At 28.9% G+C, this 57,671-nt stretch carries 53 protein-coding genes and 3 riboswitches (1 of these 56 only partly in view); of the genes, 36 read left to right on the forward strand and 17 right to left on the reverse strand.

What is annotated here, in order from left to right:
• Positions 1-85 precede the first annotated feature (85 nt).
• From B3630_RS08670 to B3630_RS08685, 4 genes are all read left to right on the forward strand, one after another.
• Positions 86-583, forward strand: coding sequence for an LURP-one-related/scramblase family protein (locus B3630_RS08670; RefSeq protein ID WP_346897281.1), 498 nt, complete (start codon positions 86-88; stop codon positions 581-583).
• A gap of 276 nt (positions 584-859) precedes the next feature.
• Positions 860-1,657 carry a GNAT family N-acetyltransferase gene (locus B3630_RS08675; RefSeq protein ID WP_346897283.1) on the forward strand — a complete coding sequence of 266 codons (798 nt, stop codon included), beginning with the start codon at positions 860-862 and terminating at the stop codon, positions 1,655-1,657.
• A gap of 351 nt (positions 1,658-2,008) precedes the next feature.
• On the forward strand, positions 2,009-2,863 hold the full coding sequence (locus B3630_RS08680; RefSeq protein ID WP_346897285.1) for a GNAT family N-acetyltransferase: 855 nt from the start codon (positions 2,009-2,011) through the stop codon (positions 2,861-2,863).
• A gap of 117 nt (positions 2,864-2,980) precedes the next feature.
• A complete protein-coding gene (locus B3630_RS08685) occupies positions 2,981-3,418 on the forward strand; it encodes a GNAT family N-acetyltransferase (RefSeq protein ID WP_346897287.1) in 438 nt (145 codons plus the stop codon).
• Positions 3,419-3,737: 319 nt separating this feature from the next.
• Here B3630_RS08685 and B3630_RS08690 read toward each other — a convergent pair whose 3' ends face one another.
• The 3 genes from B3630_RS08690 to B3630_RS08700 are packed head-to-tail and all read right to left on the reverse strand — an operon-like array spanning position 3,738 to position 4,776.
• Positions 3,738-4,325 (reverse strand): manganese catalase family protein, encoded by a 588-nt coding sequence (locus tag B3630_RS08690; protein WP_346897289.1) that lies wholly within the window; start codon positions 4,323-4,325, stop codon positions 3,738-3,740.
• Between the two features lie 17 nt (positions 4,326-4,342).
• Positions 4,343-4,591, reverse strand: coding sequence for a spore coat protein CotJB (locus B3630_RS08695; RefSeq protein WP_035129619.1), 249 nt, complete (start codon positions 4,589-4,591; stop codon positions 4,343-4,345).
• Positions 4,592-4,605: 14 nt separating this feature from the next.
• The gene (locus B3630_RS08700; RefSeq protein WP_346897291.1) at positions 4,606-4,776 is read right to left on the reverse strand and encodes a spore coat associated protein CotJA; all 171 of its coding nucleotides are present in this window, start codon (positions 4,774-4,776) and stop codon (positions 4,606-4,608) included.
• 224 nt (positions 4,777-5,000) lie between these two features.
• Between B3630_RS08700 and B3630_RS08705 the strand changes: the two genes are divergently transcribed.
• The 7 genes from B3630_RS08705 to B3630_RS08735 all read left to right on the forward strand — a co-directional run bounded on the left by B3630_RS08705 (position 5,001) and on the right by B3630_RS08735 (position 12,100).
• Positions 5,001-6,380 (forward strand): bifunctional metallophosphatase/5'-nucleotidase, encoded by a 1,380-nt coding sequence (locus B3630_RS08705; protein ID WP_346897293.1) that lies wholly within the window; start codon positions 5,001-5,003, stop codon positions 6,378-6,380.
• 18 nt (positions 6,381-6,398) lie between these two features.
• Positions 6,399-7,322, forward strand: a complete 924-nt coding sequence (locus B3630_RS08710) for a hypothetical protein (RefSeq protein WP_346897295.1) — start codon at positions 6,399-6,401, stop codon at positions 7,320-7,322.
• Between the two features lie 234 nt (positions 7,323-7,556).
• Entirely contained in the window at positions 7,557-7,712 is a 156-nt protein-coding gene (locus B3630_RS08715) for a rubredoxin (RefSeq protein WP_035129613.1), read from the forward strand.
• Between the two features lie 197 nt (positions 7,713-7,909).
• Positions 7,910-8,470 carry a sigma-70 family RNA polymerase sigma factor gene (locus tag B3630_RS08720; RefSeq protein ID WP_346897297.1) on the forward strand — a complete coding sequence of 187 codons (561 nt, stop codon included), beginning with the start codon at positions 7,910-7,912 and terminating at the stop codon, positions 8,468-8,470.
• 2 nt (positions 8,471-8,472) lie between these two features.
• A complete protein-coding gene (locus tag B3630_RS08725) occupies positions 8,473-9,861 on the forward strand; it encodes a hypothetical protein (protein ID WP_346897299.1) in 1,389 nt (462 codons plus the stop codon).
• Positions 9,862-10,038: 177 nt separating this feature from the next.
• The gene (locus tag B3630_RS08730; protein ID WP_346897301.1) at positions 10,039-10,827 is read left to right on the forward strand and encodes a zinc dependent phospholipase C family protein; all 789 of its coding nucleotides are present in this window, start codon (positions 10,039-10,041) and stop codon (positions 10,825-10,827) included.
• A 10-nt stretch (positions 10,828-10,837) separates the two neighbouring features.
• Complete coding sequence (locus B3630_RS08735; RefSeq protein ID WP_346897303.1) at positions 10,838-12,100, forward strand: MFS transporter; 1,263 nt, start codon at positions 10,838-10,840, stop codon at positions 12,098-12,100.
• A gap of 64 nt (positions 12,101-12,164) precedes the next feature.
• On the opposite strand, the gene B3630_RS08740 is transcribed toward B3630_RS08735, so the two are convergent.
• Entirely contained in the window at positions 12,165-13,493 is a 1,329-nt protein-coding gene (locus B3630_RS08740; RefSeq protein WP_346897305.1) for an MATE family efflux transporter, read from the reverse strand.
• A gap of 252 nt (positions 13,494-13,745) precedes the next feature.
• On the opposite strand from B3630_RS08740, the gene B3630_RS08745 reads away from it, so the two are divergent.
• A complete protein-coding gene (locus B3630_RS08745; RefSeq protein WP_346897307.1) occupies positions 13,746-14,996 on the forward strand; it encodes a serpin family protein in 1,251 nt (416 codons plus the stop codon).
• Between the two features lie 115 nt (positions 14,997-15,111).
• Here the strand turns inward: B3630_RS08745 and B3630_RS08750 are convergent, their stop codons facing one another.
• Entirely contained in the window at positions 15,112-15,771 is a 660-nt protein-coding gene (locus B3630_RS08750; RefSeq protein ID WP_346897309.1) for an NAD(P)/FAD-dependent oxidoreductase, read from the reverse strand.
• Positions 15,772-16,112: 341 nt separating this feature from the next.
• On the opposite strand from B3630_RS08750, the gene B3630_RS08755 reads away from it, so the two are divergent.
• Positions 16,113-16,616: a FliG C-terminal domain-containing protein gene (locus B3630_RS08755; RefSeq protein ID WP_346897311.1), complete on the forward strand. Its 504-nt coding sequence runs from the start codon at positions 16,113-16,115 to the stop codon at positions 16,614-16,616.
• A gap of 161 nt (positions 16,617-16,777) precedes the next feature.
• Positions 16,778-17,170, forward strand: a complete 393-nt coding sequence (locus B3630_RS08760; protein WP_346897313.1) for a hemerythrin family protein — start codon at positions 16,778-16,780, stop codon at positions 17,168-17,170.
• A gap of 56 nt (positions 17,171-17,226) precedes the next feature.
• Here the strand turns inward: B3630_RS08760 and hcp are convergent, their stop codons facing one another.
• Positions 17,227-18,885, reverse strand: a complete 1,659-nt coding sequence (gene hcp, locus B3630_RS08765; protein ID WP_346897315.1) for a hydroxylamine reductase — start codon at positions 18,883-18,885, stop codon at positions 17,227-17,229.
• Positions 18,886-19,071: 186 nt separating this feature from the next.
• On the opposite strand from hcp, the gene nth reads away from it, so the two are divergent.
• Both nth and B3630_RS08775 read left to right on the forward strand, forming a co-directional pair.
• Entirely contained in the window at positions 19,072-19,713 is a 642-nt protein-coding gene (gene nth / locus B3630_RS08770; protein WP_346897317.1) for an endonuclease III, read from the forward strand.
• 26 nt (positions 19,714-19,739) lie between these two features.
• Positions 19,740-20,912: an NAD(P)-dependent malic enzyme gene (locus B3630_RS08775; RefSeq protein WP_346897319.1), complete on the forward strand. Its 1,173-nt coding sequence runs from the start codon at positions 19,740-19,742 to the stop codon at positions 20,910-20,912.
• A 118-nt stretch (positions 20,913-21,030) separates the two neighbouring features.
• Here B3630_RS08775 and B3630_RS08780 read toward each other — a convergent pair whose 3' ends face one another.
• Entirely contained in the window at positions 21,031-21,642 is a 612-nt protein-coding gene (locus B3630_RS08780; protein WP_346897321.1) for a HutD family protein, read from the reverse strand.
• A gap of 98 nt (positions 21,643-21,740) precedes the next feature.
• Complete coding sequence (locus B3630_RS08785; protein WP_346868919.1) at positions 21,741-22,229, reverse strand: thioredoxin family protein; 489 nt, start codon at positions 22,227-22,229, stop codon at positions 21,741-21,743.
• 279 nt (positions 22,230-22,508) lie between these two features.
• Here B3630_RS08785 and pepT point away from each other — a divergent pair, with 279 nt between their 5' ends.
• From pepT to B3630_RS08805, 4 genes are all read left to right on the forward strand, one after another.
• Positions 22,509-23,726, forward strand: coding sequence for a peptidase T (gene pepT, locus B3630_RS08790; RefSeq protein WP_346897323.1), 1,218 nt, complete (start codon positions 22,509-22,511; stop codon positions 23,724-23,726).
• Positions 23,727-23,812: 86 nt separating this feature from the next.
• Positions 23,813-24,118: a hypothetical protein gene (locus tag B3630_RS08795; RefSeq protein ID WP_346897325.1), complete on the forward strand. Its 306-nt coding sequence runs from the start codon at positions 23,813-23,815 to the stop codon at positions 24,116-24,118.
• A gap of 257 nt (positions 24,119-24,375) precedes the next feature.
• Positions 24,376-25,722: a S1C family serine protease gene (locus B3630_RS08800; RefSeq protein WP_346897327.1), complete on the forward strand. Its 1,347-nt coding sequence runs from the start codon at positions 24,376-24,378 to the stop codon at positions 25,720-25,722.
• Positions 25,723-26,102: 380 nt separating this feature from the next.
• Positions 26,103-26,184, forward strand: a riboswitch (cyclic di-GMP riboswitch).
• 208 nt (positions 26,185-26,392) lie between these two features.
• A riboswitch (cyclic di-GMP riboswitch) is annotated at positions 26,393-26,475 on the forward strand.
• Between the two features lie 182 nt (positions 26,476-26,657).
• Positions 26,658-26,739: riboswitch (cyclic di-GMP riboswitch) on the forward strand.
• A gap of 73 nt (positions 26,740-26,812) precedes the next feature.
• Complete coding sequence (locus tag B3630_RS08805; protein WP_346897329.1) at positions 26,813-30,940, forward strand: SpaA isopeptide-forming pilin-related protein; 4,128 nt, start codon at positions 26,813-26,815, stop codon at positions 30,938-30,940.
• 163 nt (positions 30,941-31,103) lie between these two features.
• Here B3630_RS08805 and B3630_RS08810 read toward each other — a convergent pair whose 3' ends face one another.
• Positions 31,104-31,766, reverse strand: a complete 663-nt coding sequence (locus tag B3630_RS08810; RefSeq protein ID WP_346897331.1) for a hypothetical protein — start codon at positions 31,764-31,766, stop codon at positions 31,104-31,106.
• Between the two features lie 728 nt (positions 31,767-32,494).
• Between B3630_RS08810 and B3630_RS08815 the strand changes: the two genes are divergently transcribed.
• Both B3630_RS08815 and B3630_RS08820 read left to right on the forward strand, forming a co-directional pair.
• Entirely contained in the window at positions 32,495-32,899 is a 405-nt protein-coding gene (locus B3630_RS08815; RefSeq protein ID WP_346897333.1) for a GNAT family N-acetyltransferase, read from the forward strand.
• Positions 32,900-32,924: 25 nt separating this feature from the next.
• Positions 32,925-33,110, forward strand: a complete 186-nt coding sequence (locus B3630_RS08820; protein WP_346897335.1) for a hypothetical protein — start codon at positions 32,925-32,927, stop codon at positions 33,108-33,110.
• A 9-nt stretch (positions 33,111-33,119) separates the two neighbouring features.
• Here the strand turns inward: B3630_RS08820 and B3630_RS08825 are convergent, their stop codons facing one another.
• Entirely contained in the window at positions 33,120-35,108 is a 1,989-nt protein-coding gene (locus tag B3630_RS08825; protein WP_346897337.1) for a fructose-1,6-bisphosphatase, read from the reverse strand.
• Positions 35,109-35,497: 389 nt separating this feature from the next.
• Between B3630_RS08825 and B3630_RS08830 the strand changes: the two genes are divergently transcribed.
• From B3630_RS08830 to B3630_RS08840, 3 genes are all read left to right on the forward strand, one after another.
• Positions 35,498-35,875 (forward strand): CoA-binding protein, encoded by a 378-nt coding sequence (locus B3630_RS08830; RefSeq protein ID WP_346897339.1) that lies wholly within the window; start codon positions 35,498-35,500, stop codon positions 35,873-35,875.
• A 266-nt stretch (positions 35,876-36,141) separates the two neighbouring features.
• Positions 36,142-37,716 (forward strand): amino acid carrier protein, encoded by a 1,575-nt coding sequence (locus B3630_RS08835; RefSeq protein WP_346897341.1) that lies wholly within the window; start codon positions 36,142-36,144, stop codon positions 37,714-37,716.
• Between the two features lie 360 nt (positions 37,717-38,076).
• Positions 38,077-39,309: an MFS transporter gene (locus B3630_RS08840; protein ID WP_346897343.1), complete on the forward strand. Its 1,233-nt coding sequence runs from the start codon at positions 38,077-38,079 to the stop codon at positions 39,307-39,309.
• A 503-nt stretch (positions 39,310-39,812) separates the two neighbouring features.
• On the opposite strand, the gene B3630_RS08845 is transcribed toward B3630_RS08840, so the two are convergent.
• Positions 39,813-40,169: a nucleotide pyrophosphohydrolase gene (locus B3630_RS08845; RefSeq protein ID WP_346897345.1), complete on the reverse strand. Its 357-nt coding sequence runs from the start codon at positions 40,167-40,169 to the stop codon at positions 39,813-39,815.
• A 154-nt stretch (positions 40,170-40,323) separates the two neighbouring features.
• On the opposite strand from B3630_RS08845, the gene B3630_RS08850 reads away from it, so the two are divergent.
• The 8 genes from B3630_RS08850 (at position 40,324) to B3630_RS08885 (ending at position 48,167) form a co-directional block, all read left to right on the forward strand.
• Positions 40,324-40,584: a hypothetical protein gene (locus B3630_RS08850; protein WP_346897347.1), complete on the forward strand. Its 261-nt coding sequence runs from the start codon at positions 40,324-40,326 to the stop codon at positions 40,582-40,584.
• Positions 40,585-40,632: 48 nt separating this feature from the next.
• Positions 40,633-41,103, forward strand: a complete 471-nt coding sequence (locus B3630_RS08855; RefSeq protein WP_346897467.1) for a sugar phosphate isomerase/epimerase family protein — start codon at positions 40,633-40,635, stop codon at positions 41,101-41,103.
• A 61-nt stretch (positions 41,104-41,164) separates the two neighbouring features.
• Entirely contained in the window at positions 41,165-42,034 is an 870-nt protein-coding gene (locus tag B3630_RS08860; RefSeq protein WP_346897349.1) for an AraC family transcriptional regulator, read from the forward strand.
• A gap of 856 nt (positions 42,035-42,890) precedes the next feature.
• On the forward strand, positions 42,891-44,606 hold the full coding sequence (locus B3630_RS08865) for an ABC transporter ATP-binding protein (RefSeq protein WP_346897351.1): 1,716 nt from the start codon (positions 42,891-42,893) through the stop codon (positions 44,604-44,606).
• Between the two features lie 51 nt (positions 44,607-44,657).
• Complete coding sequence (locus B3630_RS08870; protein ID WP_346897353.1) at positions 44,658-46,466, forward strand: radical SAM/SPASM domain-containing protein; 1,809 nt, start codon at positions 44,658-44,660, stop codon at positions 46,464-46,466.
• A 276-nt stretch (positions 46,467-46,742) separates the two neighbouring features.
• Positions 46,743-46,943 carry a hypothetical protein gene (locus tag B3630_RS08875; RefSeq protein WP_346897355.1) on the forward strand — a complete coding sequence of 67 codons (201 nt, stop codon included), beginning with the start codon at positions 46,743-46,745 and terminating at the stop codon, positions 46,941-46,943.
• A 63-nt stretch (positions 46,944-47,006) separates the two neighbouring features.
• Positions 47,007-47,702: a DinB family protein gene (locus B3630_RS08880; protein WP_346897357.1), complete on the forward strand. Its 696-nt coding sequence runs from the start codon at positions 47,007-47,009 to the stop codon at positions 47,700-47,702.
• The gene (locus B3630_RS08885) at positions 47,703-48,167 is read left to right on the forward strand and encodes a hypothetical protein (RefSeq protein ID WP_346897359.1); all 465 of its coding nucleotides are present in this window, start codon (positions 47,703-47,705) and stop codon (positions 48,165-48,167) included.
• A gap of 90 nt (positions 48,168-48,257) precedes the next feature.
• Here the strand turns inward: B3630_RS08885 and B3630_RS08890 are convergent, their stop codons facing one another.
• Both B3630_RS08890 and B3630_RS08895 read right to left on the reverse strand, forming a co-directional pair.
• Positions 48,258-48,836 (reverse strand): lytic transglycosylase domain-containing protein, encoded by a 579-nt coding sequence (locus tag B3630_RS08890; RefSeq protein WP_346897361.1) that lies wholly within the window; start codon positions 48,834-48,836, stop codon positions 48,258-48,260.
• 233 nt (positions 48,837-49,069) lie between these two features.
• On the reverse strand, positions 49,070-49,918 hold the full coding sequence (locus B3630_RS08895; protein ID WP_346897363.1) for a Nif3-like dinuclear metal center hexameric protein: 849 nt from the start codon (positions 49,916-49,918) through the stop codon (positions 49,070-49,072).
• Between the two features lie 311 nt (positions 49,919-50,229).
• Here B3630_RS08895 and B3630_RS08900 point away from each other — a divergent pair, with 311 nt between their 5' ends.
• Complete coding sequence (locus tag B3630_RS08900; protein WP_346897365.1) at positions 50,230-51,219, forward strand: DUF4351 domain-containing protein; 990 nt, start codon at positions 50,230-50,232, stop codon at positions 51,217-51,219.
• Positions 51,220-51,303: 84 nt separating this feature from the next.
• Here the strand turns inward: B3630_RS08900 and B3630_RS08905 are convergent, their stop codons facing one another.
• The gene (locus tag B3630_RS08905; RefSeq protein WP_346897367.1) at positions 51,304-51,915 is read right to left on the reverse strand and encodes a DUF4230 domain-containing protein; all 612 of its coding nucleotides are present in this window, start codon (positions 51,913-51,915) and stop codon (positions 51,304-51,306) included.
• Positions 51,916-52,108: 193 nt separating this feature from the next.
• Here B3630_RS08905 and B3630_RS08910 point away from each other — a divergent pair, with 193 nt between their 5' ends.
• Positions 52,109-53,047 carry a hypothetical protein gene (locus tag B3630_RS08910; protein WP_346897369.1) on the forward strand — a complete coding sequence of 313 codons (939 nt, stop codon included), beginning with the start codon at positions 52,109-52,111 and terminating at the stop codon, positions 53,045-53,047.
• A gap of 98 nt (positions 53,048-53,145) precedes the next feature.
• Here B3630_RS08910 and B3630_RS08915 read toward each other — a convergent pair whose 3' ends face one another.
• Together B3630_RS08915 and B3630_RS08920 are read right to left on the reverse strand one after the other, a co-directional pair.
• Complete coding sequence (locus tag B3630_RS08915) at positions 53,146-53,364, reverse strand: DUF2922 domain-containing protein (protein ID WP_346897371.1); 219 nt, start codon at positions 53,362-53,364, stop codon at positions 53,146-53,148.
• Positions 53,365-53,409: 45 nt separating this feature from the next.
• Positions 53,410-53,634, reverse strand: a complete 225-nt coding sequence (locus B3630_RS08920) for a DUF1659 domain-containing protein (protein WP_035131025.1) — start codon at positions 53,632-53,634, stop codon at positions 53,410-53,412.
• A 303-nt stretch (positions 53,635-53,937) separates the two neighbouring features.
• Here B3630_RS08920 and B3630_RS08925 point away from each other — a divergent pair, with 303 nt between their 5' ends.
• On the forward strand, positions 53,938-54,336 hold the full coding sequence (locus tag B3630_RS08925) for a DUF4489 domain-containing protein (RefSeq protein WP_346897373.1): 399 nt from the start codon (positions 53,938-53,940) through the stop codon (positions 54,334-54,336).
• A gap of 96 nt (positions 54,337-54,432) precedes the next feature.
• On the opposite strand, the gene B3630_RS08930 is transcribed toward B3630_RS08925, so the two are convergent.
• Positions 54,433-57,671 carry the final stretch of a hypothetical protein gene (locus tag B3630_RS08930; protein WP_346897375.1) on the reverse strand. It continues 4,063 nt past the right edge of the window, so 3,239 of the gene's 7,302 nt are visible here — the last part of the coding sequence; its start codon lies beyond the right edge, outside the window; its stop codon occupies positions 54,433-54,435.

A 57,671-nucleotide genomic window follows, 5' to 3' on the forward strand; every position in this document is an offset into this window, starting at 1 on the left:
TATTAAAAATTATTTAGATTACATAACTACATAAATTTGTATTAATATTCTAAAATTTATGAGATAATATTAATAATGAGTATATATGACGGAGGAAGCTATGAAATTATATATTAAGCAAAAAGTATTTTCATTTACTGATAGATTTATAGTTAAAGATGAAAAAGAGGAAGATAAATATTTCGTTGAAGGTGAAATGTTTTCTATGGGTCATAAACTTCATATTTATGACAAAAATCACAAAGAAGTGGGCTATATAAGGCAGAAACTCTTTACCTTTATGCCTAAGTTTGAAATTATCATAAATGGCATAGTAATTGGAGATTTGATAAAAAAACTTACTTTTATTAATCAAAGCTATTATCTAGATGGAACTGATTTAAGGCTAACTGGTGATTTTTGGGCCCATGATTATACATTATATCAAGGTGAATATGATGTTATGACAATGAGTAAGGAATGGTTTACTTGGGGAGATAGCTATGTGCTAAATATATCTGATCAGATTGATGAAATATTATGCTTAGCTATAGTTTTAGCTATAGACTGTGAAATGTGTAGTGCTAATAATAGGGGTAACTAAGTTTTAAATTAAATAGTAAATTAGTAACCTTCCAAATTACTAGGGGGAAGCTATTATTGCAATAAAAGAAAGACAAGCACTAAGTAAAGAAAATAACTTGGGTAAATAAAGTGAAAAAGGGGGGAGTTTAGTGGTACTATTAACAGGTACTTACTAGATAAAAATGAGTAAAATTATTAAAGAAAGATTATTTATGCGGAAAATAAGCTGTAGCATGAAAGAAGGTATTTTAATAAGGGCACAGGGGTTTAATTTATTGGAGATTATAGGAAACATATGAAAGGAAGTATAAACTTCGAATTAACTAATTGTGATGATATAAGTAAGTTTTTAAAAGATTATATAAAAACCCTGTCTTCACCCTTTGATTCATATTTAGAGGACTATATAATTAAGTCTAGGTTTTATAGAATAGTTATGAATTCAAAGTATATAGGATATTTTGCTATATATGATGATGAATTATTAACACTGTTTTATATCAAGTGTAAATATATAAAATACGCTCAAAGGTATTTTAATGCTATATTAAAAAAGTTTAAACCAAAATCAGCCTATGTATTTACAGGAGACGAATTATATTTAAGTTGTATATGTGATATAGAAAATAAAGAAGTAAAAAACCAAGCTTATTTTTTTCAGGATCATAAAGGTATACCAGAGAAAATAAGGTATTATAACAATGGTAACCTAAGAAAAGCAGAGGATAAAGATATTGAGGTGATAACGGAATTCAGTGGTGATTTCTTTGAAGACGTAGATAAACAGGTTAAAGATGGAGAATTATATATTTTTGAAGAGAGTACTAATGTGTTAGGTTTTGGTATACAAGAAAAAGGAGAAATACTAAAAGGTTATACTAGTATAGGTATGTTTACTAGGGAAGAATATAGACAAAAGGGTATTGGAAGAACTATTATAGCAGAGCTAAAGAAACTTTGCTATAAGCAAGGTGAAATTCCGATTTGTGGATGCTGGTACTATAATTCAAATTCGAAAAAAACATTAGAAAGTAGTGGATTTGTAAGTAAGACCAGACTTTTAAGGGTAGAATTTAAAAATATTGACAAATAGTATATAAAAATATTATAATGTAAATATAAGTAATTGAAAGGTGGGAATACGTTGTTTATGAACAAAAATTTTTATAAAAATAATATGAAATTAAATAGAATAGATAATAACGCCCTACCTGAGATTATAGGTTTTTAAAGTTAAAGTTAAAGTTAAATTTAAAGTATTAATTTGTAGTTAAGTCCTAGGGGTTTTCCTAGGACTTTTTATATGAAATATTTTGAATGGCATAGTGAAATTAAGAGCAATATCTAAGCTTAAAGCTATGTTTAAAACAAATATGTGTTAGTTAGCCATATCCTATAATCTACGGTGAAGGATATGGTTATTTTTATGTAGGAGGTAGAATTAGTGCAAATTCTAGAGTTAAGAGAATTAAATAAGAATCAGATTGAAGCAATTGAAAACTTAGAAGAGACTTGTAAAAACTACGATAAAACTAAAGGAGGTGCATTTTTATCAAACGAAATTAACTTTAATAAGGAAATAAATTGTTTTTTTCTATTATATGAAGAAGAAATACTTGTAAGTTTTCTAGCCATGTTTATACCAACATCGCAGGAGGCAGAGATTTCTGCATGCACATTACCAGAGTATAGGAGGAAAGGTTTTTTTAAAAGACTTCTAGAGTGTGCTATCAATGAATTAAGAAAACATGGTGTTAGAGAGATACTCTTTGTAAATGAGACTTCATGTAATGATGGTAGGTTAACTTTAGGGAAATTTAACGTTAAATATGAATTTTCCGAGTATTTATTAGTCTATAAAAGAGATAAATTTACCAAAACACAAAACAAGCTAAAATTATATGAAATAATTAATCAAGATGTAGATGAAATAGCAAAGCTACATACGGATATTTTTAATAAAACTTTGGAAGAAGTAAAGGCAATTATTAATAGAATAATAGAATCTAAAGATAGGATATCTTATATGGCTAAAATAGATAATGAAATTGTTGGTATATGTAGTATTAGCTTAGAAGGTAGCAATGCGTTTATTTGTGGGTTAGGAGTTTCAACTAAGTATCGAGGACTTGGCTATGGAAAAGAGATATTAAACAAAGGAATAGAGAAGGCGTTGACTTTGGATATTAAAGACATATATCTTGAGGTGGATAGTAAAAATCATATAGCATATAACCTTTATATTAATAATGGATTTATTATTAAAACACAATTAGATTATTATAGATATATAATTTAAAAGTATGAAATAAGAATAATAAATCTAGTTTTGGCTTTAAACAGTTTATAACTGGCTTTGAAGCTGAAGACGAGATTTTTTATAAGAAAGAAATATAATATTAGGGGGAAAATATTTATGAATCTTATTTTTAAAGCAGTGGATAATGACAATTGGAGCGAGTGTATTGAGCTCTCTGTAGAAGAAAACCAGAAATGTTTCGTAGCATCAAATGCATATTCTATATTAGAGTCTAAGTTTGAAGAAGGAAACTATCCGTTAGTAATATATGATGGAGAAGTAATGGTAGGATTTTTAATGTACAGCTTTGATAGTGATGATAATAGCTGGTGGATGTGTAGACTTATGATGGACAAGAAATATCAAGGTAAGGGTTATGGTAGGGCTGCTATATTAAAGCTACTAGAACTATTAAAAGAAGAGCATGGAAATATAAAAGTTTATACAAGCTTTGAACCAGAAAATAGTGTTGCTGAAAAATTATATGAGTCTGTAGGATTTAGAAAAACTGGAAAGATAATGTGGGGAGAAGTAGTAATGGAGATACAACTATAATATAGTTAAAACTTCTGATTTAAGAAAGGGGATATCTCAAAATAAGCTAAATCTTAAATTAATGTTGAGCTTGTCATCTAATATAAGTACAAGCTCAACATAGTGAAAGATTAGAAGTTTATTTATTGATAGATATCCACTATAATATTCTCAAAATCTAAAGAATGAAGTTGATTATTATATAAAGTTTTATGGTAAATATAACAGAGTTATCTAGTAAAATTAAAATAAGGGATCTTAGCAAAATATATAAAATTAGTTTATTTTGCAAAGCCCCTTATTTATATAAGTATATTCATTTAGAATATAAATTTTTAATTTATCTATTCAATGGATCTAGCAATGGTTTTCTTTTAAAACAATCTTGTACGTCATCTAGAGCCTCACCAAATCTTTGGAAGTGAACAACTTCTCTTTCCCTTAAGAATTTCAAAATTTCTTTTATTTGATGATCATCACTTTGATTTATTAACCATTCATAGGTTGCTCTTGCCTTTTGTTCTGCTGCCATATCTTCAGTAAGATCTGCAACTACATCATCTTTAGCTTGGATATAAGCTGCTGTCCAAGGTACTCCTTCAGGGTCTGTATAAAATAAAGCTCTTCCGTGATTAGTATAGTGACCACCAAGTCCTACTTCTTCAAGCTCTTCTAGAGTAGCATTGCTCATAAGTTGATAAATCATAGTAGCTATCATTTCAACGTGAGCCATCTCCTCTGTACCTATATCAGTAAGTAGTGCTTTAGATTTTCCAGTAGGCATAGTGTAACGTTGATTCAAATATCTAAGGGCTGCACTTAATTCTCCATCTGGGCCACCATATTGAGCTACTAGAAATTTTGCCATTCTAAGATCTTTAGATTTAAGATTTATTGGATATTCTAATGTTTTTGTATAATACCACATATTATAATCCTCCTGTGTTAATAATTTTCCCAAGGCCATGGTAATGAAGTCCAGCACATTGGACTTTCAACAGAGGCTGAGCCGAAATTAGTAAGTGGGCCATATTTTTCTTCATATTGACGTACTAATATTCCGAGCTTATGAGATACGGCTTGTAGATCCTTAGTAGCTTCCTCGTTATCAGGGAAGTTATCTAGATATAGATTTAAATCTATGCAATAAAATTGAAGTTTTCTTATATTATTTAATAATTCTTGATCATACATAATATCTCACCCCTCTATTCCAATCTTGAGTTTTTCTTCTCATTGTAAGGTTTATATAAATCCTTAAATATTGTGCCCTTTGATAGAGCATCTTTAATTAAAAATAAATTTTCATATGCTTGAGGTAATACAAAAGCACAAGCGTATTCCATTTTTCTATGTGAGTAATCATTATAATTGCTCATTTGTTTTCTCCTTGAATTAATTTCTACCTAATAGTATGTTATGTTATATGTGTAAAATTTGTGAAAATAAATTTCAATTTCAACAAAATTTTTATATAAATATTCCATGGTATGTTGTAAAATATTTATATATATGGATATATATAATGTTCGTTGATTTAGCTAAAGACTATTTTTATGTGAATTTTATAATGATTTATTAGCATATACAAAGGAGATGTATTATGGAATTACAAATATTACATACTAACGATATACATAGCAATTTTGAAAATTTAGCAAGAATAACTACAAAAATTAATGAGTTTAAAAATGATGATACAATTGTATTAGATGCGGGAGATCTAGCAGATTTTAAAAGAGTAGAAGTTAATGGAACTAAGGGGAAGGTTGCAATAGAGTTACTTCGGGAAGCTGAATATGATGCTATTTCCATTGGAAATAATGAGACCTTTGATGGAATTCATACTTTAGAAGGATTAACCTCTGATGGAAGGATACCTTTTTTAAGTTGTCATATAAAAAAACTCAATGGTGAGGAAATAGAAGGGCTAAACAAAAGTATAATAATTAATAAAGCTGGGTTAAGAATATTAATTATAGGTGCTTCTCCAAATTTAAATGAGTTTAGTACAAGTTGTGGATTAGATATTTTAGATTATCTTCAGGGAATAAATAAGGAGATAAATAATAATAAGGGTAAATATGATATATGTATGGTTCTATCCCATTTAGGTATGGATAAGGATGAAGAGATTGCAACAAAAATTTCAGAGGTAGATGTAATAATAGGAGGACATTTTCATATTCTTATGGATGAACCTAAGATTATAAATAATACCATAATCCATACCTCAGGACAGTTTGGAGAACACTTGGGAGTATTGAAACTATCTATAAAAGATAATAAAGTAAGTTTAGTAAAAGGCGAAAATATAAATATAGAAGGCTTAGATATGGATAAAGGTATAATTAAAGTATTGAAGAAGAATAAAGAGATAGCTTTAAATAATCTTTCTATACCACTATATGAAGTTAAAGAAAATTTATGGCATGATGTAATAGAAGAAAATCCTATTACTAACTTATTAGCAGATGGATTATCTAAAGTTTATAATTGTGATTTTGCTTTCATAAATAGTGGAGTATTAAATGGAGGAATAAAAAAAGGTACAGTAACTAATCTTAAGCTATTACAAATAGAGCCATCTCCATTAAATCCTACATACTTTGAAATTGAAGGAAAATATATATTAGAAGCTATTAAGGAAAGTTTAGATGGGGACATAGTTTTAGCTGATGGTAGGGGACCAGGTTTTAGAGGGAAATATATAGGACGACTTCATTTTTCTAGAAATGTAAAAGTTAAATACAGGGAAAGAGAGGTGTTAGAAGTTATTATAAATGGACAACCTCTTAAGGAAGATAAAGTTTATAGAGTAAGTAGCTCTGATTATCTTCGTAGAGGTTCTGGATATAAAGATTTAAAGAATAATTCTAATCATAAATATGATGATAGATACATAAGAGATATATTAAGAGAATATTTATGTGATAAAGATATGGTTAATAAAGCATTAGAAGATAGATGGATAAGAATATAGTTATGAAAGGGGATTGAAGTGGAAGATAATAAATTATTAGAGAAAAATAAAATAGTAAAAAGAAGAGTTATTATAGGATTTATAGTTTTGATATTGCTTAATCTGTGGGGTTTGTTAAAAATTAATTCTCTTAGACAAGACCTAGATAGCTTACGAGGTGATATTTATAATCAGTATAATGATATGAGGACATCCTTAAGTAGCATTAATACCACTGTAGAAGAAACCCTAAAAAAGCAAGGGAGTATTTTAAGTGACTTTAGTTATTCAGTAGAAGGGCTAGATTCAGAAAACAAAACCATTAGTATTAATCTCAAAGGAACTCCTAAGGTATATAAAGAAGGATTAAAGTTTTATTTTAACTATGACTGTAGCGATGGAAATAGTAAGAGTGTTGAAGGTAAATTAGATAAAGCTTTAAACTATAGTGCAAAGATAGCAGTTCCCATAAGGAGTACTGTTAAATTTGGATTTACGTTAGACTATGGAGCAGAAGTGAAAAAAGAAACATGGGAAGATGAATATATTGATCAAATGGAGTATCAACTTCAAATTATGCCTCAACCTTTTAAAGGGAAATATGAAACAAAGGGTGATGAAGTTATAATTGATGGATGGATTGAAAGTGTCATTTATCCAAGTTCTATAAAAGGAAATTCTGTAGAAGAAGCTTCATGTAAGATAAGAATAAATGAGGAAGTTATAGATGAAATTGAATTAGAAAAAAGTAATGAACCTTCAAGTGAAGTTAGTAATTATACTGGAACTATCAAAGAGAAATATAAATTAAAAAATGGAGATATGTTAGATGTGTTAGTTGAGGTTCAAGACACCTATGGATTTAAATATAAATATTACCCTATGACGTCAATTAATAATAATGGAACAATTAATAAGTTGGAGTCCTCTGGGGGAAATGCTTTTATACAAGTAGAGCCATAGAAACTTAAAAAGGCAAGTATATAACTATGTAAATATAAAAATATAAAACTTTACAACTAGGAATATATATAACTAGCTAAATAGTTGTTTTGTTCATGGGACTTTCAGGAGATTTACAATTTAAATAGGATGACTAAAGCTACATCAAAGGGTAAGAGATTAATAATCCTGAGTTGGTAATTTAGCTAACATAAGGAGTTTATTAATATAATTTTATATTGAGGAGGAATTGATATGAAAATTTATAAATGTAGTGTATGTGGCTACTTGTATGATGAAAGCCAAGAAGAGGTACCTTTTGCAGAATTAAAAGAAGACTGGAGATGTCCTGTTTGTAAAAGGGATAAAAGTTTCTTTAAACCACTAGAGGAAACAGATTCTGTAGATTAGATAAGCAAGTAATTAGAGAAGTAAATAATTAAATAATATTTAATTTAAGAGTGTCTTAAAATATTGGATTATATTTTAGTGAAAACTAAAGTATAGTATATTTTAAGACACTTTTTATATATAATTTTATAATTTTGTAACAAAAGCTATATTGCTTTCGATATATAGGGTGAAGAAGGAAATTTGGAGGAGATTTAATGAGGGTGGATAAAGACAATTTTATTGAAGAATTAAAAAGAAAAAATCCTAAAGCTCTTGATTATATCATTGATATATATGGGCCCTTAATAAAAGGAATTATATCTAAAACCTTATATTCTGTAGAGGATAAAGGTTTAATTGAGGAATGTATGTCAGATGTATTTATGGCAATTTGGGTTAATGGATATAAATTTACTGGTGATAATTCTAATTTTAAAAGTTGGATAGGAGCTATCACAAAATTTAAAGCAATTGATTACTACAGAAAGTATGGTAAAAAAGAAAATAACCAGCTTATGGATGAAGCCATCACTGATGGTAAAAGTGCAGAAGATCATTATCTTGATGATATAGAAAATAGCAGGTTAGTAAGTATTATAGAAGGTATGGAGGAACCAGATAAAACTATATTTATAATGAAATTTTTACTTGGAGAGAAGAGTAAAAGCATTAGTGAAGCATTAAAGCTTTCTGTAAGTAATATAAATACTAGAATTAGTAGAGGCAGAGAAAAGATAAGAAGAGAGTATTATAAGGAAGCTAGGGAGGGGGTATAGTTATGGATAATAAGGATATATATGATAAATTTAATGAAATTGATTTTGATATAAGTGAGTTTGAAGAGATTCCTTTGGATCAAGTTGAAAAACAGAGATTAAAGAAATCCTTGAAAGAGAAATTAGCAAATATAGATAATTATGAAAGCAATGATAGTATTGATTTAACAGAAGTAAATAAAGAAAAAAGTGAGGAAGAAAAAATACAGTTTAATAAAGAGAAAAACGGAAAAATGCAAAGGTTTATGAAGAAGTATAAAGTGGCTGCAGTGGTAGCTATACTAGCCATATTAATAGGCATGTCCCCTTTAGGCAAGGAAGTCATTGCACAGATAGCTGAAAAACTAATATTTACTCCTTCCCAAGGTATTATAAAACAGCAAGTAGATAAAGAGCTATATATGTTAGAAGAACCAGTAAGAATTAATATTGATGATAGTTCAGCATTAGTAAAAAGTATTACAAATGATGGTGAGAATATATATGTTGAAATGTGGTTTAACCAGGATGCAGAAGCTGAAGGCATAGGATATCAAAGAGAAATAATAAACAACTTAAAATTAAAGACTAGTGATGGAAATATGTATAATGTAGGATTAACTAGCTTTGCAAGTGGAGGATATGCAGGATTTACTTTTCAGCAGGGTGAGGGTTTAATAACAGATTTTAAGTTGCATTATAAGGATAAAGACATAGGTGAGTTTAATTTAAAAAAGGTAAACTTTAAAAATAGTTATGATGAAATTGGTGGAAATGCCATGGACAAAGAGGTTCTTTTAGGTGCAACTAGTTATTATGAAGAAGGAGAAAGATACTTTAAAATATGGAGTAATATAGATTATAAACAGCGTGAAGATTACACCATTAGTTTAGATACCATTGGAAAAGTTGAAGTTAGAGATGAAGAAGGCAATTTACTATCTATAGAAAATGCTAATGATGGAACTGGGAGAGCTTTTAAAATATTAGATCCTTACAAAGGCAAATTAGATATAAAAATAAAGGATATAGATATAAATTATGTTTTAAAAGAAGGAGGCAAATTAGCTATAAAAATTCCTAAGAAGGGTAAAATTTCTGAAATAAATGAAGACCTTAAACTTAAAGGGCTTCAAGATAGTATTAAAGCTTCTTCTATCACAAATAAAGGTGGAGAGTATACTATACACTTTGACTTTAGTAATAATTATGATGAAAGCAGAACAATATTTATGGTAAGAGAAAATTTTAGAACTGGTGGTGCCATGGGTGATATGGAAAATCAGCAAGGTGAGGTATACCTAGATAATGAAGATTTAAGTATTACAGAAAGATTTTTAAGGAAAATATATATAGATATAAATAATGTTTTAGTTCATCAAGAGGGTAATTGGCAGTTCATAGTGGAATAAATTATAAAAGCACTAGCTTTAATTAGTTGGTGCTTTTATAATTATATTAAGAATATTAATAGTATAAGGATTTACAAGAATTTTACCTTAATATAACTNNTAACTTACTTAAAACATAAGAAATATATAATTGAAATATAAGTCGGAATATTTAGTAAATTTGAAAGGTGGATTTATATGCCCGCAAGTTATACTCACTATAGTTTTGGACGTACTGTCTTAGAAAAACTGCCCCATGAGATAAAAGATATTATAACCCCAAATAAAGAAGCATATTATATAGGGCTTAATGGTCCAGATATACTTTTTTATTATAAGCCCTTATATAAGAATGAGATAATTAAGTATGGACATACATTACATGATGAAAAGGCCTATGGATTTTTAGAAAGGTCGAAAAAGTATATTAAAGAAAGTAAGGATGAGGTTTGTCTCTCTTATATTTTAGGATTTGTATGCCACTTTGTCCTTGATAGTAGTTGTCATCCTTTTATTGCAGAAGCTATGAAGGAAAGTAATATATCTCATGCTGAAATAGAAGCAGAGTTAGATGGAGCATTAATGAGGAGAAATAATTTAAGTCCACAAAGGCATAGTGCAGCAGCTCATATTATTCCTAATAAAGTTATAGCAGCACATATTGCTAGCATTTATGACAATGTTAGTGGAAAAGAAATATATAAATGCCTTAAGTCTGTAAGGTTTTATAATAAACTACTATTATGTGAAAACAATTTGAAAAGAAAGATTATAAAAGGCTTATTAGGTTTAATTAAAGGTGGAGAAGGCTTTAGCCGTATGATAATTAATGTAGAACCAAATATAAAGTGTATAGAAATAAATAAAAAGCTTTTAAACCTTTGTGAAGAGGCTATAGATGAGGCAGTACATAGAGTTGAAGAGTACTATAGTGCTATAAAAAGTAATGACAACCTGGGAGAATTCTTCAATAGAAATTTTCTATAGGAGGGGTAAAATGAGTAAATTTACTAAGTTAGAAAAGCAGTGGATTCTATATGATGTAGGAAACTCAGCTTTCACCATGTTGGTGTCTACCATAATTCCTATTTACTTCAAAAATGTTGCAAGTTTATCGGGAATTGCACCAGCCGATTCAACAGCTTACTGGGGGTATGCGGTATCCTTATCTACAATTATTGTAGCGATACTTGGACCTATTCTTGGAACGGTAGCAGATACTAAAGGCTATAAGAAACCACTATTTTCATTATTCATGATGTTCGGAGTGTTAGGTTGTGCAGCCTTAGCTCTTCCAGTACCATGGATTATATTCCTAGCTATATTTGTCATAGGGAAGGTTGGTTTTTCAGGAAGCCTTATTTTTTATGATGCCATGCTCAATGACATAACTACTGATGATAGAATGGATGAGATATCATCTCATGGATATGCTTGGGGGTATATCGGAAGTTGTATTCCTTTTACAGTAAGTTTACTCCTTGTACTTTTTGCAGATAAAATTGGACTTACAACTGCAATGGCGACGGGGACAGCCTTTATATTAACTGCTCTATGGTGGTTACTAATAACAATGCCCCTACTAAAGAACTATAAACAAAAGTATTATGTTGAAAAAGGAAATAAGCCAGTGGCAGAAAGTTTTAAGAGGCTAGGTAAGGTTCTTTTAAACATTAGAAAAAACAAGAAGATTTTTTTATTCCTCCTTGCATTTTTCTTCTATATAGATGGAGTTCATACAATTATAAGCATGTCCACATCCTATGGAAAAGATGTTGGGATTACAGATAGTAATTTACTATTAGCATTACTTTTAACTCAAGTAGTTGCCTTTCCTTGTGCTATTTTATTTGGAAGATTATCTAAAAAGTTTAAAAGTGATAAGTTAATAGCAGCTTCAATTATGGGCTATATAGCAATAACCATATTTGCATTACAGCTAGATAAAGCATGGGAATTCTGGATTCTTGCTGTATGTGTTGCAGTATTTCAAGGGGCAATTCAAGCACTATCAAGATCTTATTTCTCAAAAATTATTCCTAAGGAGAAATCCAGTGAATACTTTGGGCTATATGATATATTTGGCAAAGGGGCTGCTTTCATGGGAACTATGCTTATGAGTATAGCAACCCATATAACAGGAAGCTCTAAGGCTGGCGTAGCAGGAATTGTGGTAATGTTTATTTTTGGACTTATAATATTTAAAGCAGCAAATAAAGTAAATATATCTATAGAAAAAGAAACTACTATTAGTTTATAAATTTAAAATATTATATAAAAACCTCTTATAGATACTTAAAGGAGTAATCTGTAAGAGATTTTTATTATTTATTTATATTTCTTATAAACCTTTTTATAAAGGAAATACCAATTATATCTGCAATGAACCAACCTATAGGAATAGACCACCAAATTGCAGTTATACCAAAGGTAGGAGCTAGCCAATAGGAAATTCCGACACGAAGTCCTAAGGATATAATAGTAAGAAAAATAGATATATTAGTGGAACCTATACCTCTATAAAAACCATAGAACATGAAAAGATATCCAATGAGAAAGTAAAATACACTTACTATACATAGATATTGAGAGCCGTAAGCTATAATTTCAACTTCTGATGGAGATATAAATATAGTCATTAATTGTTTTGAAAATATTACTATAATTGTTGATATTATAATGCAAAATAAGGTAATAATCTTGAATGAAGATTTTACTCCTTTTTTTATTCTCAAAGCTTCACCGGCACCTTTATTTTGGGCAATATAGGTGGAAAAAGCATTGCCAAAATCCTGAACAGGCATATAGGCAAAGGCATCTATTTTAACAGCAGCGGCAAAGGCTGCCATTATTGATACTCCAAATGAATTTACTAGACCTTGAATTAATAAAATTCCGAAATTCATTATGGATTGTTGGATACTTGTTAGAAGGCTATAATTTGCTACTAACTTTAAAATTCGTATATCTATTTTAAGGTCACATTTTTTAAATCTGATTTCAGGTAATTTGATAAAACAATATATGGCTGTTGAAATTCCAGAGATGCCTTGAGCTATGATGGTAGCATAAGCTGCACCTGCAATACCAAGATTAAACACAGTTATAAAAACAATATCAAGAATTATATTAATTATGGCTGCTATTATTAAGAATACAAGAGGTATAAAGGAGTTTCCAACAGAACGAAGTAAACAGCAAAAATAATTATAGATAAAGGTAAAGCTTATACCGTAAAAGATTATAATTATATACTGTTTAACATCATTAAATAAACTCTGTGGGGTATTCATAAAAATTAAGATATTATCAGTAAAGAAAATAGCACATAAATTAATTATGATAGTTATTAAGGCGATAAAGATAAAGGCAGTAAAAATACTACTTTTTAATTTAGCATTATCTTTAGCTCCGAAGTATTGAGAAAATACAACGGATGCGCCTATACAAAGTCCCAGAATAATAGATGTTAAAAATACTATAATAGTAAAAGAAGATCCAACTGACGCTAAAGCAGATGCACCTATATATTTGCCAACGATTATGGAATCGGCAATATTGTATAATTGTTGAAATATATTTCCTATAATAAGGGGAATGGCAAAGCTTATTATAGCTTTGGTTTCGTTTCCTTTAGTTAAATCCCTAGTCATAAAAACCTCGCTTTATTAATTTACTATTTTATATTTTATATTAATATTTTTATATCATAATTTAATAATACCTATATATCAATTTAGTAAAAATACTTTCAAAATATAGGCAATTACTTAAGGTATTACATGTCCATTATACAATAGAAAATAATTTAATCAATTGATTATTAGATTTATAATAATATAAAAAATAGCACTATAACACTTTAACAGCGTATATAAAGTGAAACTAAATTTAGAGGTGAGGTTATGAAATTAAAAAAGATAATTTCTTTAATGCTTATAGCTATAATAGCTACGTCTTTAATTGGCTGTGAGAAATTTTATAGTAAAAATAAGGAAGAAATTTCAGCTAAAGAGGTGGATAAAGAAGTGGTTGAGGGCAATAATAAATTTGCATTCGATATATTCAAAGAAATCTCAAAGGATGAAAATAATAAAAATGTGTTTATATCTCCTTTGAGCATTTCCATGGCACTTACTATGGCCTATAATGGAGCTAAAGAGAATACAAAAGTAGAGATGAATAAGGTACTAGGCTATGAAGGAATCACTGATGATAAGATAAATAATAGTTACAAAATTCTTCATAGTTACTTGGAGAATATAGATGAAAATATAAAGCTAAATGTAAGTAATTCTATATGGATAAGAGAGGGTGAGAATATAAATAAAGAATTTATAAACATTAATAAGGATATTTTTGGTGCAAAAGTGGATAACTTGGACTTCTCTAAATCCTCATCTGTGGATAAAATTAATAATTGGATTGAAAAATCTACTAATAACATGATTAAAGATATGCTAAAAGGTCCTATTGATGGTGATGTTATTATGTATTTAATTAATGCTATATATTTCAAGGGGCAATGGCAAGAACCCTTTGATACAAATAATAATATTATAGGTGAGTTTACAAATTCAGAGGGAGAAAAATCAGAGATAGATTTTATGAGGAAGGTTGCAGCTGATGATAAAACCTTTTATGGAGAAAAGAATGATTTTAAAGCTATAAAAATGCCTTATGATAATGGAAAAGTATCTATGTATGCAGTACTACCAAAGGAAGGTTTAAATATAGATAATTTTATAAATAATTTAGACATGAATAAGTGGAATTCTATAAAAAAATCCATTGGAAAAGAACAGGAAGCTGTTAATGTAAGCTTTCCGAAGTTTGAAATGGAATATGGAACTAAAGAATTAAAAGGACCTCTAATGGACCTAGGAATGAAGGATATATTTAGTGATAGAGCTAATCTTAGTGGAATAAGGGAGAATATATATGTTAGTAGTGTTTTACATCAAGGGAAAATAGAAGTAAATGAAAAGGGAAGTGAAGCAGCTGCAGCTACTATAGTTGAAGTTAGGGAAACTGCAATGCCAATAATTGATGACCCTAAAGCGTTTATAGCTGATAGACCTTTTGTATTTATTATAGAAGATGAAGAAAGTGGAACCATACTATTTATGGGTAAACTAGAAGAAGTGAAAAAATAATAAAGGGAAAAGATAACAGGAGTTAATAAAAACTCCTGTTATTTGCCTTTAATTAGTTTATTTATAATATATGGTTAATCTTTTTCTCATTATTTACTTAAATCACAAAAAAGTTCTAACACCTACTTAGAACTTCTTTCTTAAAGTTTTTTATTGAAATTCTTTCAATAAAAAAACTTAATTTTTCCCCATCATGAGCATTTTCTTTATAGTAATCAAATATAGAATCTACTAAATTTAAAGTATCCTCTTCTGATAAATCATTAGCTATAATATCCGCAATCCTAGGGTTATATCCAGCTGAACCACCTGCTGTTACCATGAGTTTACCATTAATATCTGCTATAACACCCACATCTTTACTATAAACACTTCCACAAGCATTTCTGCATCCTGCTACACCTATTTTAGTTCTACAAGGCATATCCATCCATTGATATTTTTTAGATAATTTCATACCTATACCAATTGTATTAAATTTTGATCTTTTACAATATCCTGCTGGACACATCTCTACATTTTTAACGGAATTTTGAGTTTTAACAGCGGGTTCCATATGTAGTTCATCCCATATTTGAGGTAGGTCATTTTCCTCTAAATTAGTTATTAAGATTCTTTGTCCAGATGTTATTTTTATAACTCCATTATACTTCTTAGCTATCTTAGCTATTTTTTCAAGGTTTTCTGGAGTTATAAAACCTCCAGGAATATGAGGTGTTATACCATATTTTCTTTTACCATCCCTTATTTTTTGAAGATTGCCGTAATGTGCCAAAGCATATTTCCTCCTATATTTTTAAATATATTATACCTCATTTAATAGGAAATAATCTACTTGCCCTTGCTGAATTTAAAAGAGCTATGATAATGAAGGTACTTAAATTTGTAAAGGAATGAATGTCATCATGTAACTACTATGCCATATTTTTATTTAATATTTAAAAGAGAACTAAATTTAATTCCTCTTGTAGGTTTTTGTATGCACAAACAAAGTAGTACATTTGCGATTGCTAATTGTTTGAAATAAATACAGGTTATTATTTCATTTTTAGGAAAATGGTACGAGTATATAGATATATATTCATTTATAAGAATGGGGTTTATGGGGGAATTATTATGAATTTAACTTTTTTTGTGTCATTGCTATCAGTGGAGCTAAGGACCAAATATTATGAAGAAATTATTAGGAATGGACAAGTAACAGAAGAACTTTGGAATAAAATATCCTACTATCTAGAAAAAACATACAAAGAACTCTTCAATGTTGAAGAAGAGATAATAGAATTGCTAAGGAATCTTGAAGATGTTGAAAAATCTAGATTAATGATGACAATACAAGAAAATGACATATATTTATTTAACAAAATATCTTCTAAACTATTTAGTTTTGAGGATATTATTAGTATAGATAGGGAAAGAGTGAAAACAGTTCTGTATAAATTAGATATGAATACTCTATGTAAAGCTATATTAGGGGCTTCACCAAGGGTTATTTATTATATTCAAAATATATTTCTAGATATTGATTTTGTAGAGGCGAGAAGAAAATTAGGAAGTGTTCAATTAGATGAAATACTTCAGGCTCAAGATAAGATAATAATGCAAATAAATAATAAGTAATAAGGGTTTAATTTATAGGAATATACACCATTTTGTTACTTGAAGTTATGGAAGGATATTGACTTATATGGTATTATATAGTCCTAGAGTGAAATAGTTCAATAAATTCATGTTGAACGTATTTTACTAGTACTATTGAGAGAAGTTGGAGGGTAATTTAAATGTACGAAATGAAGGAAGAATTTAAAACAGGAATAGAGATTATTGATAATGAACATAAAATGCTTTTTGAAATAGCTAATAAAGTTTATGAGTTACTAAATAATGAGTTCATTATTGATAAATATGATAGAATAGTAAACCTAATTGAAGAATTGAAGGGGTATGCTGCTCTTCACTTTAGAGATGAAGAAGCCTATATGGAGAGTATAAATTATAAAAAAATGTTTACTCAAAAAATAGATCATGATAATTTTATAAAAAAATTAGATGAAATAGATTTAAATAAAATTGATGAGAATCAACATAAATATATTCTTGATTTATTAGAATTCGTAAATCAGTGGTTAGTAAGTCACATTCTTGAAAAAGACAAGCTGATTGCACAAGGGTAAGTTTTTGTGAACTATATAAAAATAAATGGTAGTCCTATGGGCTACCATTTAATATATTAGTTAATTCTTTGCTTAAGACAAGTTTTTAAGTCCTCTTCTGGTGTACTTATAGGAGTTAATTGGAAGGTGTCTACTAAGTATTGAAGTACATTTGGACTTATAAATGCAGGAAGAGAAGGTCCCAGGAATATGTTTTTAACTCCTAAGGACAATAAAGCTAGTAAATCAGCTACAGCCTTTTGTTCATACCAAGATAGTACAATGGACAATGGTAAGCCATTCACATCAGTTTCAAAGGCATCAGCTAAAGCTGTAGCAATTCTTACTGCAGAATAAGCATCATTACATTGACCTACATCGAGAAGCCTTGGTAGTCCAGCTACTTCACCAAATTCAAGTTTGTTAAATCTATATTTTCCACAAGCTAAAGTAAGTATAATACAATCCTCAGGAACCATTTTTGCAAAATCTGTGTAGTAGTTTCTTCCAGGCCTTGCACCATCACAACCACCTATTAAGAAGAAGTGGCGAACTTCACCCTTTTTAACTGCATCAACAATTTTGCCGGCATTACTTAAAGTAGCCTTATGACCAAAGCCTACAAGAATTTCTTTTCTGTCTTCAGAAGCAGTAAATCCACCTAATTCTAAAGCTTTATTTATGATTTCAGAGAAGTCCTTTGTTCCATCTTCTTTAAGAGTGACATGTCTAACTCCATCCCATCCAACTACGTTAGTTGTAAATATTCTATCCTTATAGGTTTCTCTAGGTCTCATAAGGCAGTTAGTGGTCATAAGTATACAGCCAGGAATGTTATCAAATTCCGTTTGTTGGTTTTGCCATGCACTACCATAGTTTCCTACTAGATGAGGGTATTTTTTAAGTTCAGGATAACCATGAGCAGGAAGCATTTCACCATGGGTATATATATTTATCCCCATACCTTCAGTTTGTTTTAACAACATCTCTAAATCCTTTAAATCGTGACCAGAAACAATTATAAAAGGGCCTTTTTCTACTTTAACATTAACTAAATGAGGAGTTGGATTTTTATAACTTTCAGTATTAGCTTCATCAAGTTTTTTCATGACAGCTACACTCATATCACCAGTTCTCATAGTCATTCTAATTAACTCTTCAACAGATAAGTTATCATTTGTTGTACATTCTAATCCTAGAAAATAGAAGTTATCAACTTGGTCATCATAGTAACCTAAAAATCTAGCTTGGTGTCCATAGGCACTTATACCCTTTAGGCCATAAACAATAGTTTGTCTTAAAGAGCGTATATCAGCATCTAAATCTCCATCATACATAATTCCGGCTTTAACGGCATCCTTAAACATTTCTTCCTTAGTTTTACTTAAATTATAGGTTGCTTGATCAGGATACTCTTTATTAGTAGATGCCTTACTTCTTAAGTCTTCTTTAATTTTTTGTGATTCCTTAAGCATATTTAAATGACTTGCTGCATCAAAGTTAACATTAGTTAAAGTTGTAAATAGAGCATTTTCTACAAAGCTAACCACTGATTTATCTATAACTTGCTCATTATCAAGTAAATTTTTAGCATAACAACTGATTCCTTTTAACTGATAAATTAATAAGTCTTGCAAATTGGCTATTTCAGGGGTTTTACCGCAAACACCTAACTTAGTACATCCCTTTCCCCCTACAGTTTGTTCACATTGATAACAAAACATTGCATTATCCATTTGATAATCCTCCTTATTGTATTAAGTTTTTTTATAGTATTTGTTTATAAAATAATATTATTCTTTTATAGATAAATACATATCAATTAAACCCTTATTTAATTAAGTAAAATAATAAAAATCTGATATAATAGAAGTGAACTAATTAGGAATACTACAGTCATTGAAATTTATTGAGGTGATTTTATGAATAAAGAAAAACGAAAGAAAATTTTAGAAGTATTAGAAGAGACCTATAGAGGAGCTTCCTGCGGGTTAGATTTTAGAACACCCTTTGAACTTTTAGTATCAACTATACTTTCTGCTCAATGTACAGATGAAAGGGTTAACATAGTTACAAAGGAATTATATAAGGAGTATAATACTCCACAGGCTATACTGACGTTAAGTGAAGAAGAATTAGGTAAAAAGATTCATAGTTGTGGATTCTATAAAAATAAAAGTAAAAATATATTAGGGGCATGTAAATCCATTGTAGAAAAATATAATGGTCAGGTTCCAAGAACTATGGAAGAACTTATAGCTCTTCCAGGAGTAGGTAGGAAAACGGCTAATGTAGTTTTATCTAATGCTTTTGGAGTGCCTGCTATAGCTGTAGATACCCATGTGTTTAGAATTTCTAATAGAACAGGTTTTGCACCTGGAGATAATGTAGAAATTGTTGAAGAAAAACTTATGAAATACGTACCAAAGAACATGTGGAGTGATGCACATCATTATATTATTTGGCATGGAAGAAAGATATGTGATGCTAGAAAGCCAAAGTGTCATGAATGTCCTATAGCACCTTATTGTGATTACTTAAATAAGGCATCTTCAAAAAAATAGATTATTTTAATTAGGAGGATTTAATTATGTCATATGGTGAACAATCTTTAAAAATGCACAAGGAGAAGAAGGGAAAACTAGAGGTTATAAGTAAAATTCCTGTTAATACAAGAGAAGACTTATCTATAGCTTATACGCCTGGAGTTGCAGAGCCTTGCATTGAAATATCTAAGGATAAAGATAAGGTTTATGATTATACAATAAAATCTAATACTGTAGCTATAGTCTCCAATGGAACAGCAGTATTAGGACTTGGAAATATAGGGGCAGAAGCCTCAATTCCAGTAATGGAAGGAAAGGCATTATTGTTTAAGGAATTTGCTGGAGTAGATGCTTTTCCAATATGTATTGATAGCGAAGATCCAGAAGAAGTAATAAAAACTGTAAAATTAATATGTCCTGTATTCGGAGGAATAAACCTTGAAGATATAAAGGCTCCTGAATGTTTTTATATAGAAGAAACTTTAAAAAGAGAATTAAATATTCCTGTATTCCATGATGACCAACATGGAACTGCAGTAGTTGTATTATCTGGGTTATATAATGCATTAAAGTTAACTAAGAAGAATATTAAAGATGTTAAAATAATAATAAATGGTGCTGGTTCTGCTGGAATTGCTATCTGTAAATTGCTTTTAAAGGCGGGAGCAGAAAATATAATCATGTGTGATAAGAAGGGTGCTATTTATGATGGAGGCAACTGTTTATTTGAATCCCATGAAGAAATAGCAAAGGTTACTAATAAAAATAAAGAATCAGGTTCATTAAAAGAAGTTTTAGTAGGAGCTGATGTGTTCATAGGAGTATCTGGGCCTAACATGATAAATGCAGAAGATGTAAAGACTATGAATTCAGATGCAATTATCTTTGCAATGGCTAATCCAACTCCAGAAATAATGCCAGATGAAGCTAAATTAGGAGGGGCTAGAGTAATAGCAACAGGCCGTTCAGATTTTGCTAATCAAATTAATAATGTTCTAGTATTCCCTGGTATATTTAAGGGAGCTCTTACAGTTAGAGCAACAGAAATAAATGATGAAATGAAGTTAGCTGCAGCAAGAGCTTTAGCAAACCTAATTCCAGAAGAAGAATTAAATGAAGAAAACATAATCCCAAATGCCTTAGACAAGAGAGTATCAGGCAAAGTAGCAGAGGAAGTTATGAGAATAGCAAGAGAAAAGGGAGTAGCAAGTCTGTAAAGACTAAAAATATGGAGCATATACTTATATTAAAGTATATGCTCCATACTTTATAAAATTACACTTATACGTTATCACTGTAATTTTCAACAGAGGCATAGATTTGGATAAGTTATTTTTAAAAGCCCACTTCTATACTAATGATATTGCAAGGTTGTGAGGAGGCAATTTCTATGGAAGAAAGACTATCTTTTTCACAACTTTCTATGATTAAGGTATCATTTTTAGGTAGAGATATATTGTTCCCATCTATGGTGAAGGTTAGGTGTGAATTAGGTGAGAAGAATATATAATTATGATATGAGTATTTATTTTTCCTTTTATTTAAATTCAGTTTTAGTAAAGAATCTTCAGTTAAAGTTAATGCATCCATCACACCATAACATCCAGGTCCTATCATTAAGTTAAAGTCTGTAACAGTTCCAAAGCTTTCTGTGTTTACATCTCCAGAAAATCCATGAACTTCAAAAGGTTCTAAGTGAATTAGAGGGCCTTTATTGTGACAAAGATCCATGGAACCCTCCAAAGTTGTTATATATCTATAAATTTTTGGAACATTAGTGAAGGTGGAGTGTTCTAGTTCTACAGTGGCAGAACTAATTCTCCATTTAAAGTTTAATTCCATATAATTAGAGTTCTTAGGATAAATATATATTTCGTTAGTAGTGCCTCCACTCCAACTAGAAGTTTTTATTTTATCCTTTGTTATTATTTCTGTTTTAAAACCCATAATATCACCTCATTAATAATTAACTTATATAACACTAATACAAAAACTCATCCATATATGAATAAATATAGGAATGAGTTTTAAAATGTAATACAAAATCACAGTATTATATCTAAAAGGTCTTTTTCTATTAAATCATTGTATTTTCCAGATCTATATTCTGCAACAAGAACTTTTCTCTCATCATTAGAGATTATAGGAAGTTTTTTGAACAACTCATTAGGCATTTCTACATAGGCACCCTTAGGATCCATTTCTTCAGTAAAAGTGATTACTGCAGGAATACTTTTGCAGCCTACTGCTTCTTCAAGAAAGCCTTCGTAACCTGTTCTAGGAAATAAATGAACCTTTAAGTTTTGGTTTTCTTCTGAAAGTTTTTGTACGAAAGGAATAGTTACGATACAATCAGGACAAAAACCTTCTGTAAATATTGCAGCATGAACAACCTTGTCTAGTTTTTTTATTTGTTCCTTAGTAGCACTAGAAAGTTCAGTGTCTGCATAGGTCTTATCTTGGATATTACCATATTTGGCATGTTGTTTTTCTACATACTCTTCAAAGCTCAACGCTTTATTAAAATCTAACATATTATCTTACCCTCCAATTACTTCTAACTAAATTTTGTTTTTTTATAAATTAGAATGTATTGTATTAAATTAAATTTATTCAATATAATACATTATGTTAGCAGCGGATAGACATAGCTTGTTCATGATTATTATAACAAATAAATTCGATAAATAGTAGATATATACAATTTATTAACTTGTAAAAAAAATTAGAGTTTTATATACTAGGGTTATGGGACAAAATAAATATAATTAACAATATAAAATATTTATAAAAATTAAAAAGGCGGCGATATTATGTCAAAAGTTATAGAAAGATTTTTAGGATATGCTAAGTATGACACACAATCAAGTGATTCTACGGGAACAACCCCAAGTACTGCTAGCCAAAGAGTTTTAGGTGAAGTTTTATTTGAAGAACTAAAAAGAATCGGAATGAGTGATGTTACTATTGATGAAAACAATTACGTAATGGCTACATTGCCTGCTAATACTGATAAAAAAATACCAACTATTGGATTCATATCTCATATGGATACTGCTCCAGATTATTCAGGTAAAGATGTTAAGCCTCAAATGGTGAATTATGAAGGTGGAGATATTAAATTAAATGCAAATACAGTTTTATCTCCAGTAGATTTTCCAGAATTAAATGACTATATAGGAAAGACTCTTATCACAACAGATGGAACTACTTTATTAGGAGCAGACGACAAAGCTGGTATATCAGAAATTGTTACTGCTATGGAATATTTAATTGCAAATCCAGATATAAAGCATGGTACAATTAAAGTTGGGTTTACTCCAGACGAAGAAATTGGAGAAGGTGCAGATCACTTTGATGTAGAAAAATTTGCAGCGGACTTTGCTTACACTGTAGATGGGGGAGCTGTTGGAGAAATCGAATATGAGAACTTCAATGCTGCTGGTGTGGAAATAGTAATTAACGGAAGAAATGTTCATCCAGGAAGTGCTAAAGATAAAATGATAAATGCTCAGCAAATAGCTATGGAGTTAAATGGATTATTACCTGTTAATGCAAGACCGGAATACACAGAAGGATATGAAGGTTTCTTCATGCTTTGCGATATGGTAGGAACTGTAGAAAAGACTACTATGTCTTATATCGTAAGAGATTTCTTCAGAAATACCTTTGAAGAAAAGAAAACTTTAATTAAAGAAATAGTAGAACTTTTTAATAAAAAATATGGTGCAGGCACTATAGAAATTTCAGTAAAAGATCAATATTACAACATGAAAGAAAAAGTAGAACCTGTAATTCATGTAGTAGACACAGCTGTTGAAGCAATGAAAGCTCTTGATATCGAGCCAATTATAGTTCCTATAAGAGGCGGTACTGATGGAGCAAGATTATCCTTTATGGGACTTCCAACTCCAAACATATTTACAGGTGGACATAACTTCCACGGAAAATTTGAGTTCATTCCTGTAGATTCTATGGAAAAAGCAGTAAAAACTATAGTTAAGATAATAACTCTTTATGCAGAAAAATAAAAAATCCTAATATTTATAGCACTCATACATAAAAATTAACTCCTTAATACACACTATAGTAAAGTGATTGAGGAGGTCGGTATAATATGAGTAATGATAAATCAAGACCAATATATCCACCAGATACACATAACTATTTTGGTGATTTTAGAAGCATAACCCCTATGTCTGATTCAGTTTGGGAAAATGTAAGAGAAGCTGAGATAGAAGCTGCAAAGACAAGAAGTCGAAGGAATTACAATATGGAGACTAGTGAAGAAATTGCTTTTGATGATTTAAATGAAGATATAAAAAGTGAAAGTGAAGTTGATCTTGACTCCATTATAGATGAGGTAGACATGAGTGATCATGGTAATGATTACGGAGATTATGCTAAGAAAAGATTATATTAACATTTCTTAGAGGAAGAATTTATTCTTCCTCTAAGTTAATTTAGGATTCAAATAGGAAACTACTGAAGCTATAAGGCTTTAGTAGTTTTTTAGAATATTATATTTACATATAGGATTTTTTTAAATTTTAATCCTTTAAGGTACAATTAAGAATTCATTCATATTTTAGTCACTTAACTGACACATAAGTGTTGATAATAATATATATAGATAAGAATAGTAAACAAATTAACTTTTAATAAGGGGGAAGATTTAATATGGATAAAGATATAAACAATAATGAATTAAATAATAATGAAATTAATAGCAATAATAATGAAATTAATAGCAATAATAACTTAAATGAAAACACCGGTATTAATAAAGATAATAATGACAATAATACTAGTGACAATATAAACTACACTGTGATTCAAGATGTAGAATATACAACAAATGATGACTTAAAATTCAATGAAGTTAATACTTCATCATGGCAAGAAGAAGAAAAAAAGAATAAAGATAAAAAGAATAAAGGTAAAGGTTCAGCTAAATCTTATATAGCTATAGCTCTAATATGTTCTATATTAGGAGGAGCAATTGGTACAGGTGTTACTTATGGAGCTATGAGAAGTACTATACAATCAGCAATTAAGGAAGCTAAAACAAAAACAAATAATAGTGGAACAACAGCAAATATTAATCCTATAAGCAGTATGAATATACCAGAAATTGTAGCAAAGGTTTCTCCAGCTGTAGTTGGTGTATCAACCACTTCAGTTTCAACTAATGTATTTGGATTTGATATGGGTGAACAAGAAGGCATTGGCTCAGGATTTATTTTTTCAGATGATGGTTATGTACTTACAAACTATCATGTAGTTAAAAATGCTAGTCAAGTTAAAGTTATATTTAGTACAGGTAAAGAAGTAAATGCTAAGGTTGTAAACTATCAGGAAGATGCAGATTTAGCAGTTCTTAAGATTACTGATGATGTTGAAATGCCAGGTAAAGTAGAACTAGGAGATTCTGATAGTCTTCAAGCAGGAGAACAAGTTATAGCTATAGGAAATCCTCTTGGAAAAGAATATCTAGGCTCTGTAACAACAGGAATTATAAGTGCTGTTAATAGAGGAGTAGCTTTAACTGAAGGTGGAGAGAAAATGAACCTTATCCAAACAGATACTGCTATAAATCCAGGGAATAGTGGAGGACCATTAATAAATTCTCAAGGTGAAGTTATAGGTATAAATACAGCTAAGATAGGCTCTACAGGAGTAGAGGGAATAGGTTTTGCAATTCCAATAAATGATGCCACTGAAAAATTAGATGCCTTAGTAAAACAAAAAATAAAGTTTGGTATAGCAGTTAGAAATATAACTGAAGATTTGTCAAAACAATATAATTTGCCGGTAGGTATATATATTCAAAGTATTGAAGATTTTAGTATAGCACAAAAGGGAGGATTACAACCTGGAGATGTAATTACTAAAATAGGTAAGAAAAATGTTAAGACCGTTGAAGAATTAAATAAGGAAAAAGAAGCTTACAGTGATGGAGATAGCATTCCTATAGAATTCGTAAGAAAGGGTCAAACAATGCAAGCTACTTTAGTAGTAGAATAATAAAGTTAATACTTATAATTATCCCCTAATTATAATATTATAAATAGAGTTCTTTGCTTCAGAAGGAGTTTTTACTCCCAATGAAGCTTAGAAATCGTTATCCAGGGACGTAGCAGCTCTTAACTCCCACTTTGAATAAGATGGGAGTATTAGAGATGGTAGTCATCGGATAAATTTCAAATAGGTGTGAAGCTTGAGTTATCAATGTTTCATGCCTATTATTTTTAGGTGTAAATTTTAGTATTCATAATGAATAAAATATTGTATGTTAATTTTAGGCGTATTTTTAGTTAATTATGTATTTTATGCAATATATTATTGACTGTTACATCCAATTATGCTAATATCCTCTTATAAAATGGTAGATACATTTTATTATAAGTTTTAAGGAAATGCTGAAGTATATACTAATTTGGGTACTTTGTATATATGGAGTTAATAGTACAACCGACCTTTGTAACCAATCTTATATTTATATGAGATTGGCATAGGGTCGGTTTTTGTTATATAAGTATAAAACTTCAATATAGAAAATACTGGTATAAAAAACAAAAAAATGTATAGACAAACACCAGATATAGAGTTATACTTAAATAGTAAAATATATTAAATAATAATAAATATCGTATAATTTAATTTTATTCCATAAAATATTAGATACAATTTATTAAAATTTTAAGGAAACACTGAAGTATATACTAATTTGGGCACTTTGTATATACGGAGTTAGTAGTGCAACCGACTTTTATAACCAAACTTATATTTATATAAGATTGGCATGGGGTCGGTTTTTTTATTACAAAAAATTATTAAGGAGGAATATTAAAAAGAAATTTAAATCCATACCCAAACTAAAAAAGAAACTATCTGTTTTTATACTTAAGCATAGATTGATTTAATTTTGTTCCATAAAATATTAAATACAATTTTCTAATAGTTTTAAGGAAACATTGAAATATATACTAATTTGGGCACTTTGTATATATGGAGTAAGTAGTGCAACCGACCTTTATAACCAAACTTATATTTATATAAGATTGGTATAGGGTCGGTCTTTTTTATTGAAAAAAAATTATTAAGGAGGACAATTATGAAAAATAAGAAATTTATGTCTGCACCTAGGGTAAAGAAGAGATTATCTATTTTTATGACTTTAGTTATTGTAGTTTGTCAAGTTTTAAATATTGTTCCTACAATGCAAGCTAGTGCTATGGATATTACAGGAGATTTTCCATTTATTACTGAAGTAAGATTAACAGGTAATGATGGGGATCCTATAAATGAGTCATCAAATCCCATAAGTAAAAATGAAGAGGTAAAACTAACCTATAAGTTTACTATACCAAATCAGGGGACGGTAAAAAATGGTGATACTTATACTTTGAAAATACCTAAGGAAATCCAAATAATAAGCACACTAAATTTCCCTATTACTCTTGATAATGGAGATACAATTGCAAATGTTAAAATAGAAACTGATGGTAATGTTACCATTACTTTTAATGAATTTGCAGAGAATAATTCCAATGTTTCAGGATTCTTTTTTATTGATACTCAATTTGATCCTGATCAAATAGGAGAACCTAGTCCAGTACCTATTACATTTGAAATTGGAGGAAATTCTTCTCCTGTTATAATTAATGTAAACTTTGAACAACTGGAAGTTCCTGATGCTTCTGCTATGAAGTACGGAGAATATGACCCTTCTACAAATGAAATTACTTGGGAAGTAATTGTGAATTCAGAAGGAGTTAAGGTTAATAATGCTGAAATTTTGGACAACATTCCAGAGGGACAACAGTTTATACCTGGTTCTGTTACTATAAATGGAGCTAATGCAGATATAGCAAATTATAACTATGATTATAACAATAATAGATTAACTTATAAATTCTCAAGTGTAATAGAAACAGAGCAAGTAATTACCTTTAAAACCAAGGTAGTAAATCCAGAAGCTTTTAAATCTGAGGGAGCTACGGTATATGAGAAGAATAAAGCAATCTTTAAGCATGATGGAACTTTTGTAGAATCTAATGAGGCATCAGTAGCTATTTATACAGACTTTATTAGAAAAGATGGAAAGTACGATGTAGAGGCAAAGAGGATTAATTGGACTATTTATGTAAATAACAATGCTCAAAATATTCCAAATGCTGTAGTTACTGATGATATACCAGAGGGGTTAACTTTTGTAGATGGTAGTGTTAAGATGGATGGAAACCAAACTGAGGATAATTATTCTTTAGTTGGACAAAAATTTACCTATACTTTCCCAAGTGCTATTAATGAGCCACATATAATCAAATTTTCAACAGATGTAACTGATGGAGATGCCTTTAATTCCAATACAGGGAAAACCTATAACAATAAAGTAACTTTAATTGGTGATGGAGTACCAAGCGATGCTTCAGATGAAAAGGGCGTTGGAGTACCTACTAGCATTATTTCTAAACAAGGCACAGGATATAATCCAGCTACAGGAGAAATTACTTGGAAGGTTACTATAAATAGTAATAAGATAGCAATAAAAAATCCAGTGGTTACTGATGAAATAAGATTAGGACAAGAATATGTAGATGGTTCTGCTACTATAGATAAAGAGGTTCTAGGAGGAAGTTTTAACTATGTGAAAGCAGCAGAGAGTGGTGCTAATAAAACTGGAACATTAACTTATACCTTTAATGGTAATATTAACGAAACTTATACAATAACCTTTAGAACAAAAGTAACAGATCCCAAGGTTTATGCAGGAAATATGGAAGGATATAGTTACAATAATCAAAATTATTATAATGAAGCTAGATTAACAGGTGACAATATTAAAGAATCTAACGCTTCTAATTGGCAGTATTTAAAAAGTGAGGTTATAAATAAGTCTAGTAGTGATTATGACTATGTAACAAGAGAAATTACCTGGAAGATTGTAATTAATAAAAATAAAATGATCCTTCCTAATGCTTATATAATAGATAATATTAAGGGTGGGCAGGAGTTTGTTCCTAATTCTGTTATTATTAATGGAAGTCCAGCAGAATCATCAAATTATGTTTATGATGAAACTGCCAAAACCTTAAGATATAATTTTCCTAGTGAAATCAAAGATGAGCAAGTAATAACTTTTAAGACTAAAATTACAGATACCTCTATATTTACCACTAATGGAGAAAAGCAGGTTGAGAATACTGCAAAGCTAATAACTGATTTAGTGCCGAGCGGTGTAGAAAGTACAGGAAGAGGTACTATAAAAAGTACCTTAATAGATAAAAAAGCTACCTATGAAAGAGGTAATTCTTATATTGATTGGAGTGTAACCATTAACTCTAACAAAATATTAATTAAGGATGCAGCTTTAACAGATATCCTTCAAGAGGGACTTGAAATTGATACCACATCTATAAAACTGTATAAACAGATTTTAAAACCTAATGGAAACATTGAAAAAGGGGAAGAGGTTGTTTTAAATCAAAGCAATGTAAAATATAATGCTGAAACAAGAGAGTTTACCTTTATATTACCGTCTCCAACTGAAGAAGCATATATTTTAACCTTTAGAACTGATGTAGTAGACAAAAATAAGTCACCATTTACTAACGCTATATCCTTTAAAGGCACAGGAATAGAGGGAACTTCTTCTTCTGGAAAGATTGATGTTATATTCCAAGGTGCTGGCGGTGGTGGAGTTGGGGAAACTGGTAGCATTAAGGTTACAAAGGTAGATAAAAATAATGAAAATATTAAACTTAAAGGAGCTGTCTTTGAACTTCTTGATAAGTATGAAAATGTTATAAAAACTTCAGAACCAACAGACTCAACTGGAGAAGTTGTATTTAGTAAATTGAAATTTGCTATAGACTATTATGTTAGAGAAAAGGTTGCTCCAACAGGATATACATTAAGTAGTGAATTGTATAAATTTCAACTTAAAAATACTAAAGATGAAAAGAATATAACCTATAATTATAAAGATGAAAAGATTAAAGGTGAAATTGAATTCTTTAAAACTGATGAAAATAATATACCTCTTGAGGGGGCAGAGTTTACTCTCTATAAGATTTTAGACACTTCATATATAAATCCTATAGCAACAGCTATAAGTGACGAAAATGGAAAAGTAGACTTCAAAAATGTGGAGTATGGAGAGTATGCAATAAAAGAAGCAAAAGCTCCAGAAGGATATATACCTTCAGGGGAAGTATTAACTGCTACTATTACTGAAGATGGAAAGGTAGTAAAAGCTAACCCTGAAAGTATATCTAATACAAAAATTAGAGGAAAAATAGAGTTTAATAAGTTAGGTGAAGATAAAAACCCATTACAAGGAGCAGAGTTTAGCCTTTATAAAGAAGCTGATACAAAGTTTGAGAAGTCTATAGCAACAGCTATAAGTGACGAAAATGGGAAGGTACAATTTGAAAATGTAGAGTATGGAAAGTACACTATAAAGGAAACAAAAGCTCCAGAAGGATATGTTATTTTAGAGGAAGTATTAACTGCTAATATAATTGAAAATGATAAAACTGTAAAAGCAAATCCTGAAAGTATTTCTAACACAAGAATTAGAGCTTCGATTCAAGTAAAAAAATTAGATCAAGATAACAAGCCTTTAAAAGGAGCAGAATTTACGTTATACGATTCAGATGGTAAAGAAATTGGAACTTCTGTATCAGGAGAAGATGGTACTGTGTTGTTTAAGGATATTCTTTATGGAGAATATACAATAAAAGAAACAAAAGTTCCTGAAGGATATTTAGCTTCAGAAGGTACGATAAAGGTATTTGTGGATAAAGATAGTGAGCTATATACTTATGAGGTAGTAAATAACAGAATTAAGGGTAGTATTATAATTACTAAAACTGATATGAATGGAAAGCTACTTAAAGGTGCAGAGTTTACCTTATATGACAGAGTCGGCAAAGAAGTAACGACTGTAGTTTCTGATAAGGATGGTATTGTAGCTTTTAATGATGTGGGTTATGGTAATTATACTATTAGAGAAACAAAAGCTCCTAAGGGATATATTTTAAGTAAAGAAGAATTGCAAGTTAAGATTAATTCTACGGAAATACAAGAATTTATTGTTAAAAACCAAGCTGAAAAGATTGTTGATAAAATAATAAATGTTTTGCCAAAGACTGGTGGTGTATTTGATTATAAACTTATAATTGGAGCATTAACAATTATAGGTGGTGTTGGTCTAGTATCAAAAAGAAAAAAATAAAAGTAATAAATTAAAATATAAAAGTGATAAAATTAAAATATCAAAATAGATATTTAAAATGAAAAGTAAGACATATATTTTAAATTCTATGTATATGTAAAAAAGGCTATTGAAAAATACAATAGCCTTTATACTTTAAACAAAAATTGCCTATTTAAATTTATTAATTATTTCCTATACACATATTAGCTAAATCATTACCAAATGAAATAGAATTTTTTGGTACCCAAACTTCTTCAGTTTTCTTACCGAAGTTCATTTTTACTTTTTCAAATTCAAAAGTATTTGATTTAACATCAGTTGAAGGAGTTAATGCATTAATATTTTCAATTATTTTTTTGATGAAAATTTCTGATACTTTATTCATATCAGTAATTTGATTGCTTTGTACTTCAGAAACCGTATCGTTACCGGCTTTAGTACTTGCTTCAACCATATTAACATATGTAGTTGATATTTTAACTTGAGATACTTCTTTATCACTAGAAACAACTTCTATAGTAGGTTTTAATTTTCTTAAAGCTTCTATTTGAACGTTATAAATTTGATCTAACTGCTCATCAGTAATAGGTAGACCAGCTTGTACAAAACCAGATTTAGTAGCTTCATTCATTGATTTTTTTTGAATTTCTGCCGTAGATATAATTTCCTCACTCGGCACACCAAGTTTTTCAAATTCGGTGCTATCTTGTAAAATAACTAAGTCATAAAAAGCTTTTGCAGTTTGATCGATAGGAATAGTCTTTTTACTACATCCTAAAAAAATTGATGAAAGACTTAATAACATAACGATGCAAAGAATACTAGGTTTTATAAATTTTTTCATATGTAATTCCCCTTTGTTTTTAAAATCTGTAAAGTGTTTTTATTTAGATAATTCTTATTTAAAGTAATTATATAATATAATAAAATTTACCAAATATCAATTATTTTTGAAATAAAGGTTATTAAAACACATATTTATATATTAAAAAAATATGATAATAAAGCAATAAAAAACTTTGATTACATCATCATGGCTTAATAAATTAAGAAAAAAAGTAAACTACTCACAAGTACTTTAAGAGGTTTTAAAGAAGATATTATATATCTAAAAGATAAAATAGAATAAAATTAAAAGCTAGTAGGGAATAAATCCTTACTAGCATTTTTCTCTTTTGTATAACACATAGTTGGAGAATAAATCTAATTAGATTATAATAAAGATGTGTTAGAATGAAAGATAATAACTTAAAGATATCAATTTTATCTTTGATAATAAGTATAGTAGCTTTAATATTAACTGTAATTAATATTTTTATATAAGGGAGAATAAGTATGGATCATAAAATATCAGCACAAACTGAAGCCATAAGAAATGGCATCAAAACAACAAGGAGTATTCTAATTACTTAAAGAGCAGAAGTACAGCTAGGGGATTTAGAAGACTTGGAAGAAATAGAAAGGCTAATAGCGGAAAGAAAGGAACAATTAAAGGGATGCTGTTAGTTATGTGATATTAGTATAATATGTAGCAGTAATTTTTGAAATTTAATGTAGGGGTAGGGTTTAAATATGGAAAATATTATTGTAAGCGAAAGGAAACCTTCAATTGAAGAATATATTTATTTAAGAAATTCTGTTGGTTGGAGGGTATTACAACATGACAAAATAGAAAAAGGATTGAATAACTCAATCTACTGTGTTTGTATAGAAGACCAAGATAAGATAATTGGATTTGGAAGAATTGTTGGAGATGGCGGAACGGTTTTTTATATACAAGATATAATAGTTATACCGTCCTATCAAAAACAGAAGATTGGTACACTAATTATGGAAAAAATAATGGACTATATTGACAAAAACTGTATGGATGGTGCTATTATTGGTTTGATTGCAAATAATGGACTGGATAATTTCTATAAAAAATTTGATTTTACATATAATCAGAACAATTGGTTTTACAGGTTCAATGCTTAATACCTGTGATAAAAGATTTTATTATATGATAGATACAGCTGATATAGAAATTTCATATTATCGCAATAATTCTTTTGAGTTAATTAAAGACTCCATTCAGGAAGGGATAGTTTTAGATTATGAAAGAATTTGTTATGGATTCTGGGAAGATAAGGTTATAAAAATATTTAAGGGAGCTTATTTCAAAAAGCTCCCTAAGTTTATATTATAAGCATTTAATTTATTTTCTTTCCTTAATAATCCCTTTTCTATAGGCATTTAAAAGCATTTGAAGGTAATGAATTTGACTTATTAATTCTTTACCTATATCAGTATCCCTAACCTTTAGTCTTTTAGAGTTAAATTCTAGAATAAAGTTAGTGGATATAATATCTTTCCCCTCATCAATGGCAGTTTGAGTTGATTCAAAAGGCTCATGCTGAACTAATTGAAGGCCATAGGAATTATAAATTAAAGTATAGCCTGCAATGCCTGTCTCAGGTTGGTAAGCCTTGGAGAATCCCCCATCTATAACTAAAAGTTTCCCATTAGCCTTAATAGGATTTTCACCTTTAATAGTTTTAACAGGTACGTGTCCATTAATTATATGAGAATGTTTAGGAGAAAGATCAAATTCTATTAATATTTTATTACAAACCTCTTCATTATCTCTAAGATTGAAATAAGGGCATTTATTTTCCTTATGAGTAATCTTATCATTTATAAAATATCTTTCAAAGGTAGCCATCTTATCCTTACCAAAGAGAGGTGAATCAGGTCCACACCATAAGTACCACATGTAATCTAAAGCATAATGAGCATTTTTACTATCACATTCATTAAAATATGCTTCTCTAGCAATTCTATCTACCCTATCTAAATATTCTTTACCGCAGAATTCTTTGTTTCCAAGCTTAACATTCTTAAAAGTGCCATCTTCATTTAAAGGAATGGAGGCATGATATAAAAGATTAGAATTACTCTTTAAATAAAGACTACCCTTAGAGTAAAGACACCTAACATGTTTCTCAAGTTTTTCACTATTTAAGAAAGAACTATGAAGCTTAGACATTAATTCTTTTTCTTCATCTGTCAATTTATAAGGATTATTAATATCTATAGTAGGGAAGTTAGTATCATTTAATACATATTCCTTACCACCTATAATAATTATTCCTTTTTCATAATTAATTTTATCAAGAAGTCTTCTATCATCCATGTTAAATTCAGGGTGTCTTTTAATAATTTCACCTTCTAATTTAAACTGTATAATAGAAATTGCCTTATGCATTTGAGCCATAAGTTTTAAGTCTTTTTCTTTAAAGTAATCATTAGTAACCTTTGGGTTAAAGGATTTACATGGATCATTGGAGTATACATCCATAGCAAAACGAGCTAGAGGTAAAATGTTTATACCATAGCCATCCTCTAAGGTTTCTAGATTAGCATATCTAGTACAAATTCTAATAACATTACAGATGCAACTATGATTTCCAGCTGCTGCACCCATCCAAAGTATATCATGATTTCCCCATTGAATATCATAGGAATGATAATTACATAAAATATCCATAATTATGTGAGCTCCAGGACCTCTATCATAGATATCACCTACTATGTGAAGAGAATCTATAGTCAACCTTTGTATAACATTACAAATTGCAGTTATAAAATCGCTAGCCCTACCAATGGAAATAATAGTATCTAATATTCCATTAAAATAATCTTGTTTATTTGGTCTCGCTTCAGATTCGTGAAGTAGCTCCTCTATAATATAGGAAAAGTCTGCAGGAAGAGCCTTTCTAACCTTAGAACGAGTATATTTAGATGATACATTTCTACATACCTGGATCAATTGATTAAGAGTAATCTTATACCAATCATCAGGATCATCTTCTTTATCAAGGGCAATATTTATATACTGTTCAGGATAATATATAAGAGTACATAAAGCTTTTTTTTCAGATTCTCTAAGGGTATTACCAAAGATATCATTAACTTTTCTTTTTATTACACCTGAAGCATTTTTAAGTACATGTTGAAAAGCTTCATGTTCACCATGAAGATCCGTTAAAAAGTGCTCCGTACCTTTAGGTAAATTTAATATTGCCTTTAAGTTTATAATTTCAGTGCAAGCATCTGATATTGTAGGAAAATTATGAGAAAGAAGTTCAAGGTATTTTAAATCCTTTTCAATTATATCAGCACTTATTTCACAAGTTTCGCTCATGATTATCTCCTTCTTAGCAAATAACTATTAAGATAGTTATAGGTAAAATAGCTATCTATATAGTTATTTGAAAAATTACTATCTATATAGTTATATGTAATATGCTATATTATAATTATTATATATATGATATTATACATGAAATTTATATAATTTACTAATATCATAGATAAATAAGTTATCATATATCTATATATATTCTACATATATAATTTTAATATATTAATCAAATTTCTTAGCATCAATAGAGTTTTTATTGGGTATAAATACACAATAAGTTATTTTGCATTAGTAGAATTGAAAAGATATATTCTACATGATAGGATTAAAGAATAGTAACTATGAAAAATAAACAAACTATATATAAAATAAGATTAGGAGTGATAAACATGAATAAAATGCTTAACCTAAAACGCTGGGCTTTACTTGGAGCTACCACAGATACTACAAGATTTGGATACAAAATTTTTAGAGAATTAGAGGATAGAGGATACACTGTTTATGGAATAAATCCTAAATATGATTCTATAGATGGAATAAAGTTATATAAATCTATAGAAGAGTTACCAGAATTAATAGATGGAATAAATGTAATAGTTAATCCTAAAATTACTTTAGAAGCTCTTCCAAAAATAAAAGCAAAAGGAATCAAAAATGTATGGTTCCAACCAGGTTCTTTTAATGAAGAAGTTATAGAAGAAGCTAAAAAATTAGGCTTTAAAATAGAATTAGAAGATTGTATGCATGTAGAATTATTGAAATTATAGTCCTTGTTTCATATAGAAAATTTTAAAAATAATTGTATAATCTATGGATTAGAAAATCTAACTAACAAATAAACAATAAATAACTCCAATCTCATTTTTAAATTTGGGTTGGAGTTTTTGTATGACAAATATTCATGGGGAATATAATGACGTTATTGTATGTAATTAAAATGATACTAGTTAAAACGTAAGTGGTATGAGATAATAGGAAGGCATTATAATTTCATGTAATAGTATTAAAAATAGACTTTAGGAGGCGATAAGGCATGGAAGGATTTTTTAACTCCATAAATAAAATATTTGAGTTTATAGTACCAGTGGCAGACTTTTTATGGGATTTTCCAACTAATTTTCAATGGTATTCTAACATTCCTATAATAGGAAAGTTTTCTTTAGCCATCTTACTTTTAGTAGGATCAGGTATATATTTCACATTTAAAATGGGCTTTGTTCAATGTATTAAGTTTAAAAAAGGGATTAAAATACTTGCAGAGAAGAGATCTCATGAAACAGGTATTACTCCCTTGGCATCATTTCTACTAAGTTCAGCCATGAGAATAGGACCGGGTAACATAGTAGGAGTTACAGGAGCAATTAGCGTAGGAGGACCAGGAGCTATATTTTGGATGTGGGTTTCTGCTTTCTTTGGAATGGCTACAGCTTTTGTAGAAGCAGTTTTAGCTCAAATTTTCAAAGAGAAAAAGGACGATGAGCTTGTTGGAGGACTACCTTTTTATGGAATGAGAGTTTTAGGAAATAAAAGGGCAATAGGAATAGTTTTAGCTGTTTTATTTATTGTATATGCAATGTTCTGTATACCAGCTCAAACCTTTAATATTGTAACTAGTTTAAGTTCAGTAGTAGAAACAATTACAGGAACAGTTTATGAAAGACAGTCATTACTATACTATGCAATTACTATATTATTAATAGCTTCAGTTGTAATTACTGTATTTAAAGGAATAAATGGTGTTACCAAGGTTACAGATAAGTTAGTGCCTATAATGGCTATAATTTATGTAGGAATAACATTAGTAATAATTATATTTAACTTAGATAAAGTACCAGTATTTTTCACAGCAGTATTTGCAGGTGCCTTTAAACCACAAGCCATCTTTGGTGGGGCTTTTGGTGTAGCACTTGCTCAAGGAATAAAAAGAGGTCTTATGTCAAATGAAGCTGGACAAGGTACTATAACTATGGCTGCAGCTACTGCAGACACTAATCATCCGGTAGAACAAGGATTAGTACAAGCTCTAGGAGTATTTTTAGATACTATGGTAATTGCCACAATGACAGGAATAGTTGTAGTTATGGCAAGCCTTTGGGCAGCTGAATCAGGAGTGGCTTGGGAGAGTATAAAAGGTTCTAAGCTAACAGTTTATTTAACCTCTGTACAATACTTAATTCCAGGTACAGCCTTTGACTCAATTGCTACTATAATAATATCTTTATGCTATGGGTTATTTGCATTTACAACCTTACTTGGAATGATTCTATTTGCAGAGATATCAGGAAACTTTATATCAAAAAGTAAGAAATGTATAAATACCATAAGAAGTTTAGGTGCCTTTATATTTGTTCCTTTTGGTTGTTTAACAGTTTTATCAGGACTAGAACTAGGGAACCTATGGTATATATCTGACTTAGTAAACATACTAGTTGTATATGCCAATGTGCCTATATTACTATTGGGATGTAAAATTGTATTTAAAGCTTTAGATAATTATAATAGCACTAAAGGTGCAAGATTTAACTCTCTAGACATAGGAATTGAAACTCCTTGTTGGGGAAACTATGGAATTGATAGTTATAAAGAAGAGAAACAAGTATCTATGTAAATATTTAAATTATATAAAAAAATAGGATAATAATGTATACTAAAATATTACCCATATGATATAATAAATTATATAAGAAAAAATGGAGGAAACAACTGTGAGATATCTTAATATAAAAAAAGGATATACCCCAATGAGCAGCAGTTCTATGTCTAAAACTGCAATATTGAAAACCAAGGGGTTACTGTATCTTTTTTTAAGATGATTTTGCAGGAATAATAGTCCTTCAACTTCAAAAGTAACTCCAAGACTTTATTATAAAGATTAAATTCTTCATAATAGAGTCTTTTATTATGCTAATTAACAGAGTTCTTAGCTTCTATGAAGCTTTACTTATAGAAATCATTAGGGGGAGTTACAATGAATAACGTAAAAGAAAGTTTAAATATAAATAAAATTAATAAAGGGAAGAGCGTAGATTACTTAGCCAGGATAAAGAAAAATATAAAAATTGATTATATGTATAAGTTTTTATCTTCAATAGATATAAGCTCTGCCATTTGGGTACTATATTTAGCTCATAAAGGCATGTCTCTTATAGAAATAGGACTTTTAGAATCAGTTCACCATATAACTAGTTTAATATGTGAAGTTCCAACAGGAGCCATTGCTGATATTGTTGGAAGAAAGAATACTATAATACTTGGAAGGATAATGTCCGCAATTGGAGCAATCTTAATGCTGTTTTGCAATAGTTTTTTAGGGTTTGCCATTGCCTTTGTAATATCCGCCATATCTTATAATTTAAACTCAGGCTCAGAAGAAGCTTTGGTTTATGACTCCTTAAAGGTTACAGGAGAAGAGGAAAAATACCTAAAAATAAATGGAAATTTAAATTTTATAATTGAAGTAGCCCAAGGAATAGCTGTATTAGTTGGAGGAATATTATCAGATTACTCCTTTACATATAGCTATGGATTATCAGCTATTGTAAGTATATGTGCACTAGGAATTTCCTTTGGATTTAAAGAACCAGAATTTCATGAAGAAGCAAAAGAAAGAGTGACTATAGTAGGTCATTTTAAGACCTGTTATGAAGTGATGAAATCTAATAAAAAAATTATACTAATAATGATGTTTTTTGAATTAATATTTATGACCGGCACAACTACTCATTTTTATACTCAACAGTATTTTAGTGAAATGGGATACTCTAGAAGTTTCATAGCAATAATCTATGTAATATCAAGTATAGGCTGTGCCATAGGAGCAAAGTTAGCCTATAAAGTAGAAAGGAAATTAAAAAAAGCTATGCTTTATATAGTTCCAATGTTAGGAGGAGTGTGGCTTATAGTTCTTATTAGCAGTAAGAATTTAAATGCTATCATAGGATTTATTATGTTTTCTGTAAGTATAAATATCCTATATCCTGTTAGCTCTGACTATATAAATAAGCTTATCCCATCAGCTCAAAGAGCAACATTAATATCTGTTCAAAGTATATGCTTCAGTATATTTATGATTATGATATTTCCATTATTAGGGGTTATAGGACAAGTGACTTCATTAAGGGTAGCTTTTATGGTACTTGCAGTAATTCTTTTCATAATAAGCTTTGGCAGTAGGAGAGTTTTAAAGGGGAGTAATAGATAACAATCTGTATTTAAATTTAAAATAGTTAAGGAATTCCATAGAAATTATTCTTTGTATAGTCAACTATATCAGGAGGTGGTTTATATAGAATTTATTACAAGATTTTTTTTTGAAGTTCCAGCAGCTATAATTCTTTTAGTAATTAACATAGTTTGTATAGTTGGTAGCTTAGTGGCATTTCCTTTCATACAAAAGAGTAGCATGTTAGAAAAAGAAAAAAATTAGCTACTATTTTAGATACAGTATTTTTGATTTTAAATATGTTTGCCCTATTTGCATTGTTTGCAATAAGTATATTTTTTTCTACTTTTATTTTTGACTCTGTTTTAAAATAGTGTTGATAATATATTATAAGTATGTAATATATTTAATTTAAAAGTCCAGTGATTCGAAATCACTGGACTTTAGTTCGTAATAATTTAAGGTTGTAAACTTATTTTTGAGCCGAAAAAATCTGATACTTTTAAATCTATCTAATTTTACTATGAATAATTCAGGTAATATTAAAGCAGATATTTCTTATGTTCAAGATCGAAATCTCTATTCATATTTTTACAATGCTTTTTTATGAAAGCTTCTGAAAATTCCTCAGGTGTAATCCCGAAGCACATCAATGCATCGTTGTAGAACATCATAACATCAACCATTTCTTCCACAAAAGCAGCTCTAACTGTTTCATCATTCATAATATCATTTTCTCCACGTTTTTTAATTATCGCTATTACTTCTCCCATTTCTTCTATCATCCATAATAAGCTGTTACGACCATTCTCTGCACAAAGAGGAGTCCATTTTTCTTTGTATTTTTCCGGTAGTTCCTTTTGCAGAGCCATAATTTCTGATAATTTTAAATCTGCCATTTTTCTACCTCCAATAGTGAATTTATAATTATTGACTTATTAGACATATTATATAACTAAAGTTATTTTGTATTTACTTTTATTAGTGTACAATTAATTTATATTTAGGTTTAGAGCTACTTGATGAAAATTTAAAAAAGGATGGTATATAACTATGATAGAGTACGGAAGAAGTATAAGATGGTTCAATAATTATAAAGATGAAATTGATTTTTCAAAATCAAACAAATTTGATTTTATGCAAGTTTGGTTTAGTAAAGGGGAATTAGTACTTGATAAGATATTATTTCCTAAAGAAGAATATGTATTAAATTCAAAATTTCCAGTAATAATTCATGCTGTATATGATATTGATGATTATGATAAATATAATAATGAATTGATTAGGATATTAAAATATTTAAATCATACATAGGTTATTATACATCCCGTATGTAAAAGTCTTATCATAAATTCTCAAACTATAAATCTACTTGCTAACAACATTTATAAGACTAACCAACTATTAAAAAAGAACAATATAAAACTTTATATTGAGAATAATAGTGTAATGGACAAGATTAACTATACACCAAGTGACTTAAAAGTAGTATTTGATAAAAACTCAGATGTTGAATTACTCCTTGATATTGCTCATATAGATGACTATAATCATTTGGAAGAAATACTTAAAGTGAAATTTCCTAAATGCATACATATAGCAGATAAACATTTTGATGTAGAGCATGAACATCTTCCTATTGGACAAGGTGAACTTGACTTTAGGTTAATTTTTCAAAATTACTTAAAGGACTATGATGGAAAAATCATATTTGAAGTTGTTGATACAGATGAGGAAATTTTAGAATCTAAAAAAATAATTCAAAATATAATTGAAGCTTCAAAGAAGGAAAATACAACTAAGCAAATTTATAATAATGAGTCTACAAAATAGGGCATGAAATATCGAGTATAAATGTATATAAAAAGATACTATTGAATTGGGAGTGAGAAGAATGGATTGGATAAAAAATTTAAATGAGTCTATAAATTATATAGAAGAAAACCTTGATGGTGAGATATCCTATGAAACTATTTCAAAAATTGCTGGATGTTCTGTCTACAATTTTCAAAGAATGTTCTCATATATAGCGGACAAGCCTTTATCGGAATATATAAGAAACAGGCGTTTAACAATGGCAGCCTTTGATTTATTAAATAGTACAGAAAGAATAATTGATATTTCTTTAAAGTATGGATATGAGTCTCAAGATTCATTTACTAGGGCATTTAAAAAATTTCATGGAGTACTACCTTCAAGTGTTAGAAATGAAACAGTGCAGTTAAAATCCTGTCCTAAGCTTTCCTTTCAAATTTCAATAAAAGGAGAAAATCATATGAATTATCAAATTCAACAATGGCCTGAATTTAGAGTAATGGGAATATCACAAAAAATAAAAACAGCCGAAGCCTTTGAAATAGTTCCTCGGATTTGGGAAAATGCGTGGAGGAATGGAACTATGAAAATGTTCCTAGATAACTTTCCCGACTATAGACCTGCAGGTTTTTTAGGAATTGCTCAAGGAGGACAATGGGGAGAGTCGGAAGAAATGGAATACATCATAGCGGTGACAAATCATGTTGATGTACCAAATTGCAAACATGTTCCAGTGCTTGAAGGAATGAAGGAGTTTTCTTACCCTGCTGCAACATGGGCAATTTTTGAAGCTAATGGAGAACTTCCAGATGCAACTCAAAAGGTGTATAAACAATTTTATAGTGAATGGCTTCCTAATTCAGGATATGAATTAGCTGATCTTCCTGTAATTGAATGCTATATGCAAGAAGATCATCAAGAAGTTTGGATTGCTATTATTAAAAAGTAGAAAATGTTAAATAATTATAACTTATTAGAAAAACTTTTAAAATAACTTTTAGAATTGTTAATATTTATAAAGCTGACTATGGCATTTTAGTTTAAAGCTTAATCTATTCAAAACACTGCATATTCAGAAATGAATATGTAGTGTTTTTTTAGTTATAGCTTTGATTTATATAGATATTTGTATTAATTTAAAAAATACTTTTGGTGAAATTATTAGAAGGAATTTATTAGGGAAGGAATTTATTAGGGAAGAAAAATATTCAGCAAACGAAACAATATTTATTAAATAATGTATCGTTTTAGAGTTTTAAAAGAAAGTTAATACAAATTAACGTATTTAATTAAAATATTAAAAGTGTATTTTTAATAAAAGATTTGAAAGAAACAAAATTTATAATAAAATGTAGCATTTCAAAGTATATAAAAGCTAATTTTAAATGACAGTCTATTATAGTATATTGTTGATTTTAAATAAAATTATTCGTATGGTAAAATATGTTTAAAGAGTTAATAAATTATAAATTGCAAATAAATTCAATGTATAACTAAGTTAATTTTTAAGCTCATAAGGGATATCTCCATATATATGTGGAGAAATTCTTTATATATAATTAATAAAATTTAAATAAGAGGGAGGGGAGATAATATGAGTATTAATAATTTAATGGCTTTAGGAACAGAGGATTTAGAAATTATTGGAGAAATTGGTAAAGAAGAACCATCATGTGGAATAACTAGTGGCTGGGGAAGTTGCGGTAAGTAAGATTTATTTAAAAGCGTCGTAGATATTCTACGACGTTTTTAAATAACTTAAAATTACAAGCTTATGATGTAATATTAGTAAAAGGGGTATTAAAGTGAAAAGAAAAAATTTATCTTTAAGTAAATATTTTTATTCTAATAAAAAAATATTTTTTATATTAATAATTAGCGATATTTTAGCAGCTTTATCAATGGTGATATGGTCTCTTTTTATGAAGGGATTAGCTGATATTGCTATAGAAGGAAACTTAAAGGGAATAACAAGCTTAATAATTTTTGGATTTTTTTTCTTGGTATCCTTTTTTGTTGTTAATAAATTTAAATGCTATTGCAATAGAAGTTTTATAAGAAAAGTTAATACTGCAATTAAAACAGATGTTTTTAATGCAATTTTATACAAGGATATAAATGAGTTTAATGAAACTAATAGTGGGAAATACATATCTATTCTAAATAATGATATTAATTCTATACAAGGAAATTATTTTAGTAATATACCAAGTATTATAGAAAATATAATTACTTTTTTAGTTGCTTCAGTCACACTATTTATTTATGAGCCTTTAATAGCTATAGTTACTTTAATATTAGCGTGTATTCCTATGTTAATTCCTATAATATTAGGCAAAAAAATATCGGGACAACAAAAAAAATATTTTGATTTTTTAGAAATATATAATAATAAAATAAAAGATATATTTAATGGATTTGAAGTAATAAAAAGTTTTAATGCTGAAAGTCAAACAAAAAAGTTATATAAAAATTCAAACTATAATGTAGAAAACTCTAGATATAATTTTAGTAAATCTAAAGATATGTTGATAATTATACAGTATACATTAAATTATGTGTCAGGAATAATTCAATTAGTATTTTCCATATATCTTGTTTTAACTGGCAAAATTACCTTAGGTGTATTTTTAGGAACAATGCAAATATCAAATTATGTTACAAATCCAATTAGACAAGTATCTGGACAACTAGTTAATTTAAAATCTATAAAATTTATAAAATTAAAAATAGAGCAAATCCTTAATGAATCAAATGAATTCAAGGAATCTAAGATTAATGGACAATCTTTGATTAGATCTATGCCAATTAAAATAGAAAATTTGAATTTTCGATATGACGATGATAATTTAGTTTTAAATAATATTAACTTTATTTTTGAAGAAGGTAAGAAATATGCAATTGTAGGTAATAGTGGTTCAGGAAAATCTACCTTGGTAAAGCTTATAATGAAATATTATGATAACTATGAAGGAAAAATTATTATAGGTGAACAAGAGTTAAGAAGTGTTGATAAAGCTTCCTTGTGTAATAAATTTTCAATGATACACCAAAGAGTAATAATATTTGATGATACGTTAAAAAATAATATCACAATGTTTAAAGATTATGAGAATGAAGATATATTCAAAGCTATAAATGATTCGGCATTGCAAAGTTTAATTGAAGACTTACCGCAGGGGCTAGATACAAAAGTTCAAGAAAGTGGAAACAATTTTTCTGGAGGAGAACAACAAAGAATATCAATTGCACGAGCTTTTTTAAAAAATACATCTGTAATGATATTGGATGAAGTAACATCAAATTTAGATAATGAAACAGGAAGAAAAATAGAGAAAATAATTATTGAAAAAAGTAACTTAACTGCAATAGTAGTAACACACAAATTAGTTGAAAATATCTTAACAAAATATGATTGTATAATTGCATTAAATCATGGAGAGATTTGTGAATACGGTTCTTTTGATGAATTAATGAATAACAAAGGGTACTTTTATAGTTTATATACAGTAAATAATTAATTTTAATAGGATAATTATTATATTAGTATAAAATGGGGGAATTTATATATTATGAAGATAGTTGATAATGTAAATGCATTTTTGAAGATATCAATAGAAGAAGTTAATCCTAAAAATATTGAAGAAGTCTATTTGTTAAAGGGGGGATTTAATTATAAAGATAATGTTATTAATATAGTTGATTTTTTTAATATAGATAAATTTAATGATCCATATATTAACAATGAATTGTGTATTAATAAATATTTTTTATTGAATAGTATGGAGGAATTTAAAAAAAATGGATGGGTATATATTCTTATAAATAAATACTCCAATAAAACTCCCAATGCAGATATATATAACAGTACTTGGTCATTAATGAAAGAAATAGTAGATAGTATAGGATATAAATTACCATTAGTTAGGGGTAGGGTTTGCGATGAATCAATAAACTTTAAAATTTATAACAATAATGAAATTATAACAGAGAAAGAATTTTATACAAAATTTGATGAATATGATTTATCAATGTGGGATTTAAAAATATTATCCAATGAGTTATATAGTAAATCAGCAATATATCATAGGAATACCAATTCATTAATCCTAGTAAATAGAGATAATTCAAGTGGCATTAGTGAATTACAAAATAAATTTAATGATAATAAACTAACCAATCTACAAAAAGTAGCTTACAAAAAATTTATATATGATCATTTTCCGCTAGATAATCAATATAAAATGATTTCTAATGAAAATTTTGTTAGTACAGGTACTCTGAATCATATTGAATTTATGATTCAGTTAGGATGTAATCTAAAGTGTAAATATTGTTATGCTAATGAAGGAACCTATGGATTTACGGAAAATATAGTTTTTGATGAAGAAAGTGCAGTAGAAATACTTAATGGTATTGTTAATAAAGGGATTCACTCAGTAAAGGAAATAACGTTTTTTGGTGGTGAACCTAGTATTTATCCTAAAGCTGTAGAAGCTATATGCAAACATTGTAAATCACTTTATAAAGATGGTCATTTAAAACTAATACCTATATTCAACATGGTTACTAATTGTGTAAGTATGAGTAATGAGTTAATTGAAACAATAAAAGAATATGAAATAAAACTTACTATTAGTTTAGATGGTCCAGAATATATTAATGATAAATTAAGAATAAATAAAAATGATGAGGGTACGTATACCTTGGTTTATAATAATTTAATGAAAATGAAAGAAAATCATATAAAACCCGTATTGATAGAATCTACTTATACAAATATTCATGAAGAAAATAATATTTCGAGGCAGGAGTTAATAAATATGCTAGAAGAAAAATTTTCTATACCAGTTTATTTAGCAGATTGCTCTAGTTTAAAATTTAAACCTGAAACATGTGCGGATATTAATACAGATTTTATTAACCGTATAGATAACAGTATATTAAGTAATGATGATGAAAAGGTAGATAATTTGGCATTAAAATTAATAAGAAAGATACTAGTTGTTTTAAATAATAAGGAATTAAAAAATAATATATATTGTACAGCAGGATATAAGGCAATTAGTGTTTTAGGAAATGGAGATTATTATCCATGTCATTTATTTGTTGGTAATAAAACTTATAAAATCGGAAATATATTAAATGATGAAAGTAAATTAGCATTTAAAAATATTTTACAAAAGAATGATATGGAACTATGTAAAAAATGTTGGGCAAGTGAATTTTGTGATGAGTGCACATATAATATTATAAATAATGATATAAATTCGTGTGATGAAAGAAAAGCCCTTATAGAACATATCATCTTATCATATATAAATTTAAGTACTGAAGACAAGAAAAAATTAATGGATAAATGCACTAATAAAAATTATTAAAAATTTTAATATAAAAATAGTTATTACCATAAAAGAAATCTATATAATAGATACTTTAAAAAGATTAATAATAGTAATTATTATAAATATTTAAATTAGCACTTGGCATAAGTCAAGTGTTTTTTTATATATAAGAATGTCTAACTGATAAATAAGTAATTAGGTGAAATTTAAGTTGTCTATGGTAAAATTATTTTAAATTTACTTTTATTGGTGTATAATTAGTTTTAGAGTTAATAATTAATCTAATCAATAACATTTATAGAGATGAAGTGCTTGATAAAAAATAAAAGAAGTAACAAGATATACACTCCAGGTATTTTTGCTCTTTTTCGAATGTCAATAGGATCTAACTTAGCTACAACTTTGTTTTCTTATCCTTGGCGTGGCATAATTGGAATGTATTCTGGTCTTTTTATTGGGTTTTTATCAGGGAAGCTAGTAGATTATTTAGCTATGAAAAAGGTAAAACACTAAATTAATTTTAGAGTTGATAATTAATTATAAACCATAGGGAACAAATAAAGGGGAGTATATTAAGTGGATTTAAAATCATGGAACGATGATATTAAGGAATTAAGAAAGATAATATTGAAATCAGATAAAATTCAAGAAAGTAAAAGCTTGGCTTTAAGTTTGCATTCAATGGTCCATTTATCCATTATGTCAGGAATAGATAAAAAAACTTTTGAAGATGAATTATGGGAAGGGTTAGATGAAAATACATTTAGAACTTCACAAAATCAAAAGGGACGTACTATCGCCTATGGCATTTGGCATTGCACTAGGATAGAGGATATAACAATGAATTTATTAGTTGCAGGAGATAAACAGATATTTAATAGGGAAAATTGGCAAGAAAAAATCAACTCCAATATCACAGATACTGGCAATGCAATGTCAGAAGATGATATTATGGAATTTAGTAAAAATATAAATATGGAAGAGTTAAAAAATTATAGAATTGAAGTAGGAAGAAGGACAAGAGACATAGTAGAGAATCTTTCAACTCAGGATATGAAAAGAAACTTTGATAAACATAGATTGCAACCTATATTAGACGAGAGAGCAGTATTGGATGTGAAGGCATCAAATTGGCTTATTGATTTTTGGGGTAGAAAGAATGTAGCGGGAATTATATTAATGCCAATGACGAGACATCAAGTGATACACATAAATGAATCTTTAAGTGCAAAAAAAAGTCCAAATCAAAGGCTTTATAATAGGAGGATATAAATGAAGATTAATGATATTATTATTTCAGTGCTTTTAATTTTAATAATACTAAAGCAGATAAGATATATAAAAGACTTGATAATACCAATAAGAAAAAGGCTTATAGAGATTGTTGTTGTATTGTTTGGTATTATTATTCTCATAGGCATTATGTATTTTTATGCTAATACATGGCTTCATTATGCAATAGGAATGTTATGTATCTTTACGTTTATAAGCAGCTGGATTAAGGGCGGAATTAGCTCCCAAGGCTTTATATCAATGTATAGATATAAAGAGATTATATTGTGGAATGAGATTGAGAAAGTTCAAGTAACTAATTCAAAGGATGTAAAAGTTAAACTATTTGGTGGTTTTATGGAGCAAACCTTTCATTTTAAAACCGGTGATTACCATAAAGTTATTAATATTTTAAAAGAAAAATTACCTATGGAAGCAGAGTTAGAACTACATAATTATAAGTAATTATGTAAAAATAAAACTACCCCATTATTCTATTTTGGATAATGGGGTAGTTTCCAAGTAATCACTTAATTTTAATTACTACACCTTAATTTACTTATCTTTATATATTTCTAAATACTTTTTATAATTATAGTCCACTATATCAACATAATTTGCAGTTTCTTTATAAGGGATGTTATTTAGTGTTGCTCCATCACTTGAATAATTACTATCCTGTAACCATTCAGTGGTAATATTCATTCCCGCATTATAGGCTGCAACTACAGTATTTTGCTCAGAAAAATTTTTCTGAAGGATAGAAATAAAAAACACACCATATCGAATATTAGTATCTGCATCAAACAAATCATCATAGGTGGTAGAACTTTCTCCTAACTGAGGTTTTAGCCAGTTGAATGTATCTTCTGTTAGCTGCATTAAACCTCTTGCTTTAGCAGAAGAAATAGCCTGGTTATTAAAATTGCTTTCCTGTTTTATCATTGCATAGACCAAATATTTATCGACATCAAACTCTTTACAATATTTATTTATGGAATCTTTATACTCAATCTGAAAGGTTTCTTGTTCATAAGGATTTTTACTGTTAAAAGAATAAATAAATAACATACCCCAACCAATAATAATTAAAACAAGTAAAAGTTTTTTAAAATTAAATCTTTTTTTCTTCAAAAAAGTTCCTCCTCAAAGCCTTATTTACCATAGGCGAAATAGTTATAGACTTTTTTATATTTTACAACTTATCTATAACTATCTTACTTAATTTAATTATAGATTAAAACACTTAAGGAATTCATTACAAATTTCTTAAGTGTTTAATATATTTATACTATTTAATTTACATTTAAGGAAAGTGTGAAATACACATAAATATTATGTACAATCATTAAACTAATGTAGAAAACTTACATATCCTCGTATACTGGTTCTCCTTCAATAAAAGTAGAAACAAGCCCAAACCTTTCAAAATAAGTACACATCTTTTGACATGCAAATTTTTCAGTAGAATAATGCGTTCCACCCAAAACATTAATATGATTTTTTTGTTCAAGCTCATGAACTTCTAAATAATTTTTGTTGTTCACTGAAATACCTGTAATAAGAACATCCACCTTATTTTCAATCATTTCAGAAACAGTAGCTATATTATTACCTCCACCTGCTACAATGGCCACTCTCCCATCTTTTATATTATTATTTCCATATAGATAGAGGCTTGTATTGTGTCCTAAAGCTTTTGAAAACCTATCATGTAATTCTTCCACGCTCTTGCACTTTGTTTTACCAATTACACCACTTAATGTTCCGCAATACTCCTTAAATGGTTTTTCAATTTCTATATCCAAAATATCGGCTAAAGTTTTACTTGTTGAATATTCACTGAAATTATCTAAGGGTACATGTAAATTATATATTGATATTTTGTTTTCTTTAAACTTATTTATTAATTCTTTATCCATTTGATAGAAGGGTTTTAATCTTCTAATATCCCAAATAGAAGGATGGTGTAGAAATAACATTGCATTTGTTGCTCCATCATCAATAATACTCTGCAAAATTTCTTTAGTAGGAAACACAGCAGAATAAACTGAATTAATTTCATTTGTGAAGTCACAAACCAATCCCATACTTCTTTCTTTAAAATTTGGAGAAAGGTATTCACCTAATTCACCCATGAATCTTGCCCAATCATCTCGCATATCTTTTGTAATAAAATCTCTTTCCAATTGATTATATAAATCAATAGCCCTCATAAAGATCCCCCTAACAATTAATTGTAAACTTTGATTCACTATCTCATACGGTTGTCTATTTGCTTAATTATATATCATATAAATTAATAAACATATAATAATTTGGTATGTATCTATATTTTTAGTCACTAAGGGGTTATACCTTAAGTAATAATAATTAAAGTAAATAAAAATTATTTACCATTTCAAAAAGGTAGCCTATAAAGCGTATAAGAACAAGTGTTTGTGTATATAATTAATATATAGCTATAAAATATATTTAATTTGAGCTCTTTTTAATATATAATTTAATTATAAAGGACGGTGCAAACTTGGAATCAACAAAGGAAAAAGTTAAACTGGATCAGGTATTAAAGTTTTTGTTTTCCACCTCTAATAAGGTTTTGATTAATCTGTTAAATGGAGTTTTTGAAGAGAACTTTAATGTAGATGAGGTTAGTTTAACTGTAAGTAATAATGAGTTTATTGAGGACACTTTAGATGTATTAAGAGGAGATATGTTCTTTAAGGTTTCAAAAAATGAAAATCAAAAAGTAAGTTATCACCTGGAATTTCAAACTAAAAATGATAGCACTATGATAGTGAGAATGTTTGAATATGGCTTTAAAAAGGCGAAGGAAGAATCTGATGAAAATAGTCATGTCAAAAAGATTATTTTTCCTAAGCAAAAGGTCATATTTTTTGAAGAAAATAAAAATATAGAGGATAAATTAAGGTTAAATATAGTATTTCCTGATAGTCAAGAAATTGATTATACAGTACCAGTACTTAAGTATTGGGAATACTCAGATGAGGACCTTATAAATAAAAAGATGTATCCACTTATTCCACTACAATTATTTCAATTAAAAAAGGAATTAATAAAGGCAAACAAGAATAATAACATTGAAAAGATGAAAGAATTATCCTATAAGGCAAAGAAACTAGCAACAAAATTAGCCAATGAATCTAAGGAACTCTTCGATTCTAATGAAATCCTAGGAGAAGACTTTCATAAGATGTTGTTAGCAATACAGAATTTAATAGAATATCTGAATAGAAATTTTATTAAGGATAAAATTTTAGAAAATGAGGTGAATAAAATGACAAAAACATTATTTGATCCAGAGGTTGAAAAGAGGGGAATAGAAAAAGGAAAAGCAGAACTGTTAATTAAGCAATTATTAAAGAAGTTTAAAAATCTCCCAGCAGAGTATGAGGATAAGATAATGAATTTACCCATTAATGCTATTGATAAAATTGGTATGGATATCTTTGATATAAATTCTGTAGAGGAATTGGAAGAGTATTTTAAGATATAAATAATTAATCTATTAAGTCTAAACTAATAATTTTATATGGTCATAATGCTATGTTGAAAAACATAGCATTTTATATTATATGAATTAAGATGTCTCAATCTTAACTTTTACTTCATCAAAACCGCAGTTTAAGAAAATGTTTTTAAGAAGGTCTATAGTGTCTACAGTAACCTTATCAAGGAATCCATCTTTTATTACCCTTTCTTCAGTCTTTGATTTTTCTGCTACAATTTCACTTAACATATCATCCATAGTTAATTTATTAAATATGGAGTTCTTTTCATCAAATATAAAAACCTCATCTTCATTTACATTATGAGTAAGGATAGAACAAGGTGGAATAGTTATGGTAAGTATATTTTTATCTATAGAAAAAGTGGCAGCACTAAAATCTAATCCAGCAGTAATATAGCCATTATATTTAATGACAAAGGATTTCTCAGTAAAAGGAATAGTAATATCCTTAAAGCTTAAGCTATTCTTCACAGAAATCACATTAGAGTAATCATAACGGGAAGTAGCGAGCTCGGATATGGATATAAGTTTTTCAGATACAAAATCACTCTTTTTCTCCAAGTTATTTTTAGTAGTTAAAGAATTTATAAATAAACAAGCAACAATTATAGCTATTACAAAAATCATAATCTTGATCTTCTTAAAAAAGGAAAAGAACTTTTTAATCTTGGATTTTTTCAAAATAATCACCCCGCAAAATTATCTTTTTAATGTTTATGCTATAGGAGTATATAATATGAATGTAATGGGATATAATGGTATAAAGTAAAATATTATCCATGGGGTCAGACCCCGTGACAAAAATATCCAGGGGGTCAGACCCCATTACAAAATTTGGGATATAATCTCCCTTAAAAAAGAAAGGAAATTTAGTATGTTTGAGTATATTAATGAAGAACTTATAGCTGCTAAGGAAAAAATGTGGAGAAAAGAGAAGTTTGAGGGTATGATTAGGCATACGGAAGAAGCTCTTGAAAAAGAAGTAAATAGAAAGATAGAACTTGAAAAAGCTCTTAAAGATGAGGATAAGGATGTAAAAAAGCTTGAATCCTTAAGTATTACTAACATATTTTATTCTATACTTGGAAGTAAGGAGCAGCAACTTGATAAAGAGAGACAAGAGTTCCTTGCAGCAAAGTTAAAGTATGATGAATGTTGCCACTCAGTTCTTATGTTAGAAAAGGATCTTGAATCCTATAAAGTGTCATTTAACAATTTACTTGATGCAGAGGCTGAATATGAAGCAGTATTAAAGAAAAAAGAAGCTTTTATATTAGGTTTAAATAATGAGAACTCTAAAAAGTTACTTGAAATTATGGACAAAATTCCGTCTATTGAAGCTCAGAAGAAAGAGTTACAGGAAGCAATAGCTGCTGGTGATGCTGCTAGAAATGAACTTCAGTTTGTAGTAGACTCTCTTAAAAGTGCTGATGGATGGGGGACCTGGGATATACTAGGTGGAGGTCTTTTAGCTACAGCAGCCAAACACTCTGAAATTGATAAAGCTAAAGAGTATGCACAGAATACAAAAATTGCACTGATGAAATTTCAAAATGAATTAGCCGATGTGGATTTAGCAATGGATATAGATATAAACATTGGTTCTTTTGAAACCTTTGCAGATTACTTTTTTGATGGATTAATATCTGATTGGATTGTACAATCAAAAATCAGTGATTCTTTAAAAAGTGTATGTAACGTTGTATATAATGTGGAGGACATAATAAAATCCCTTAAAGTAAAGCTTAATACTGTAGAAAATGAATTATCTTCAATAAAAGAAAATGTGAAATCACTTATTGAAGAAGTGTAAATATTTGTAATGGGGTCAGACCCCAAGGAAAAAAATGTAATGGGGTCAGACCCCGAGGGAAAAATTTCCTCAGGTCTGACCCCGTTATTTTTGTTATCTTAGGCAAGACTGAACTTAGTAGTTTGTCTTTGGGTAAGCTGTGCTCCGTATTTAGAAGCTAGTGAGCCTCCCTTACTAAGAAAAGCATCCTTAGCAATTATGGTATCCATAAGAGTTGATACCTGAGGTTCAGTGATATCTTGCTTAACCCCTAAAATTGATAAATTAACTTTATCTCCACTGGCATTAATAAAAGTCATTAATAATGAATATTCCATAGTTTAATTTCCTCCTTTCTCTAGGATAAGTCACAGTTAATACTATTAAGCATTAACTAATTTTGAAGTTTCATTTAAGTAACTATCTCTAGTAGAAGCACTTAAAACATCTTTAATAGCCTCAGCTACATCAAAAACATTTTGAGGATCAACACTAGGTTTTACTCCAGAAAAAGTTTTTTTCTTATAAATTGTAGCTCCAGTCTTATCAGTTCCGTTTTCAACTTCAATATGAAAAGAAGTGGTGTTTAAAACTTTATCTACTGCCATTAAATTCACCTCCTTATCAGTGGTTTCAATGATTATATATGCTATTTTAAAGATAAATGGAAAATAAAATTTGAGCAAATATATATTTTTTATTACAGAATGTTTTAGATTTAATTATAAACTTTTTATTCCATACTTATTAAAAATGAAGTCATAGTAATTTCTAATTATTGCATCCACAATAGTATTCATAGGTTCATTAATTCTATATCAATTATAAATAACGAACATATAATATAATGTAGGAGGTTTATGTTGTATTAACAAATTGTTAATGTAATCTAAATAGAAGGGGAATTAATTATGAGTTCAAATATGCGAGATTGTTACGCCTATGGGACGATTTTGAAAAAAGGAAATCAGATATCGAAATTTATTAAATTACCAGTAGAAGAAGGAATTATATATACACCAACTACAGTTGCTGCAATCACTATTGATCCATCATGCTTGTGTAATACAAAAATAAAATTAGATTTTATATTAAATGTAGATAAGCCAGAGGGGATTCCATCTATAAATGTTGGTTTTCAAGTATTTAGAACCTGTAGCAATGAGTTTCAAAAGATACCAATAGGATCTCAACAGAATTATATAATCACGGGAAGCAATAAAAGTATATATACATTTTCCGTATATGATTATGAAATGGTTGAAAATAAATCATGTATCTATACAGTAGAAGCCACTGTATTTGCATAAAAGATAAAAGGTTAGTTCTTAAATTAAATTTGAACTAACCTTTTTTATTAGAAAAAAGAAGTAATATTTAGTACTTTAGCTTAAATATCTGTAAGATTAATAATTATTTTTATTAATCTTTTTACAAATAATGTCCTCATTACATGTTGTATATATAGTCCCACATGAATAGCTTGTAATTTTTATAAAGGGTGAAAATGGATCAAATTCTACCTGGTTTGAATTTAAGGTTTCAAAATAATCACTACCACCAGAGGTTACTGTAAAATATCCACTTGCTAAGTTGATAACTGGTTCTGTAGGTTGTGTTGCAACTTTTACAGAAAATACAGCGGTAAAAGATTCTCCTGGATTCAATGGATTAAAAGACCAAAGAATAAAACCGCCAACTGGTTCACCACTATGAGTTAAGGTTCCTATTGGAACAGATACTTCTGACACAAAGCCAAGATTATTTGACAGTGAATCAGAAACAATTACATCATATATAGGGTTAGGACCGGTATTTGTAACAGTTAAACTATATTCCAATATTTGACCTACATAACCATTTATAGGGGTATCCGTAAAGCTACCTTGTTGAGATACATTTCTCTGAAGTTTAGTAATTTCCATGAAACTATTTGTAACATTCACAGTAGCTGAAGAGTTCACAGGTTCAGCAGCAGTTTGTGGATCTATAAACCAATTTACATAACTTTCATTAATTTGGCTATCAATTAATGTTATAGGGTTAACATTGGCAGAAACAACTATGGTTTCGAAGGTATACACGTAAACAACTTCACCATTGGTAGCATCTACAAATGGAATAACTGGGAAGTTAATTAAATGACCCATTCTAGATTCTATAATTATAGGAGAGTCGTTTAATGTAGCATTATTATTATATTGTTGCCCAACTGGAATTATATCTGAAAGTTGAACATTATAAGCTAAGGTACCATTAGGAATTGTAAGGGTAATAGTATAAGTTATAACTTTTCCTATTACTGTATTAGTTATATTGGAATTTTTTTCAAGTTGCAATTCAGGATAATTTAGTTGAACTTCATTTGTATCTATAGGACCAAACTCTATTGGAGTTGTTGTATTACTATTATAGGTATAGGTTGCAAAGTTCGTAGTATTACCACCAGCACCTACTCCTTCAAGTACTTCGATATCGAAAATCATAGTAAAAGTTTCTCCGGCAGGTATAGAATCAATAACCCATGTAACTGTACGAGTTAGGTTATCATAAGACGCAATACCATCTGTAATAAATTCAATAATAGTGAAACCATTAAAAGGATCAAGTACATCTGTTATAACTACATTATAAGCAGGAGAGGCTCCAGAGTTAGTTACAGCAAGTTTATATCTTATTATATCTCCTACATTAACTGATAATGGTTCAATAATAAAACAAGTATCTTCTGTACAATTACTATGACTTTTTATTATATCTATAGATGGCCTATTTACATTAATATCCAAACTGTCTGATAAAGGATTGCCAGGGTCACCTTGTGGATTTATTGAATAATTTCCAGTGGCGTTATTGGTTTGTATTTCTGTATATGGAGGTAAATTATTACCTGTTACCACCCTTGCATCAAAGGTAAAGTCAAGAGTAACTTCACCAGCTGTGGCATCAATAATTGATTGGGTTGGAAAAGTTACAGTCTGACCTACTTGAGTAACTTCTACAGGAGTTCCACCTATAGATGCGTTGTTCGTGTAGTTTTGTCCAGGGGGTAGAGTATCAGACACTATTAAATTATAAGCTACAGTTCCATTTGGGATAGTCACCCTTAAGGTATAAGTTATAACATCTCCAAGTTGAACATCTACGCTAGAAGCTAATTTATCAAACTGTAGTGAAGGTAGTTCAGCTAATACAGTATTTGAAGTTATTGGACCATACTCAATATTTGGTATTGAACTTACTGCGTTAAAGGTTGCTGTAAAGGCATTAGGTATTGTGCTACTTGAACCTCCTCCAGGCAAAACTAAAGCCCATACTATAGCATGTACAGTGGTTAAAGGTGCAATAGAGTTTATCATCCATATAAAATTATTATCATCTATAAGTTTAGCACCAACAGAATGAGTGATATTAACAATTTGTAGTAATGGAGAAAAAGTATCATTAACATTTACATGAAAAACTTCTGTTAGCCCAGGATTTGTAATAGATAATTTATAGTAAATCAAATCTCCTACAGAGGTTTGAATAGGAGTTGAAACAAAGGGACCTCCTATATCATTACTCTGAGTTTTTTCTAGAATAAGATTGCTATTGGTAACATAAACTGTAGCCTCACTGTTCTGCGGAGTTCCAGGATTTAATCCACCAGGATCTAAATCCCAGGTTACTGTGGCGGTATTAATCTGAAGCTGCTGTGGAGTCACAGTTATACTATTTATGGTTGCATCAAATGTGTATACTATTGTTATTGGAGCTAAAGTAGCATCAACAACTGGTATTATAGGTGTTACTAATGGATTTGTTGATAATGGTACAGTTATAACATTATCAACTACTAAAGTTCCAGGGTTATAAGTCTGCTCTGGAGGAAGTATATCTATAAGCTGAACATTATATGCTACATTTCCCAAAGGAATTGTAACTTCTACAGTGTAATTTACAACATCTCCAACGAATAAAGCATTTTTATCTACAGTTTTTATAATTTCAGGATCATTATAATTAAATGCTACTTTATTAGATAATGCAGGTCCTAAAGTTGTAGGATTTGTATCAAGAGTATCATATAGTGTTGAAGAATGGTTAGTTACAGAAGTACCAGGTGCAGGCCCTGAGTTTACATCAACTTGGAATACAAGGATTTCAGATTCTCCTGGAGAAATTGGACCGGGATTAATTATCCAATTAATTGTACCACCTGGTCCTGGAGTAGGTATTATCACTCCTGCAGTTACACTTGTTAAACTAAGATAAGTTAGAGAAGAATCTAGAATATCTGTGGTAACTACATTATACGCAGGAGATGTTCCATCATTTGTAAGAGTTATCCTATATTCAACAACATCAGAAGTAGATATATTTAAAAGTGGAGATGTTGTAAAGCTACCATCTGGTATCAGTCGCTGTTCCTTTAATGCATTGATATGAGGTGTTCGTATTTCTACATCATAAGTATCAGATACTGATGCAACTACTCCTAATGGTGTAATCTCCCAGTGAATATCTGCTGTATTTGATTGGATTTGAGTATAAGGTGGAACTGTTACACCGCTTATTACCACAGTATCAAAAGTATATATTAATGTCATAGGTCCTAACCTTGAAGCTTCGGAATCTGTATAAAGTAGTTCATTTGGGGAGG

The organism is Clostridium sp. UBA7503, from assembly GCF_002477055.1.
In the GTDB taxonomy this organism is placed as follows: Bacteria; Bacillota; Clostridia; order Clostridiales; family Clostridiaceae; genus Clostridium_J; species Clostridium_J sulfidigenes.

Excerpts from the sequence above, each read along its gene's own strand:
- B3630_RS08675 (WP_346897283.1), top strand. The coding sequence starts at position 860 with ATGAAAGGAAGTATAAACTTCGAATTAACTAATTGTGATGATATAAGT.
- B3630_RS08845 (WP_346897345.1), bottom strand. The coding sequence starts at position 40,169 with ATGGCAGATTTAAAATTATCAGAAATTATGGCTCTGCAAAAGGAACTA.
- B3630_RS08715 (WP_035129613.1), top strand. The coding sequence starts at position 7,557 with ATGAAAATTTATAAATGTAGTGTATGTGGCTACTTGTATGATGAAAGC.
- hcp (WP_346897315.1), bottom strand. The coding sequence starts at position 18,885 with ATGGATAATGCAATGTTTTGTTATCAATGTGAACAAACTGTAGGGGGA.
- B3630_RS08670 (WP_346897281.1), top strand. The coding sequence starts at position 86 with ATGACGGAGGAAGCTATGAAATTATATATTAAGCAAAAAGTATTTTCA.
- nth (WP_346897317.1), top strand. The coding sequence starts at position 19,072 with ATGAATAAAGAAAAACGAAAGAAAATTTTAGAAGTATTAGAAGAGACC.
- B3630_RS08725 (WP_346897299.1), top strand. The coding sequence starts at position 8,473 with ATGGATAATAAGGATATATATGATAAATTTAATGAAATTGATTTTGAT.
- B3630_RS08800 (WP_346897327.1), top strand. The coding sequence starts at position 24,376 with ATGGATAAAGATATAAACAATAATGAATTAAATAATAATGAAATTAAT.
- B3630_RS08760 (WP_346897313.1), top strand. The coding sequence starts at position 16,778 with ATGTACGAAATGAAGGAAGAATTTAAAACAGGAATAGAGATTATTGAT.
- B3630_RS08810 (WP_346897331.1), bottom strand. The coding sequence starts at position 31,766 with ATGAAAAAATTTATAAAACCTAGTATTCTTTGCATCGTTATGTTATTA.
- B3630_RS08840 (WP_346897343.1), top strand. The coding sequence starts at position 38,077 with ATGAATAACGTAAAAGAAAGTTTAAATATAAATAAAATTAATAAAGGG.
- B3630_RS08830 (WP_346897339.1), top strand. The coding sequence starts at position 35,498 with ATGAATAAAATGCTTAACCTAAAACGCTGGGCTTTACTTGGAGCTACC.
- B3630_RS08785 (WP_346868919.1), bottom strand. The coding sequence starts at position 22,229 with ATGTTAGATTTTAATAAAGCGTTGAGCTTTGAAGAGTATGTAGAAAAA.
- B3630_RS08910 (WP_346897369.1), top strand. The coding sequence starts at position 52,109 with ATGTTTGAGTATATTAATGAAGAACTTATAGCTGCTAAGGAAAAAATG.
- B3630_RS08895 (WP_346897363.1), bottom strand. The coding sequence starts at position 49,918 with ATGAGGGCTATTGATTTATATAATCAATTGGAAAGAGATTTTATTACA.
- B3630_RS08705 (WP_346897293.1), top strand. The coding sequence starts at position 5,001 with ATGGAATTACAAATATTACATACTAACGATATACATAGCAATTTTGAA.
- B3630_RS08755 (WP_346897311.1), top strand. The coding sequence starts at position 16,113 with ATGAATTTAACTTTTTTTGTGTCATTGCTATCAGTGGAGCTAAGGACC.
- B3630_RS08685 (WP_346897287.1), top strand. The coding sequence starts at position 2,981 with ATGAATCTTATTTTTAAAGCAGTGGATAATGACAATTGGAGCGAGTGT.
- pepT (WP_346897323.1), top strand. The coding sequence starts at position 22,509 with ATGTCAAAAGTTATAGAAAGATTTTTAGGATATGCTAAGTATGACACA.
- B3630_RS08870 (WP_346897353.1), top strand. The coding sequence starts at position 44,658 with ATGAAGATAGTTGATAATGTAAATGCATTTTTGAAGATATCAATAGAA.
- B3630_RS08740 (WP_346897305.1), bottom strand. The coding sequence starts at position 13,493 with ATGACTAGGGATTTAACTAAAGGAAACGAAACCAAAGCTATAATAAGC.
- B3630_RS08850 (WP_346897347.1), top strand. The coding sequence starts at position 40,324 with ATGATAGAGTACGGAAGAAGTATAAGATGGTTCAATAATTATAAAGAT.
- B3630_RS08885 (WP_346897359.1), top strand. The coding sequence starts at position 47,703 with ATGAAGATTAATGATATTATTATTTCAGTGCTTTTAATTTTAATAATA.
- B3630_RS08690 (WP_346897289.1), bottom strand. The coding sequence starts at position 4,325 with ATGTGGTATTATACAAAAACATTAGAATATCCAATAAATCTTAAATCT.
- B3630_RS08825 (WP_346897337.1), bottom strand. The coding sequence starts at position 35,108 with ATGAGCGAAACTTGTGAAATAAGTGCTGATATAATTGAAAAGGATTTA.
- B3630_RS08805 (WP_346897329.1), top strand. The coding sequence starts at position 26,813 with ATGAAAAATAAGAAATTTATGTCTGCACCTAGGGTAAAGAAGAGATTA.
- B3630_RS08920 (WP_035131025.1), bottom strand. The coding sequence starts at position 53,634 with ATGGCAGTAGATAAAGTTTTAAACACCACTTCTTTTCATATTGAAGTT.
- B3630_RS08820 (WP_346897335.1), top strand. The coding sequence starts at position 32,925 with ATGATAGATACAGCTGATATAGAAATTTCATATTATCGCAATAATTCT.
- B3630_RS08720 (WP_346897297.1), top strand. The coding sequence starts at position 7,910 with ATGAGGGTGGATAAAGACAATTTTATTGAAGAATTAAAAAGAAAAAAT.
- B3630_RS08815 (WP_346897333.1), top strand. The coding sequence starts at position 32,495 with ATGGAAAATATTATTGTAAGCGAAAGGAAACCTTCAATTGAAGAATAT.
- B3630_RS08835 (WP_346897341.1), top strand. The coding sequence starts at position 36,142 with ATGGAAGGATTTTTTAACTCCATAAATAAAATATTTGAGTTTATAGTA.
- B3630_RS08735 (WP_346897303.1), top strand. The coding sequence starts at position 10,838 with ATGAGTAAATTTACTAAGTTAGAAAAGCAGTGGATTCTATATGATGTA.
- B3630_RS08780 (WP_346897321.1), bottom strand. The coding sequence starts at position 21,642 with ATGGGTTTTAAAACAGAAATAATAACAAAGGATAAAATAAAAACTTCT.
- B3630_RS08745 (WP_346897307.1), top strand. The coding sequence starts at position 13,746 with ATGAAATTAAAAAAGATAATTTCTTTAATGCTTATAGCTATAATAGCT.
- B3630_RS08795 (WP_346897325.1), top strand. The coding sequence starts at position 23,813 with ATGAGTAATGATAAATCAAGACCAATATATCCACCAGATACACATAAC.
- B3630_RS08700 (WP_346897291.1), bottom strand. The coding sequence starts at position 4,776 with ATGAGCAATTATAATGATTACTCACATAGAAAAATGGAATACGCTTGT.
- B3630_RS08860 (WP_346897349.1), top strand. The coding sequence starts at position 41,165 with ATGGATTGGATAAAAAATTTAAATGAGTCTATAAATTATATAGAAGAA.
- B3630_RS08925 (WP_346897373.1), top strand. The coding sequence starts at position 53,938 with ATGAGTTCAAATATGCGAGATTGTTACGCCTATGGGACGATTTTGAAA.
- B3630_RS08695 (WP_035129619.1), bottom strand. The coding sequence starts at position 4,591 with ATGTATGATCAAGAATTATTAAATAATATAAGAAAACTTCAATTTTAT.
- B3630_RS08915 (WP_346897371.1), bottom strand. The coding sequence starts at position 53,364 with ATGGAATATTCATTATTAATGACTTTTATTAATGCCAGTGGAGATAAA.
- B3630_RS08775 (WP_346897319.1), top strand. The coding sequence starts at position 19,740 with ATGTCATATGGTGAACAATCTTTAAAAATGCACAAGGAGAAGAAGGGA.
- B3630_RS08730 (WP_346897301.1), top strand. The coding sequence starts at position 10,039 with ATGCCCGCAAGTTATACTCACTATAGTTTTGGACGTACTGTCTTAGAA.